The 57,671-nt window shown below is 34.6% G+C and carries 57 protein-coding genes, 2 pseudogenes and 2 riboswitches (1 of these 61 cut by a window edge); of the genes and pseudogenes, 41 read left to right on the top strand and 18 right to left on the bottom strand.

Translation table 11 applies throughout. The features are described 5' to 3' along the window. Positions 1-513: 513 nt before the first annotated feature. From KQI49_RS05345 to KQI49_RS05325, 5 genes are all read left to right on the top strand, one after another. The gene (locus KQI49_RS05345) at positions 514-774 is read left to right on the top strand and encodes a metal-sensitive transcriptional regulator (RefSeq protein ID WP_088051596.1); all 261 of its coding nucleotides are present in this window, start codon (positions 514-516) and stop codon (positions 772-774) included. 177 nt (positions 775-951) lie between these two features. Then, on the top strand, positions 952-1,311 hold the full coding sequence (locus KQI49_RS05340; RefSeq protein ID WP_088051595.1) for a rhodanese-like domain-containing protein: 360 nt from the start codon (positions 952-954) through the stop codon (positions 1,309-1,311). Positions 1,312-1,326: 15 nt separating this feature from the next. Further along, entirely contained in the window at positions 1,327-1,626 is a 300-nt protein-coding gene (locus KQI49_RS05335) for a rhodanese-like domain-containing protein (RefSeq protein WP_088051594.1), read from the top strand. Positions 1,627-1,656: 30 nt separating this feature from the next. Then, the gene (locus tag KQI49_RS05330; RefSeq protein WP_088051593.1) at positions 1,657-2,043 is read left to right on the top strand and encodes a DUF302 domain-containing protein; all 387 of its coding nucleotides are present in this window, start codon (positions 1,657-1,659) and stop codon (positions 2,041-2,043) included. A 51-nt stretch (positions 2,044-2,094) separates the two neighbouring features. After that, positions 2,095-2,331 (top strand): glutaredoxin family protein, encoded by a 237-nt coding sequence (locus KQI49_RS05325; protein WP_216487327.1) that lies wholly within the window; start codon positions 2,095-2,097, stop codon positions 2,329-2,331. A gap of 533 nt (positions 2,332-2,864) precedes the next feature. Here KQI49_RS05325 and KQI49_RS05320 read toward each other — a convergent pair. Then, a complete protein-coding gene (locus KQI49_RS05320; protein WP_216487326.1) occupies positions 2,865-3,866 on the bottom strand; it encodes a replication-relaxation family protein in 1,002 nt (333 codons plus the stop codon). A 407-nt stretch (positions 3,867-4,273) separates the two neighbouring features. On the opposite strand from KQI49_RS05320, the gene KQI49_RS05315 reads away from it, so the two are divergent. The 17 genes and pseudogenes from KQI49_RS05315 to KQI49_RS05235 all read left to right on the top strand — a co-directional run bounded on the left by KQI49_RS05315 (position 4,274) and on the right by KQI49_RS05235 (position 26,028). Continuing rightward, entirely contained in the window at positions 4,274-5,386 is a 1,113-nt protein-coding gene (locus KQI49_RS05315; protein WP_216487325.1) for a hypothetical protein, read from the top strand. Further along, on the top strand, positions 5,286-6,137 hold the full coding sequence (locus KQI49_RS05310; RefSeq protein ID WP_216487324.1) for an ATP-binding protein: 852 nt from the start codon (positions 5,286-5,288) through the stop codon (positions 6,135-6,137). The genes KQI49_RS05315 and KQI49_RS05310 overlap by 101 nt, the downstream gene beginning before the upstream one ends. A 220-nt stretch (positions 6,138-6,357) precedes the next feature. Further along, positions 6,358-6,570, top strand: a complete 213-nt coding sequence (locus tag KQI49_RS05305; RefSeq protein WP_216487322.1) for a helix-turn-helix domain-containing protein — start codon at positions 6,358-6,360, stop codon at positions 6,568-6,570. A gap of 122 nt (positions 6,571-6,692) precedes the next feature. After that, positions 6,693-7,040 carry a recombinase family protein gene (locus tag KQI49_RS05300; protein ID WP_216487320.1) on the top strand — a complete coding sequence of 116 codons (348 nt, stop codon included), beginning with the start codon at positions 6,693-6,695 and terminating at the stop codon, positions 7,038-7,040. Positions 7,041-7,276: 236 nt separating this feature from the next. Next, positions 7,277-7,600, top strand: a complete 324-nt coding sequence (locus KQI49_RS05295) for a hypothetical protein (RefSeq protein ID WP_216487318.1) — start codon at positions 7,277-7,279, stop codon at positions 7,598-7,600. A gap of 155 nt (positions 7,601-7,755) precedes the next feature. Continuing rightward, positions 7,756-8,058, top strand: coding sequence for a DUF2325 domain-containing protein (locus KQI49_RS05290; protein WP_216487317.1), 303 nt, complete (start codon positions 7,756-7,758; stop codon positions 8,056-8,058). A gap of 72 nt (positions 8,059-8,130) precedes the next feature. After that, positions 8,131-10,068, top strand: a complete 1,938-nt coding sequence (locus tag KQI49_RS05285) for an N-6 DNA methylase (protein ID WP_216487315.1) — start codon at positions 8,131-8,133, stop codon at positions 10,066-10,068. Between the two features lie 152 nt (positions 10,069-10,220). Continuing rightward, a complete protein-coding gene (locus KQI49_RS05280; RefSeq protein WP_216487314.1) occupies positions 10,221-11,783 on the top strand; it encodes a type I restriction-modification system subunit M in 1,563 nt (520 codons plus the stop codon). Further along, positions 11,767-12,912: a restriction endonuclease subunit S gene (locus KQI49_RS05275; RefSeq protein ID WP_216487313.1), complete on the top strand. Its 1,146-nt coding sequence runs from the start codon at positions 11,767-11,769 to the stop codon at positions 12,910-12,912. Before KQI49_RS05280 ends, KQI49_RS05275 begins: the two co-directional genes overlap by 17 nt. Positions 12,913-12,923: 11 nt before the next feature. Next, entirely contained in the window at positions 12,924-16,055 is a 3,132-nt protein-coding gene (locus KQI49_RS05270) for a type I restriction endonuclease subunit R (protein WP_216487311.1), read from the top strand. Positions 16,056-16,292: 237 nt separating this feature from the next. Beyond that, positions 16,293-17,591: an AbiJ-related protein gene (locus KQI49_RS05265; RefSeq protein ID WP_088051590.1), complete on the top strand. Its 1,299-nt coding sequence runs from the start codon at positions 16,293-16,295 to the stop codon at positions 17,589-17,591. A gap of 123 nt (positions 17,592-17,714) precedes the next feature. Further along, positions 17,715-20,117, top strand: coding sequence for a sacsin N-terminal ATP-binding-like domain-containing protein (locus KQI49_RS05260; RefSeq protein WP_216487309.1), 2,403 nt, complete (start codon positions 17,715-17,717; stop codon positions 20,115-20,117). 14 nt (positions 20,118-20,131) lie between these two features. Continuing rightward, complete coding sequence (locus tag KQI49_RS05255) at positions 20,132-21,094, top strand: TIR domain-containing protein (protein WP_216487308.1); 963 nt, start codon at positions 20,132-20,134, stop codon at positions 21,092-21,094. A 581-nt stretch (positions 21,095-21,675) separates the two neighbouring features. Further along, positions 21,676-22,095 (top strand): annotated as a pseudogene (gene rhuM, locus KQI49_RS05250) (RhuM family protein). A 70-nt stretch (positions 22,096-22,165) separates the two neighbouring features. Then, positions 22,166-22,267, top strand: a riboswitch (purine riboswitch). 276 nt (positions 22,268-22,543) lie between these two features. Next, the gene (locus KQI49_RS05245) at positions 22,544-23,128 is read left to right on the top strand and encodes a xanthine phosphoribosyltransferase (protein WP_216487307.1); all 585 of its coding nucleotides are present in this window, start codon (positions 22,544-22,546) and stop codon (positions 23,126-23,128) included. After that, a complete protein-coding gene (locus KQI49_RS05240) occupies positions 23,125-24,429 on the top strand; it encodes a nucleobase:cation symporter-2 family protein (RefSeq protein WP_216487306.1) in 1,305 nt (434 codons plus the stop codon). The genes KQI49_RS05245 and KQI49_RS05240 overlap by 4 nt, the downstream gene beginning before the upstream one ends. 354 nt (positions 24,430-24,783) lie before the next feature. Continuing rightward, positions 24,784-26,028, top strand: a complete 1,245-nt coding sequence (locus KQI49_RS05235) for an aminopeptidase (RefSeq protein WP_216487305.1) — start codon at positions 24,784-24,786, stop codon at positions 26,026-26,028. Between the two features lie 249 nt (positions 26,029-26,277). On the opposite strand, the gene KQI49_RS05230 is transcribed toward KQI49_RS05235, so the two are convergent. From KQI49_RS05230 to KQI49_RS05205, 6 genes are all read right to left on the bottom strand, one after another. Next, positions 26,278-26,748 carry a hypothetical protein gene (locus KQI49_RS05230; protein WP_216487304.1) on the bottom strand — a complete coding sequence of 157 codons (471 nt, stop codon included), beginning with the start codon at positions 26,746-26,748 and terminating at the stop codon, positions 26,278-26,280. A 123-nt stretch (positions 26,749-26,871) separates the two neighbouring features. Then, entirely contained in the window at positions 26,872-27,960 is a 1,089-nt protein-coding gene (locus tag KQI49_RS05225) for a branched-chain amino acid aminotransferase (protein WP_216487303.1), read from the bottom strand. Positions 27,961-28,036: 76 nt separating this feature from the next. Further along, on the bottom strand, positions 28,037-29,065 hold the full coding sequence (locus tag KQI49_RS05220; RefSeq protein WP_216487302.1) for a PTS sugar transporter subunit IIC: 1,029 nt from the start codon (positions 29,063-29,065) through the stop codon (positions 28,037-28,039). 1,272 nt (positions 29,066-30,337) lie between these two features. Beyond that, on the bottom strand, positions 30,338-30,871 hold the full coding sequence (locus KQI49_RS05215) for a phosphoribosyltransferase family protein (RefSeq protein ID WP_216487301.1): 534 nt from the start codon (positions 30,869-30,871) through the stop codon (positions 30,338-30,340). An 18-nt stretch (positions 30,872-30,889) separates the two neighbouring features. Beyond that, positions 30,890-31,960 (bottom strand): NCS2 family permease, encoded by a 1,071-nt coding sequence (locus KQI49_RS05210; protein WP_216487300.1) that lies wholly within the window; start codon positions 31,958-31,960, stop codon positions 30,890-30,892. Between the two features lie 74 nt (positions 31,961-32,034). Further along, a riboswitch (purine riboswitch) is annotated at positions 32,035-32,136 on the bottom strand. Positions 32,137-32,392: 256 nt separating this feature from the next. Continuing rightward, positions 32,393-34,096, bottom strand: coding sequence for a methyl-accepting chemotaxis protein (locus tag KQI49_RS05205; protein ID WP_216487299.1), 1,704 nt, complete (start codon positions 34,094-34,096; stop codon positions 32,393-32,395). Positions 34,097-34,465: 369 nt separating this feature from the next. Between KQI49_RS05205 and KQI49_RS05200 the strand changes: the two genes are divergently transcribed. The 4 genes from KQI49_RS05200 to KQI49_RS05185 all read left to right on the top strand — a co-directional run bounded on the left by KQI49_RS05200 (position 34,466) and on the right by KQI49_RS05185 (position 38,102). Beyond that, a complete protein-coding gene (locus KQI49_RS05200) occupies positions 34,466-35,461 on the top strand; it encodes a D-2-hydroxyacid dehydrogenase (RefSeq protein WP_216487298.1) in 996 nt (331 codons plus the stop codon). Positions 35,462-35,706: 245 nt separating this feature from the next. Continuing rightward, a complete protein-coding gene (locus KQI49_RS05195) occupies positions 35,707-37,407 on the top strand; it encodes an FAD-dependent oxidoreductase (RefSeq protein WP_216487297.1) in 1,701 nt (566 codons plus the stop codon). Between the two features lie 17 nt (positions 37,408-37,424). Then, positions 37,425-37,784: a rhodanese-like domain-containing protein gene (locus tag KQI49_RS05190; protein WP_216487296.1), complete on the top strand. Its 360-nt coding sequence runs from the start codon at positions 37,425-37,427 to the stop codon at positions 37,782-37,784. Positions 37,785-37,799: 15 nt separating this feature from the next. Further along, positions 37,800-38,102, top strand: coding sequence for a rhodanese-like domain-containing protein (locus KQI49_RS05185; protein WP_216487295.1), 303 nt, complete (start codon positions 37,800-37,802; stop codon positions 38,100-38,102). 154 nt (positions 38,103-38,256) lie between these two features. On the opposite strand, the gene KQI49_RS05180 is transcribed toward KQI49_RS05185, so the two are convergent. From KQI49_RS05180 to KQI49_RS05160, 5 genes are all read right to left on the bottom strand, one after another. Continuing rightward, positions 38,257-38,589 (bottom strand): hypothetical protein, encoded by a 333-nt coding sequence (locus KQI49_RS05180; RefSeq protein WP_216487294.1) that lies wholly within the window; start codon positions 38,587-38,589, stop codon positions 38,257-38,259. Between the two features lie 244 nt (positions 38,590-38,833). Next, a complete protein-coding gene (locus tag KQI49_RS05175; RefSeq protein WP_216487293.1) occupies positions 38,834-39,316 on the bottom strand; it encodes a universal stress protein in 483 nt (160 codons plus the stop codon). Positions 39,317-39,511: 195 nt separating this feature from the next. After that, complete coding sequence (locus KQI49_RS05170) at positions 39,512-40,021, bottom strand: universal stress protein (protein ID WP_216487292.1); 510 nt, start codon at positions 40,019-40,021, stop codon at positions 39,512-39,514. A 159-nt stretch (positions 40,022-40,180) separates the two neighbouring features. Next, positions 40,181-40,519 (bottom strand): DUF1811 family protein, encoded by a 339-nt coding sequence (locus KQI49_RS05165; RefSeq protein ID WP_216487291.1) that lies wholly within the window; start codon positions 40,517-40,519, stop codon positions 40,181-40,183. A gap of 277 nt (positions 40,520-40,796) precedes the next feature. After that, positions 40,797-42,206 carry a LysM peptidoglycan-binding domain-containing protein gene (locus tag KQI49_RS05160; protein WP_216487290.1) on the bottom strand — a complete coding sequence of 470 codons (1,410 nt, stop codon included), beginning with the start codon at positions 42,204-42,206 and terminating at the stop codon, positions 40,797-40,799. Between the two features lie 91 nt (positions 42,207-42,297). Between KQI49_RS05160 and sfsA the strand changes: the two genes are divergently transcribed. Continuing rightward, positions 42,298-43,029 (top strand): DNA/RNA nuclease SfsA, encoded by a 732-nt coding sequence (sfsA, locus tag KQI49_RS05155; protein ID WP_371817521.1) that lies wholly within the window; start codon positions 42,298-42,300, stop codon positions 43,027-43,029. A gap of 34 nt (positions 43,030-43,063) precedes the next feature. Continuing rightward, positions 43,064-43,210 carry a hypothetical protein gene (locus KQI49_RS05150; protein WP_216487289.1) on the top strand — a complete coding sequence of 49 codons (147 nt, stop codon included), beginning with the start codon at positions 43,064-43,066 and terminating at the stop codon, positions 43,208-43,210. Between the two features lie 115 nt (positions 43,211-43,325). Here KQI49_RS05150 and KQI49_RS05145 read toward each other — a convergent pair whose 3' ends face one another. Then, complete coding sequence (locus KQI49_RS05145) at positions 43,326-43,856, bottom strand: tubby C-terminal domain-like protein (protein ID WP_216487288.1); 531 nt, start codon at positions 43,854-43,856, stop codon at positions 43,326-43,328. A 254-nt stretch (positions 43,857-44,110) separates the two neighbouring features. On the opposite strand from KQI49_RS05145, the gene KQI49_RS05140 reads away from it, so the two are divergent. After that, positions 44,111-44,668 (top strand): AAA family ATPase, encoded by a 558-nt coding sequence (locus KQI49_RS05140; protein WP_216487287.1) that lies wholly within the window; start codon positions 44,111-44,113, stop codon positions 44,666-44,668. Positions 44,669-44,952: 284 nt separating this feature from the next. Here the strand turns inward: KQI49_RS05140 and KQI49_RS05135 are convergent, their stop codons facing one another. After that, positions 44,953-45,702, bottom strand: coding sequence for an SDR family oxidoreductase (locus tag KQI49_RS05135; protein ID WP_216487286.1), 750 nt, complete (start codon positions 45,700-45,702; stop codon positions 44,953-44,955). Between the two features lie 51 nt (positions 45,703-45,753). Further along, on the bottom strand, positions 45,754-46,392 hold the full coding sequence (gene folE, locus KQI49_RS05130; RefSeq protein ID WP_216487285.1) for a GTP cyclohydrolase I FolE: 639 nt from the start codon (positions 46,390-46,392) through the stop codon (positions 45,754-45,756). A gap of 307 nt (positions 46,393-46,699) precedes the next feature. Between folE and KQI49_RS05125 the strand changes: the two genes are divergently transcribed. From KQI49_RS05125 to KQI49_RS05100, 6 genes and pseudogenes are all read left to right on the top strand, one after another. Beyond that, positions 46,700-47,695, top strand: coding sequence for a hypothetical protein (locus KQI49_RS05125; RefSeq protein WP_216487284.1), 996 nt, complete (start codon positions 46,700-46,702; stop codon positions 47,693-47,695). Positions 47,696-47,719: 24 nt separating this feature from the next. Continuing rightward, positions 47,720-47,980, top strand: coding sequence for a helix-turn-helix domain-containing protein (locus KQI49_RS05120; RefSeq protein ID WP_216487283.1), 261 nt, complete (start codon positions 47,720-47,722; stop codon positions 47,978-47,980). A gap of 333 nt (positions 47,981-48,313) precedes the next feature. Continuing rightward, positions 48,314-49,012 (top strand): hypothetical protein, encoded by a 699-nt coding sequence (locus tag KQI49_RS05115; RefSeq protein WP_216487281.1) that lies wholly within the window; start codon positions 48,314-48,316, stop codon positions 49,010-49,012. A gap of 14 nt (positions 49,013-49,026) precedes the next feature. After that, positions 49,027-49,113: pseudogene (locus KQI49_RS05110) on the top strand (DUF2837 domain-containing protein); the annotation flags it as partial. Between the two features lie 59 nt (positions 49,114-49,172). Then, positions 49,173-49,826: a LiaF transmembrane domain-containing protein gene (locus tag KQI49_RS05105; protein ID WP_216487280.1), complete on the top strand. Its 654-nt coding sequence runs from the start codon at positions 49,173-49,175 to the stop codon at positions 49,824-49,826. A 56-nt stretch (positions 49,827-49,882) separates the two neighbouring features. Then, a complete protein-coding gene (locus KQI49_RS05100) occupies positions 49,883-50,626 on the top strand; it encodes a phosphotransferase family protein (RefSeq protein ID WP_216487278.1) in 744 nt (247 codons plus the stop codon). Between the two features lie 74 nt (positions 50,627-50,700). Here KQI49_RS05100 and KQI49_RS05095 read toward each other — a convergent pair whose 3' ends face one another. After that, complete coding sequence (locus tag KQI49_RS05095) at positions 50,701-51,219, bottom strand: GNAT family N-acetyltransferase (RefSeq protein WP_253286675.1); 519 nt, start codon at positions 51,217-51,219, stop codon at positions 50,701-50,703. 152 nt (positions 51,220-51,371) lie between these two features. Between KQI49_RS05095 and KQI49_RS05090 the strand changes: the two genes are divergently transcribed. The 6 genes from KQI49_RS05090 to KQI49_RS05065 all read left to right on the top strand — a co-directional run bounded on the left by KQI49_RS05090 (position 51,372) and on the right by KQI49_RS05065 (position 56,171). Beyond that, complete coding sequence (locus tag KQI49_RS05090) at positions 51,372-52,055, top strand: hypothetical protein (protein ID WP_216487276.1); 684 nt, start codon at positions 51,372-51,374, stop codon at positions 52,053-52,055. Between the two features lie 67 nt (positions 52,056-52,122). Further along, entirely contained in the window at positions 52,123-52,611 is a 489-nt protein-coding gene (locus KQI49_RS05085; RefSeq protein ID WP_216487275.1) for a tetratricopeptide repeat protein, read from the top strand. Positions 52,612-52,671: 60 nt separating this feature from the next. Next, complete coding sequence (locus KQI49_RS05080; RefSeq protein ID WP_216487274.1) at positions 52,672-53,073, top strand: GyrI-like domain-containing protein; 402 nt, start codon at positions 52,672-52,674, stop codon at positions 53,071-53,073. 186 nt (positions 53,074-53,259) lie between these two features. Next, positions 53,260-54,693, top strand: a complete 1,434-nt coding sequence (locus KQI49_RS05075; RefSeq protein ID WP_216487273.1) for an OmpA family protein — start codon at positions 53,260-53,262, stop codon at positions 54,691-54,693. A gap of 183 nt (positions 54,694-54,876) precedes the next feature. Continuing rightward, a complete protein-coding gene (locus KQI49_RS05070; protein ID WP_371817523.1) occupies positions 54,877-55,767 on the top strand; it encodes an alpha/beta fold hydrolase in 891 nt (296 codons plus the stop codon). A 92-nt stretch (positions 55,768-55,859) separates the two neighbouring features. Further along, entirely contained in the window at positions 55,860-56,171 is a 312-nt protein-coding gene (locus KQI49_RS05065) for a hypothetical protein (protein ID WP_216487271.1), read from the top strand. A gap of 806 nt (positions 56,172-56,977) precedes the next feature. On the opposite strand, the gene KQI49_RS18520 is transcribed toward KQI49_RS05065, so the two are convergent. After that, positions 56,978-57,085, bottom strand: a complete 108-nt coding sequence (locus KQI49_RS18520; RefSeq protein WP_253286674.1) for a putative holin-like toxin — start codon at positions 57,083-57,085, stop codon at positions 56,978-56,980. A gap of 176 nt (positions 57,086-57,261) precedes the next feature. Continuing rightward, a protein-coding gene (locus KQI49_RS05060) for a hypothetical protein (RefSeq protein WP_216487270.1) crosses the window boundary here: on the bottom strand, positions 57,262-57,671 show its 3' portion. The gene runs 328 nt beyond the window's last position; only the last 410 of its 738 coding nucleotides appear in the window; its start codon lies off the right edge, out of view; it ends in the stop codon at positions 57,262-57,264.

Genomic DNA, 57,671 nt, shown 5'->3' with positions numbered 1-57,671 from the left:
ATTATTTCGTGTATCCTCCATATATTTTCTATTCTCATGATATGTATAAGTTTTGTTAAAGAAAGCAAAAGCGACTAATAGAAAATAATATTGAAATCTTGACAATATACCTTATGGGGTATATTATTGTTTGTGTAATCCTTATTAAAAGGTGATCAATTATGATTATATATTTGCTAAGTGCAATTATTGTTTTATTATGTTACGAATTATATAGAAGGTATTTTCCGATTATGGTAATAACTTGTAAGAATAGAATTGGCGAAAAGGATATCGTTATATTAGATTTAAGAGATTACAACGAAAAAGGAACTTTAAAGAATGTGGCAATGTAGATTCCTTATGCTTATTTGAGAAGATATTATAGTGAGATCCCGAACCAACCCCTTCATGTGATAGCCGGTAATCGGTTGGATCTTAATCTAGGGGTGCGATTTTTATTACGGAAAGGCTATCATGTTAATAGTTTTGAGATTTTAGGTTGTACGTGTAGAGGAAAAGGAGGAATAATAGATGGAGTATGATAAATCTGTTATAAATCGTTTAAAACGTATTGAAGGTCAAATTAGAGGCGTATTAAATATGATTGAGCAAAATAAAGATTGTAGGGAAGTAATTACTCAATTATCAGCATCTCGTACTGGTATTGATCGTACAATTGGATTAATTGTAAGCATGAATTTAGAACAATGTGTTCGAGAAAATATTGAAAATGGCGAAGATACGAAAGAACTTGTAAAAGAAGCAGTAAATTTATTAGTGAAAAGTAGATAAAGGTTCTAACAATTTTCTTACTAAAGGAAATTTAACAGCCTTTTTCTTTTTAAATAAAATATACCCCATTGGGTATATGGTTGACTCTAGTCTAATGGAAGTAATCAAATGAAATAATTAGAACAGAAGGTAAAATGACATCAGATAATAATTGAGAAAAGAGAAGGTGAAGGTAGAGTGGATATTATACAATGGATTTTTATTATTTTGATCGCACTCTTTGTGATCAATCGTTTTATTCCCAAAAAGGGCATTACGAATATAACTGTTCAAGAAGCAAAAGATAAATTTAAGGATAAAAGTGTTCAATTTATAGATGTCCGTACACCGGGTGAATATAAAGCAAATCATCGCAAACCGTTTAAAAATATCCCACTTTCCAATTTGCCTAGCCAAGTAGACAAATTGGAAAAAGATAAAGAAGTTGTTGTTATATGTCAAAGCGGAATGAGAAGTGCAAAAGCAGCAAATATGCTGAAAAAACAAGGTTTCGAAAATATTTACAATGTAAAAGGTGGAATGAGTGCTTGGTATTAGAAAGGATGACAAGTGATGGCAAAACAAATAGCACCAGAAGAAGTAGCTAAACGTCTTCAAAATAGTGAAGAAGTATTCATAATTGATGTTCGTGAAAATGGAGAAGTAGCTAGTGGCAAAATTCCAAGTGCAAACAATATTCCTTTAGGTCAGCTTGCATTACGAAAAGGTGAACTAGACAAGGATAAGGCCTACGTGGTTGTTTGTCAATCTGGGAACCGAAGTAAAGCTGCCTGTGGAATACTTGAGGCATTAGGTTTCAAAGTTGAAGATATGGTCGGTGGAATGAATAATTGGAATGGAAATATTGAATAAAAACTAAGTAGATAGGAGTGAAATCAAAAGATGTTTCATTACACAATAGAGACAAACAAATCTATAGAAGATGCCATTAAGTCATTGGAAGTAAATTTAAAGGAAGAAAAGTTTGGTGTTCAGTGGCAGTTTGACATTAAGGAAACATTGCAAAAGAAGGGATATGAACTAGACCATCCATTTACTGTTTTAGAAGTATGTAACCCTATAGAAGCGCAACGTGTGTTGTCAACGAATCAGTTAATTGGATATTTCCTTCCATGTAAAATCGTTGTTTACGAGGATGATGAAGGGAAAACTAAGATAGGGCTACCTAAACCAACTGCTTTAATTCAAATGGTAGAAGATGAAGAATTACAGGAAATTGCAACCGACATTGAAGAAAGATTGATTGCCTGTATTGATAAAAGTAAGTAATCAAGTGAGATTCAATAGGGATTTTGAATTAATAAAAGAGGTTATGAACAAATGAATCAAACTGTCACAGTATATACATCAAGCTTCTGCCCAGTCTGCGGAATGGTAAAAAGCTTTCTAGAATCCTTTGATATTACTTATAAAGAAGTAATTGTAGACTTGAATCCTATAGCAAGGATGAAATTGATAGGAAAAACGAAAAGATTAACGGTTCCACAAACCAATATAAATGGAGAGTGGATAAGCGGGTTTGATCTGGAGAGAATGTTAAAGATATTACTTAAATGATCTCGTACTAATACGAATACGTAAAGACAGTAAGGATATAAACATTCTTTACTGTTTTTTTGTGATATAAAAATAAAGTTATATCATTAAAAAGGCATTATTCTAGCTTTAATATTCCTCTACAAAGGGTAACTTTTATGTACAACATAGAATTGAATACAGTGGTTAATTAAAGATAAAATAATATATGGTAACTATTAATAGTTACCAATAAAAGATACTATGCAGAGTAATAGTGCAATAAAGTTAGTGAAATACAGTGCCAGTCAATGTTTGGGTTGGTATCTATTAATGGTTACCATTCATATTTAAATGGCTATTTTGATGTTAGTGATTATCAAATGAGTGTATTACTTTGGATAATGGTTACTATTAATCGTAACTAATAGTAAAAGTGGATAGAAAGGTGAGAGGTGTAACTGCAGGAAAAGTGTTGATCTGATAGCTTTTATTCATAGTATCCAATAATGGTTACCAATGATGTTTTATGTATCAGTCATTCCAAATGAATGACTGTGCGTGAAAAGCAATAATCAGTATTTACTTAGTGTTTTATATAATTGATTTACATTTACTCTTAAAGGGTGAACAATAAGCTTTAATCCAGATTCTTTTAATCTCTTTTTAACTGCTGAGTCTGACTTAAATCGTTGTAGTATATTTTTTGTTCTGCCAATTCCATCACTAAAACTAGAACGATTTGATAAGCTGTTATCGACAATAACAATATCCATGATATGAAGAACTTCTGGATTCTTTTCAGCAAGGATTGCGTATTTAAATAATTTTTGAGCTAGGGTTTCGATAGGCTCCGTTCCCATATCCATCTCAATATTTATTATAGCGTCCCTTACTTCCGGTTTTCCTTTTAGTTTAATAATCCAGTCTGGTTTTACTATTGTCATCGTAGTTCCGTTTATTTTATTGCCCGCTTTACTCCCCGTAGTCATATATTTTGCTATTTCCGCATGATAAGCTCCGTTATTTTGTCGATGTAGGTTCTTATGTTTTCTTACCCATTCGATATATGGATACATTGCTGGTGAATAGGAAAATGAAGTTTGATTATAAATGACTGGATACTTTGTTTTATTTGTATTTGGGTCTCTAATAGCTTTCTTATTAAAGGTTATTAATATATTTAGTGCTGCTTGTTGTGTTGCAATAAAGTGCAACAAGTTTTTCTTTTGATTAAATTTATATATTTTTGGTTTGTTGTATGATTGGTCTAGAAGTCCGTTTTCTATTAATACATCAACAGCCTTACTTCCGATTGCCAAGAATTTAAAACGTTCCCCTTCAAAACCCTTAGAATAATGTTCTGAACGAATTAGATGATAGTCCTCAAACTTTCTGATTCGATTTTTAAAACTATATTCTTTAATCCCCAATTCGAATAAGTGTTTAGCAGCTTGATAGAATTGCTGCAAAGTTAATAACCGCTGTTGTTCTAAAAATGCTAATAACTTTAAATCCGTATTAGTAAGTTCTAATCGTTGTCTCGCATTTTTCTTTAAAATGATTTTATCTTGCATTTTTTTCTCCTTTCCTTTTGGGTGAATGATATTTGCATGTCAGAACACTTTCAGGATTTCAATTTTCACTATTATTGTCAGCTATATAAAAGGTTGATTACATGCAGGCTGTTTCAGTAAGTAATATACTTCTCCTGAATAATTAACTTAAATGCTGCTAATTTTTATCAGTAACCTTATTATTTGGGTGGTTAATGGTGAATGGAAAGTGTTCTTTAAATAGTGTACTGTCAAATTTTGATATTTCTAGTCCTATAAAATAAAAGGAGTAAATTCAATAGTGAGTGGTTATTTACAAAACAAAAGTAAAAAGACTTGCAAAATAAAATCATCGTTGTATAATGATAGTCAAATAAATAAATTGATCGACTTTCTCAACAAACAAGGGAAAAACCCATGAGGAAGTAGTGAAATATACACATAATTACGTGTATCTATTTTGCTACGTCTGTCTTGGGTTTTTCTCTTTTTTATTTGAAAATCCAATTGGAAGACGTAGACGAGGAGATGATAATCAGGAAACAAAATTCGAATTATATTTGAAAACATATTTAGTGAGAGGGGAAAGTATTCTATTGCAAAAAGTAAAAAAGGCTGTTATCAGAGAAGACTTAGTGGAATTAACAGGTAGTACGGAAGAAGCCGTGATCTTAGGTCAATTAATTTACTGGATAGATCGTATGAAAGATGCTGGTAAATATAAGCTTGAAGAAAGAGAGCGCTTAGACAATCATTTAGCAGATTCTTTTAAACACGGTTGGATTTATAAAAAAGCCGAGGAGTTGGCTGAGGAAGTAATGCTCGGTGTGTCGCCTAATACGATTCGAAAGTATTTGGGTAAAATAGTAGAGAAAAATTATATTAAAAGACGAAATAATCCTCGGTATAAGTGGGATAAGACATTACAATATCGTGTGAACTTAGTGAAAGTCATCTTAGATTTAAGTAATTTAGGATATCCAATTGATGATTACAAACAGTTACTACGAATGAAAGAAAATGATACTTCGAGTAAACAAACTGTTTCTCCGAATGTGGAAAAAAGAGATTCGAAGCACAATGGTTGCGCTGCAATACCAGAGATTACTACAGAGATTACTCCAAAAATTAATACAGAGACTTCTTCGTCAAGTGAATGGATTGAAGATGACATTAATATTTATGATTCAAATCAATTTGAATTAATTATTAAAACCTACTTGAGTCTCAGTAAAAACAAGCAGTTATCATCTAATGACAAAATAGCGATTAAGAATGTTGTAGATGAAAGCTGGGAGACTCCTCAAGTGATTGGTTGGATAAAGGATTGCTTTGATAACTTTAAGCCAAAACACAAGTTAGATAACATCCGATCATTTCGGTATGTTGCAAATTATATTTTTGATCAAGCTTATAAAAATGAACAGGAGGTTTTAGAGGATGAACAAGCTACAGGATATATTGCCCAAGATGAATACTTCCAACGATTCGGTTCAGCCATTATACAAGATGCCGGGGAGATTAACGAAGGCGACAGATGATTGTATGTATAGAGAATGTGACGGCTCTGGACTAATTCATACAATCAGAGAAGATGGATCTGAGGTAATGATGATATGTAAATGTAGAGAATATAAGGAACTATTGAATCAAATAAAAACTGCTAGAATACCAGATGAATATTTAGATAAGAGAATTAATGATTTCGTTACAAAAATCTATCAGATAAAGGATAGTGTAAGAGTGGCGCAATATGCTAAGAAAATTGCCACAGGTTATGTTGAACAATATCTAGAGATGGAAGACATGGGGAAAGGATTATATTTTTACAGTAATACAAAAGGGTCTGGAAAAACACTTTTATCAATTGCCATTGTCAATGAACTTATCATCGAGTATAAGATCAAGTCAATTTATATTTCGGTAGTAAATATGCTAAATGAGATGAAGCATTCATTTTCTAATAAAGACCCTAAAAGAAACTTTTATAATTTAATAGAATCATTTATGCAAGTTCCATTGTTAATAATGGATGATTTAGGTGTTGAAAAAACAACAGATTGGTCAGAGGAGGTTTTGACACAAATCTTAGATGAGCGAATGAGTTACAAAAGACCAACTATTATCACATCTAATATGCCAATACAGTCACTCCAAAATAAGTATCCTGATGGGAGGATAAAGAGTCGTATTGAAAAGATGACATTCCCAGTTGTTATGCCTGAAGAGAGTGTAAGAGAGATAATATCTAAACGGGAAAATATAGAAATAGCAAAGATGTTTTCTAAATGAAGTGGATAAATGTGTTTAATCACTTAAAATGTAGAAAAAGATTGTTAGAATATGATTGTAACAGTCAAAAGATAGAATTGAATATAGAACTAAAAAGGGAAAACCCCATTTCGAGGAGTGACAGCGATGTAAGTGTATGCTGCAGTCTTTTAAAGGGGGTTTTCTCTTTTTATTTATCTTGAAGAACACGCATTTAACTAAAGGAGGGAAAAAATAAAACATGAAAATCATTGTTAAAGATTCCGATAAACTACGAGCAATGTTAATTGAAAAGGGGTTTTCCCAACGTGAGTTTTCGAGACATACCGGATTAAGTGAAAATTACTTTAACCAAATTGTTAATCATAAGAAAAACCCTAGCCCAGCAGTTGCAAAGAAAATATCAGATCAGTTGGGTTTAGAATTTCATGATGTTTTTCAGATTAAAAAATAAACAAAGTAGAAAGGAACATAGCTCAATTCTTAAAGTACAAAATTGGACCAGTGATACTGACAAGGTTAAAAAGATTGATTTTACTATATCTATTTTTAAAAATTTAAGGAGAGGTTTATATTATGAAATGTGTTGCTTACTTTCGAACTGCAAATAGAGAAGATAATTATACTTCTTTACTAATTCAAATGGAAATGATTAAGGATTTTATTGCCCAAAATAATTGGCAATTAGATTCTGTTTATGCTGATATTGGTTTTGGGATTGATATGAATGAGAATCTGCATAAAATGGTTGAAGATGCAAAACAAGGGAAAATTGATGTTATTATTGTTAGTGATCCAGCACGAATTTCAAGAAATCCTGATTATCTATCTAATATATTTAGAAAGCTACGTGAACAAAATAAAGTTCATATTGTTACAGTAGATAATCAAATTAATACTTTCTTGAACAATAACATACTTTAGTAATAAACCATAATGTTTGTACAGTAATATATTGAGAGAAGGCAATTCGTCATTTGTTAATTGTCTTCTCTTTTGCTATTATAAATGCAAGAATACTAAATCTTTAAAAGGAAAATCATAAATATTTTAAAAAGGAATTATAAATACTCTTTACAAGTATTGGTGATTTATGGTATAACTATTTTAGACAGAAAAATGAATTTAAAAATTTATAAAATATTGGGAGGGCTTCTATTATGAATAGAACAATTGCAGAAAGAAGTAGAATAGTGACGACAAATAGCCAAAGAATGTTTCAATGTGATTTATTTTTACAAGAACAAAAGAGGAATTTGAAATACCTTTCGGAAGTATTTGAGGAAATTGGATTTGTTACTGAAACTGTTGACATGGATTCTAGGTCTATATTTGCACCAATTGTTAAATTCGTTAACCATGAAAAGAAAGCAGTAAAGTTCAATACCCTATTAAGCATAATGGGATTGAATAACTTTAGGACCACTCCTAGAGGGAAATTAGTAAAATTTGAGACAGTCCTGAAAAAGAATGTCAATAGATAAGGTAATACGAGAAATCAACACATTAGTAGAATGGCAAAGGTAACACCTTCAGACGTTAAGTTACTAGCAGACTTATTAAGTAGTAAACGTCAACAGATTACTACATATTTAAATGTTACTAAGGAATTAGAAATTTAAGAGATGGAGTGAGTAATATGAAAAAGGTGGCCATTATTGGTGCTGATAATAAAAATGGATACGAGAACAAGTTAAAGACATTAAATTTTGAGTTAAAATATCATGATGGAAGAATAAAAAGAAAAGGGACAAAAAATTATTTCAGCAACTTATTAAAAGATGTTGAATGTGTTATAGTTATACTATCAGCCGTATCTCATGGTACAATGTATGCAGTTAAAGATGTTGCAGATAAATTTGGAATTAAAGTGGTTTATCACCGCAGTAAAGGAATTTCTAGTGTTATAAATGCTGTCCACGAGAACGTGGCTTTTTATTAAAAGATAATTAAAAGGAATTTGGAATACCTTATTAGAATAAAGTTAATACATTAGTGAGGAGTTGTTACTTATATGGATAACATTGAGTTAAGAGCAAATAAAGCAAGTAGGGCAATTGGCGAACGACTCAGAGGAGAGGTACAGTCTTATCAATACCATGAAGTAGGAAGTAGAATTTTTACAGCAAAATTCTTGTTAGTAAATGAAAATCATTCAATAACTATACCAGATGATATCTCGTGGGAAAGAATCAGTTCTTCTCACTATAATATAGGAAATCTTATTGACGAGTTATTTCATAAGATCGTGAATAATAATGAGTTTAATCTAGATTTACTTAGTAATTTTTCTCTTTCAAAGATAGGGGACCACGTACTTTATGATTGCCTAATGTTTATGGACCAAAGTTCTTTAACAATAGAAGAGTTTCAAGATACAAAATTAACTGGTCAATATTTCTTACATCTCATACAACGACTAATGGAAAGTGAAGGAAGAGATTTAGGAACATCTGTAACACCACAGGGGTTAAATAAACTCATGATAGAAATATTAAATCCTTCTAACGGTAGTGTGTACGACGGAGCAGCAGGAATTGGGGGATCGTTAATTGAAACTTATCGTTTCAATAATGACATTTCAATGTTTGGGCAAGAGATAAATGAATCTAATGTTGCTCTAGCTTACATGAACGCACTCATAAATGGAATCGACTTATCACGATTTCAAATTGCAAAAGGTGATACATTGTTCTCTCCCGCATTTATAGAAAATGATAGTAATTTAATGCAGTTTGATTATATAGCGATGAATCAACCCTTTGGCTTGAAATTAAACAATATACAAATGATGGATTATGATCCTTATGGTCGCTTTAGCGGTAGAATGGGAAAAACCGGTAAAATGCATGGTGACCTAGCGTTTTTACAACATACAGTTGCTTCATTAACTGAAACAGGAAAAGCCGCATTAATAGTTCCTGTAGGAGTATTATCAAGAAGCTCTCATGCTGAAAGGGCATTTAGAGAATATATTGTCAACAATGATTTGATCGAGGCTATTGTATTATTACCTAATAAACTCTTGTCGTATACTGCAATTCAAACCGTGTTGCTGGTATTAAATAATAATAAGAAATCAAGTAGAAAGCAGCAAGTTTTATTTATAAATGCAGAGGAACAGTTTACAAGCAAAGGTCGCTCACAAAATTATTTAACACGAGAAAATATTGATTCGATTGTTGCTATGTATGAACAATCTTCAACAGACACAGAAGATGTGAAAGTTGCCAACCTAACGGAGATTATAGAGAGTGAATTTAATCTAAATCCAAACCATTATTTTACAAGCCAAACAGTAGAAACCCAATTTGGTGATGTCATTATAAATAAAGCTGTATATGATGAAAAGGTTAAAAATAAGAGGACTTTAAAAGAAATAGCCCAATTATCGCGCGGAGTTAACTTACCAGCAAAGAATACAATTAAAGAAGGCCAAAAAGGATATAAGGTTATCCAACTAAAGGATGTAGAAGATGGTAAAATAGACTTAGAAAGTATTGAAGTAATTCCAGTTAAAAATGTTGAACGTTATTTGGTTGAGAGTGGTGACATTATTATTGCTAGTCGTGGAACGGCTTATAAAGTAGCAATCGTTCCCGACCATAACGAACCTTTAGTACTATCAAATATGTTTATAAGAATTAGAATTAAGGATAAGGCATATAAGCCGGAATACATTAAAGTTTTCCTTGATAGTCCAGTTGGTGTGGCTCTTATTGAGGGAATGAAAAAGGGTGGAGCTGTAAAGGCAATAACTACACGTGATATTGAGGATATTGAGTTTCCTGATATTGAATTAATTGGACAAGAGGAGATAATACGGACAGTAGAAGATGCTGAGTTGAGATATATGGAATTGCTTCAACAAGCAAATGAAGTATTAAAGCACGGGAAGTTAGGTGCTTATACTAAGATGGGAATTGATAGGGTGATTGAAAGTTTAGATTAATGGAGGGCAAGTCAGCTCATTTACAATATTTTATGGGCTGACTCCCAACAATTTACCTTCTTGTAAGTTATGATGTTCTAGAGCTTAGGCGAAAATTTATTATATATTTATGAAAAAAGTTATAAATTCTATTTAAAGATGGGGAGATTATTATGGCTGCAAAAAAGATTAAAGAAGAAAAGTCAATAGAGGCGCAATTATGGGATACAGCAGTTAAGTTACGTGGTACAGTTGATGCTGCGTATTATAAAAACGTTGTTTTAGGTTTAATCTTTTTAAAATTTATTAGTGATAAGTTTGAGAAACAACGACAAGAATTAGTAGACAAAGGGCAAGAAGCATTCGTTGATATTCCAGCCTTTTACACACAGGATAATGTTTTTTATCTCCCTGAAGAATCTCGTTGGAGTTATATTATTGCAAATGCAAAACAAAACGATATAGCTATTAAAATTGATAAAGCATTGAGTGATATTGAAAGTACCAATGAATCTTTAAAGGGCGCACTACCAGATAATAATTTCTATTCCAACTTAGGTATAGAAAGGTCAAAATTATCATCTTTACTTGATGCAATAAATAAAATTGATACTCAAAAGAATCCAGAAATTGATTTGATTGGTCGCGTTTATGAGTATTTCTTACAAAAGTTTTCAATTGATGGAGGAAAAAAAGGGGAATTCTATACGCCTAAAAGTATAGTGAATCTAATTGCAAATATGATTGATCCATATTCAGGAATTGTTTATGATCCTTGCTGTGGATCTGGTGGGATGTTTGTTCAATCAATGAAGTTTATTGAAAGCCATAATGGAAATAAAAAGAACGTATCGATTTATGGACAGGAACAAAACAGGGAAACTTTTAAATTAGCAAAAATGAACCTTGCTTTACGTGGTATCGGAGCAAATCTTGGAGATGAGCCTGCAGATACGTTCGCAAAAGACCTTCATAAAGATTTAAAAGCAGACTATATAATGGCAAACCCACCATTTAACTTAAAGTCATGGCGTGGAGAGAAGGAGCTTTTAAAAGATGAACGTTGGCAAGGTTACGATGTTCCACCAGTAAGTAATGCTAATTATGCTTGGATATTAAATATTGTTTCAAAATTATCAACTAATGGTATAGCAGGCTTCTTACTAGCTAATGGTGCGCTAAATGCGAGTGGTGTAGAATATAAAATTCGGAAAAACTTAATAGAAAACAATTTAGTAGAAGCTATTGTAGTCTTGCCAAGAGATATGTTTTATAGCACAGATATAAGTGTTACTCTTTGGATAATAAATAAAAACAAAGGTTCTCAAAATTCATTGATTAATGGTAATGAAGTGGTAATTCGTGACCATAAAGATGAAGTTCTTTTTATGGATTTAAGAACGTGGGGTGTTGAATACGAGAAGAAATTTATAGAATTAACTAATGAAGAAATTAATAGGGCCACAAATATTTATCATAATTGGAAAAAGGGGACTGAATATCAGGATATTCCTGAATTATGTTACTCAGCAAATAAAAATGAAATTATAGCCCATGATTACTCTTTAGCCCCAAGTAAATACATTGAATTTGTGGATCGTGATTTAGGATTAAATTATCAAGAAGAGATGGAAAGAATCCAGAAAGAATTTGCCGATCTGTTAGGTGAAGAGAAAAAATCTCAGCAAGATATTTTGGATGCATTTAAGGGGTTAGGTTATGAAATTAGAATATAAAAAAATAGGTGATTACATTGAGTTAGTTGATAAAAGGAATATTCGAAATGAGTATACCGCAAAAGATTTAATGGGGATAAGAATTGATAAAACTTTTATTCCTTCTGTAGCAAATGTTTCTGGTACAGATTTGTCAAAGTACAAAGTAGTTGAAAAGGGAATGTTTGCATTTTCTCCAATGCAAGTAGGGCGGGATAAAGCTGTTCGGGTTGTCCTATATCAAAATGAAGAGCCAGCAATAATCTCACCTGCATATTTAACATTTGCTGTGAAGGATAGAGAAGTTCTGTTACCAGAATATCTAATGATGAATTTTTTACGTTCGGAAATGGATAGATACGGTTGGTTTATCAGTGATGGTAGTGTTCGTGCAAGTTTGGATTGGGAGCGATTTTGTGAAATCGAAATTCCGATACCACCTATTGATAAACAAGAGGTGGTAGTCAAATTATATAATTCAATAAATCAGAATGTAGAATACTTGAAAAATGGTTTAGATGATTTAAATAAGATTACAAAGTCCTTTATTGATGATATTAAGGTTAAAAGACCTCATGTGAAGATTGGTCAGTTTATTGAACAAAGTGATTTAAGAAACAAACACTTGGATAAGATGCTTGATAAGTACGATGTAAGAGGTATATCTACCTCAAAAGTTTTAATACCAACAAATGCAAATTTAAATGGGGTAAAACTTGATAGTTATCGAGTTATGCTAAAAGGGGAATTTGCTTATGTCCCTGATACATCAAGAAGAGGGGATAAAATTGCACTGGCATTGAACAATGATTCTCCATGTTTAATTTCTAGTATCTATACGGTATTTAAGATTAAGGATCAGAGTAAAATAATGCCTGAGTTTTTATACCTGTGGTTCAATCGTTCTGAATTTGATCGTTATGCTCGTTATCATTCAATTGGAAGTGCTAGAGAGGTGTTTAGCTGGGAAGATATGTGCGACGTTAAAGTACCGCTTCCTACGATTGAGGAGCAGAGAGCTATTGTTAAAATTCACCTCGTATTGCATCGCAGGATGGAACTCATAGAAAAGTATGAAAGGCAAGTAAAAGGTTTGGCTCCCATATTAATAAGGGGGGTTGTAGAAGAAATGAATGAAGTAAATGTATAGGAGGGGTTGAAATGGCAAGTTTTGATGAAGCACGATTAGAAGATTCTATTATTAAGCTATTAGAAAAGCAAGGTTATGATTATTCACTTGGATCAACTATTGCTAGGAATTATAAAACAGTTCTTTTGGAACAAGACTTAAAAGACTTTTTAGCTCAACAGTATCAACAGGTTGGTATTACTGATTTAGAAATTAATCGTATTGTGTCATCTTTAACTAACCTTTCTCCCTACCCTTTATATGACGCAAACCGCGAAGTAATGACAAAAATTTCTGATGGATTTATTTTAAATAGAGAAAACCAAGAAGATAAAGACTTTGTGGTTTCACTAATTGACTTTGAAAATCCTGATAATAATAAGTGGCGTGTTATTAACCAATTTACAATTAAAGGTTCCGAAGAAACAAGGCGTCCAGATGTTTTAATTTTCATTAATGGTCTACCTCTTGTTGTTTGGGAATTTAAGTCTGCAATAAAAGAAGACACAACGATTACAGATGCTTACAATCAAATTACTATCCGTTATCGAAGAGGGATTCCAGAACTATTAAAATACAACGCGTTTACAGTCATTAGTGATGGTGTAAACAATAAGTATGGTTCAATTTTTTCCCCACTAGAATATTTTTATGCATGGAGGAGAATTGACGAGGATTCTAAAGAGGTAGATGGTTTGGATTCCTTATTTACAATGATTGAAGGGTTATTTGATAAGAGTCGATTGTTGGCAGTTATAAAAGATTTCATATATTTCCCGGATGACTCTCAAAAGGAAAATAAAATAGTTGTTCGTTATCCACAATTTTTCGCAGCAAGTAAATTATTTAAAAATATTAAAAGCCATATGAAACCTGATGGTGACGGAAAAGGTGGTACTTATTTTGGGGCTACTGGATCTGGTAAAAGTTATACAATGTTATTTTTAACTAGACTAATGATGCAGGATAGTTTTATGCGGAACCCGACTATTTTGATTATCACAGATAGATCAGACTTAGACAATCAGATGGGTGAAATGTTTGCAGAATCAAAGAAGTTTATCAGTGATGATACTATTTTAAGTGTGAAATCAAGGCAGCATTTACGCGAAGAATTAACTGGGCGCCAAAGTGGAGGTGTCTATCTAACAACAATTCAAAAGTTCTCTGAAGATACTAACTTACTTTCGGAACGGACTAATATTATCTGTATTTCAGACGAGGCTCATCGAACTCAAACAAATCTTGATAAGAAAACTAAAATTACTAATGATGGAGTAAAACAAAGTTATGGATTTGCAAGGTATTTGCATAATGGATTTCCAAATGCAACGTTTGTTGGGTTTACCGGAACTCCTGTCGATGCCACAATAAATGTTTTTGGCCCCGTAATAGATTCATATACGATGAAAGAGTCAGTTCGTGATGGTATTACAGTAGATCTTATATATGAGGGGCGTGCTGCAAAGGTAAACCTTGATGAAAGTAGCTTACAAAGGATTGAGGATTATTATATTATAGCCGAAAAACAAGGGGCAAACGAGTATCAAATTGAGGAAAGTAAAAAAACTGTTGCTACTCTTCAAGTTATACTTTCTGATCCAGATAGGATAAGGGCAGTTGCAGATGATTTTGTCAGACATTACGAAAATCGTGTAGAAGAAGGGGCAACAGTTGAAGGAAAAGCAATGTTTGTATCTTCTAGTAGGGAAACTGCGTACTTATTTTATCAAATATTAAAAGAAATCCGCCCTGAATGGTTTATTGTAAAAAAGCTTGGTGATTCCAATACAGAAACCAAAGCGATTGAAAAAGTGAAACTAGTAATGACAAGGGATAAAGATGATGAAAAAGAGCTTTATGATATGCTTGGAGATTCAAAGTATAGAAGTGATTTGGCTCAGGAGTTTAAGAAAGTAAATTCAAATTTTAAAATTGCTATTGTCGTGGATATGTGGTTGACAGGCTTTGATGTCCCGTCACTTGATACGATTTATATAGATAAACCAATTCAGAAGCACACCTTAATTCAAACGATATCACGTGTTAACCGAGTTTATAAAGGAAAAGAACGCGGATTAATTGTTGATTATATTGGAATAAAGAAGAGTTTAAATGAAGCAATGCAACAATATACCAACTACCAAACTGAGGAATTACCAGATATATCACAGGCAATTAAAATTGTTCGAGATGAATTAGAAGTACTAGATAAGATCTTTTATCGATTTAATAAAAATAAATATTTCTTTGGGGATTCTCTTGATCAATTGCAGGTATTAAAAGATGCAGTTGAATTTATACAAGTCACCGAGGAGTTAGAAAATAGATTTATGTATTCAGTCAAAAGGTTAAAAAGTGCGTTTAATTTATGTAGTACATCAGATAAATTTAGCAATGAAGATAGGGATAATATTTCCTTTTATACTGCGGTTCGATCTGTTTTATTCAAATTAACAAAAGGAGTCGCACCTGATTTACAGCAAATGAATGCTAAGGTAAGGGAATTACTTGAGGCAGCTATTACTTCAGAAGGGGTAGAACAAATTTACGAAATTGGAAAGGATACCAAAACTAAGAATAGCGAAATCGATATTTTTAGTGATGAATACCTAGCAAGAATTAACGCAATTATAAAGCCAAATACTAAAATTAAGATTCTACAACAGTTATTAAGGCAATCAATAGAGAACTTCAAAAAGGTTAATAGGATAAAAGGGGTAGAATTTGAAGAAAGATTAAGAAGACTAGTTGCCACATACAATGATAGGCGTAAGGAAGAAGCCTTTGCATCTGAAGTCCTTGACGAAGTGGCAGAGCAGCTTTCAGACCTAATGCAACAATTGAAAGAGGAAAAGAATTCATTTGAAAAGCTAGGAATTGACTATGAAGAAAAGGCGTTTTATGATGTCTTAAAGTATGTCCGTGATACATTTGAATTTGAGTATCCTGAAGAAAAGTTAATCCAACTTTCAAGAGAGGTTAAAAAAATAGTAGAAGATAAATCTCAATATACAGATTGGAATACTAGATTAGATATAAAAGCCCAACTACAAGTAGATTTAATTCTATTGTTAGCTAATAATGGGTATCCTCCTGTTTCATTGGATACCGCCTATAAAGAAGTATTAGAACAGGCTGAAAATTTAAAGATGAATTTGTAACTAAGCAAACTTTAAGGTGAAACATAATTGAAGTAAAGGGTTAGGGGTTAGGATATTCCACGAGATAGTGTTTATGTAAATATTAGGAACATCGAATGTCAGTCATTTTAAAGAAGTTAGGTGGAGTAACTTTTTTATATGGCTGACAGTTTTATATCCCTGAGTTACTGTTCCTATATTCTATGAACAGATAACTCTCAAATACAAAGTTAAAGATAAGGGGAGTGGCTTTAGATCATGAACCGAATTACTGAGATAACAAAGCGTGATATTCTTGATATATTTAGAAATGGAATTGATATATGGGACCTATTTGAAACGAGAAATGTTACTTATCTTTATTTTGGCCGAATGGATGAAATTGACTTTCTCAAAAGATTATATGATTTGAAAAGTATGCCAAGTTTGGATTTAAGGTTTTCAAATGCCGAAGATGATATATGGCATCACACAGTAAACAATGATGATTATCCAATTTGTTGGGTATTTGAGGATGAACGATTCCAACTAAAAAACGGTAGTGATGAAATATACTTGAAATTTATTTGTGAGATATTTCATCCTGTAGTTAGGTATGAAAAAGGATATTGGAAGGAGTTTCTTGATGAGGTAAACAGAGTGTTGCGAAATGATGGATATGAACTTTATCCAGCGGAAAAAATATCTAACCGTGATATCTTTGGGTGGAGAATATTTCAGCCAGAAGAAAATAGTATATTTATTCCTTACTCTCAGAGAAATTTAAAAGCAATAAAAGAGAAAAGAATATCATTATCAATTAAACGTGATGTGAGAAATCAGATTTTTCAACTTTTAGAAAGATATAATGACAAATATCAGAAAACAGATGAAACAGGATTTTCTTACAATATCCTAATAAGTGAAGAAGTATTTAATGATATACGGCAGTTTTATATCCCTAAGTGCTACAATGACCAAAATCAGTACGTTGAAACTAATAACCTACAAAATTTTATATTAAAAAGTTCACCTTATTGTGTGATGGATGTAGTCGAACTTTTTGCGAAACATAGCTGTTCCAACGACTTTGACGCTAAGATTAATACAATATTGAAGCTCAATGATATTGCATTGAAGTTAGATAACGGCAAGATTATAGGCACGTTTGATAGTCATATTAAGAAAACAACACTAGCTTCAATTGAAGAGGTAGGACTCAAGGAGTTACTTCAGGAAGCCACAAAATATTATGACGAGGGTAATTTGAAAATTGCCGTTGAAAAACTCTGGGATGCTTTTGAAAGGTTGAAGACATATTACTCTCCGACATTAGATAAGAAGAAATCAATAAAAAGAATTATAAGGGATATGAGCAATAATAATGCACCATATCAAGAGATTTTTGAAAAGGAGTTTCGTGAACTTACTGTTATTGGTAATAATTTTAGAATCCGGCATCATGAAACTACAAAAATAGATATTGAGGATAATAGACACTATGATTACTTTTATAAACGTTGCCTTTCATTAATTTCATTTGCGATTCAATATTTGGATAGTGTAGTAACTAGCTAAATACTGGTTACTAAAACTTTTGGTGTAGGTAACCCTGTTGGTGCAACGTATTTAGGATACTTTTTCTTTAGTTTGTAGGCTTTTAATTAATCAAAAATTACTGAAAGAGGTTTAATTATTGTCATGTCCAATGAAGAAATTTTGATGAATAAAGTATTAGATGCGAGTTCTAATACCATTTGGGATGAATTGAAAAAAATAAGAGAATCCACAGAAGCAACAAAAAAGATTATTAGGCGCAGATGGATATGGGAGTTGATTCAAAATGCTTCGGATTGTACCCCCAAAAATGAAAAGATAGACATTGGAATAGACTATGCGAACAATAAAGTAATATTTAGTCACAATGGTTTACCTTTTTCATATGAAAATCTTTTAGATTTAATTACTCAAATCTCTTCTAAACAAAGTTCAGAAGAAAAAAAGATTGGTAAATTTGGGACGGGCTTTATGTCAACGCATTTATTATCAGAGATAGTACAAATTGAGGGATCATTTGTAAAAAAAGAACATAATTATACAAAACTAGATTTTACTGTTGATAGAACTGGAAATGAATATAGTGATATAAAAACAAATACTAAAATTATGTTGGAACAACTAGGAATTTTGAATAACGGTCAAAGCGAACTTAAAGATCATTACGATGATACAAAATTCATTTACTTAATAGAAGACGATGTGGAAATTATGGAGGCGGTAGAACAAGGTATAAAGGATTTAAATGAGACCATGCCTTATGTGTTGGCTTTTAATAATAATATTAATTCTATTACATGCAATGGGGATGTTTATAGAAAAGTAAAAGAATTAACTTCTTCTATAAATGAAAAAGTAAAGCTGGTACAGATTGAAGGTCCAAATGGAAATAGAGAATTACTAATATTAAATGATAATAGTGTAACAATTGCTTGTGCTATTGAACGTATTGATAATGAAATACATTTCTTGCCCATTTCTTCTTCAATACCTAAAGTCTTTTGTGAATTTCCTTTAGTTGGTACAGAGGAATTCAGTTTTCCTATCATAGTTAATTCAGCAATATTTGAAGTTGAAAGAGATAGGAATGCTATAAGAGATAATAATGAAGCTAATATGGAATTAATTATAAAAGCAGTATCTTTATTTAAAGAGTTGATAAGTTATTGTTTAGAGCATAAAAGTACTAGAAATGAATTTAACATATGTATATTAAATAAGTCCAATGAGTCAAATATTCAAGAATATTGTTATACAGAAATTAAAAAATATATTGAAAAGAAGCCAATAATCCCTCTTCATAACGATTTAGGAGGTTCTAATAGAATAGCATTTAAAAATAGTAGTGACCAAATAGTAATAGGGATACCACTAACTATAGATGAAGAGAATAGAGATCTTTTTTGGGATATTTTATCTAATTTTAAGGGAGTAACTATACCTACCAAAAATACATATCAAGGTTGGGCCAAAGTTTTCGGCACAAATGTCCCGTTTTCTTGGATAAATGACACCTTTTTTAAAGATTCTAATATAGAAAAATTAAATTCCTATTTGACCAATGGAAATATATTAGAATGGTTAAATATGTTCTATAACCTTTGGATTCAAGATGCAGGTATCGATAAAGTTGTTACAGCAGCTTTTGTTCCGAATCAAAACAATGAGTTCGTTAAATTTGAGAGGATTTACTTAGATAATAATATTGATTGGGAATTAAAAAATATCTTAGTCTTATTAGAAGAGAATATTCTATTTACATTGTTAATAAAAGAAATTACTGCTTTTGAAAGATACTTCCAAGAGAATCCTAAAAGAGTAAAAACTAGTGAAAAATGTTCCGAGAAAATTGATGAGAGAGTTTCACAAATTCTTTCCAAAGAAACCATTGATAGAATAGAAAGAAAGGAACATATTCAAAATATATTTAATAAATTAACCAATTGGTTCATATCAAATCAGGAAAAAGCTATAGAGTGGTTTGGAAATTTATATCCTAAAAGGATGATGTTATCCACTCCAGAAGAAAATTTAAGAAGATATAAAATTGCCGAAAAAATAGAGGAAAATAATATTAAGTATGAAGAATTAGATGAAATTATTAGTAATCGTGATAAGGTATTGGAGATTATTTCTAACTCAGAACTAAGTAGAGAAGATATTATTGAACAGTTAAAGCATGTAGTGACTTCATCTGAAGAATTAAAACGATATGTTGAAGGGTTGATAAACAGGAGTATACAAAATATATATCAATATTTAAGCACTATTTCGGATTATATACTTCCACCAACTATTGAGGGATGGATGAAAGTGAGATATTCGGAAACGATATTTCCAGCTAAGTATAAAGGAACTGATATACGAATTGTTATTCGACCAAGTGACTATCAAAAAATCATATTTTATTATGAAGAAGAATTAGAGGCTTTAGATGATATTAATTATCAGTTGTGGACCGATGATGGAGAAGTGCAACGAATGATTACTTTAGGAGATCTTCTAAAAACAACAGGTATTTCAAGAATTCCTTTGACAAAATTATGAGGAGGTAATTTTTCGTGTTTAGAACAATTGAAGATATTAAAAATAAAATAAGTGAAAATGATAGGAAGAATACAACATACATACACCCAATTGCTAGTGATGAAGAAATAGCAAAATTAATTTCTGCATATTCGAATAGTGATGGAGGGGATATAATATTTGGAATCAGAGATGATGCAAAAAGGCTGGAATTGAAGAAGTTCCCATTTAAAGTTGATTTAGAACGAATTCAAGATTTGATAGAAGGCAGTATAAATATAAAAAGTGGATATTTGACCATAGAAGATGCTAGTATTCTTTTTATTTCTGTGAATAAATCTGATGAATTAGTAAAAGTAAATAAAGTGCCTTACAGGATTAATGGTAATGGAGCGCTTGAAGAATTAAAAGTACAGAAGGTGTTTATTTCCTATGCACATAAAGATAGTGATCTTGTAAATCTTATAGAAGAGAAAATAAGTTTATATAAAAATTTAGAAACTACTCGCGATATAAATGTCACTCAGTATAGGGACAGTTTATCAGAGTTTATGCAAACTATCAGAAATCATGATGTTATTATTGCATTAGTGACCAGCGCGTATATAAAATCATTAAATTGTATGTATGAAATTACTCAATTAATGAAAGATATAGATTATCAAAAAAAGCTATTTTTCATAGTGGTAAATAGTGATGATTATAAGTTTTATAAAGAAGAAAATAGATATGAGAATTATCAAGCAAATATCTATAGTGTAGAAAGTAGATTAGCTTATCTGAGTTATTGGTCTGATGAGCAAACAAGGTTAGAACAAAGTATTAAGGAAGCCAATCTTAGACCAGCTATGATGGCTAATATTGCTTTGGATTTAAGAAAGTTAGAATCCATATTGCCTGCAATTGATGATTTTATTGCATTATTAAATGATAGAGTAGGTAGGAATTTTAAGGAAATGTATGAAACAGATTTTAAAGATATAGTAATGAGAAATTAATTAAAGAGTTTGACCAACTCATTTTAGACATTGCAAAGATGTAATAAAGACCATTGTTACAACAAATGAATTTAAAGTTGGAAAATAGGCTCGGTAATGGACCAATGCCTATTTTTGCCTCTCAAACAATAAGGGTGAACCGTATCACAAATAGTGGTAAAACAAAGGGTGAAAGTTGAGTAAATAAAACCCTTACGAGAACAGATAAATACTTGCTAATATGTAACCTCTTGGACTTTAAAATGAGTTTAAGAGGTTTCATTTTGTAAAAGGAAAGTCACGCTAAAACGGGAGTGAACGTTCTGTTTCTTAGTTTTATTTTCAAATATAAATGATATGAAAATTGAAAATAGAATAACAAGGGGAGGAGTGATAAGCATGAAAAGCGGTAATAATGTTTTAATTTATCAAATTGAAGACGGTAATACAAAAATAGATGTTAGATTGGAAAATAAACAGTTTCGATGACGCAAAAGGCCATTGTCGATTTGTATTAATCGACTAAGCAGAATATAAGCCTTCATATAAAAAATATCTTTGAAGAGAAGGAGTTAGATGAGAATCCAGTTGTCAAGTTTTACTTGACAACTGCGAAAGATGGTAAAAATTATAAGACAAAGCACTATAACCTTGAAATGATTCTCGCAATCGGCTACCGTGTTCGTTCTCATCGAGGCACTCAATTCCGCCAGTGGGCAACAGAATGTTTAAATGAATATCTTGTCAAAGGATTCTCGATGGATGATGATCGCCTGAAAGAAATGTGGTATTTTGGATAAGGCTATTTTGATGAATTACTTAAACGAATTCGGGATATTCGTGCTTCGGAGAAAAGGTTCTATCAAAAGATTACAGACATTTATTCTACATCTGTAGATTATGATCCTAAAGCAGAAGTAACACAGGAATTTATTGCAACTGTTCAAAAAATAACGACAAAATTTGTTAGAGACAATATGGTCATTTTACTTGCTAACCATCTATTCTCTTCTACATCATAAGCCTTAATAGAATTAGCTCTACTTTTTAAAGGTAGCTTGTAATATAATGAATTCATGTTATAATTATTACATTTAAATCGAATATTATTTTCATATAATCGCAGGGATAGGGCCTGCAAGTTTCTACCAGTTTACCGTAAATGAACTGACTATGAAAAGTAGCTAAAAGACGATTTTACCAATATGGTCAAAGTCTATCTTTTTATTTCGAGACAGATTTCATGCTCGGAAATGATTACTTCTTCATAATTGTGGAAGTATCATTCCCGAGCTTTTTTCGTAGGTTAACTGGCTGTAAGACCCCGACTTCAATGATTTGAGATAAGTCAAGAATTATATAATGGGAATCAACAGTCAGTAATCGCCCGATTCGTTCAACGAACATTCAGTGGGGAAGAACAAAAGCCTACACTGAATGAAGTTTCACTTTAATTGGAAGGGGATAAATATGGAACGATTAAAGCAAAAGATTGTCAATGAAGGTAAGGTTTTATCGGCTTCTGTACTCAAGGTAGATTCATTTTTAAACCATCAAATAGATCCTGAATTAATGCAAGGGATTGGTGAGGAATTTGTTTCTCGCTTTAAGGATGATGGCATTACAAAAATATTAACATTGGAGTCGTCGGGAATAGCTCCTTCGGTAATGACAGCTTTACAGTTAGGTGTGCCGACTGTGTTTGCACGGAAACGTAAATCGTTAACACTAATTGATAACTTGTATAGTGCAGAAGTTTATTCCTATACGAAAAGAGAATCAAGTACAATTTCTGTATCGATGGATTATATAAAAAACGATGATGTTGTATTAATTATCGATGACTTTCTTGCAAATGGCCAAGCGGCACAAGGTTTAATTCACATGGTAGAGCAATCGGGGGCAACATTAGCAGGAGTTGGCATCGTTATTGAAAAAGGATTCCAAAGTGGAAGAAAGATTATCGAGGAACAAGGAATCCGGGTTGAATCTTTAGCAGTTATTTCATCTTTAGAAAATGGGAAGGTAACATTTAAGGAGGATTCGCCTCGATGAAAACAGCAGCATTAGGTATGCAACATGTACTAGCCATGTACGCAGGAGCAATTTTAGTCCCACTCATTGTGGGCGGTGCACTGGGACTCACGACCGAACAACTTACTTACCTCGTAGCCATTGATATTTTTATGTGTGGTGTCGCAACCATATTGCAAATTTCAAGCAATCGTTTCTTTGGCATCGGCTTACCAGTTGTTCTTGGGTGTACGTTTACAGCGGTAGGACCAATGATTGCGATTGGTGGGGAATTTGGTATATCTGCCATCTACGGTGCGATTATTGTTTCAGGTATTTTTGTTATTTTAATAAGTACTGTATTTGGCAAGTTAGTTCGCTTTTTCCCTCCCGTTGTCACTGGAAGTGTGGTCACCATTATCGGCTTAACACTCATACCTGTTGCGATTAATGATTTAGCTGGAGGACAAGGAGCAAGTGATTTTGGTTCGTCAATTAATCTGTTATTAGGGTTTGGGACTTTGACTTTTATTATTTTAATGTATCGTTTTTCCAAAGGATTTATTCGCTCTATTTCGATCATCATTGGTCTTATTGCCGGTACTACAGTCGCAACTGTTTTTGGAAAAGTTGATTTTAATGCCGTTATGGATGCATCTTATTTCCATATGCCTCAACTACTCTACTTTGGCAGGCCGACATTTGAAATTTCCGCTGTCATTACTATGTGTCTTGTTGTCATGGTTTCATTAGTGGAATCTACTGGTGTTTATTTTGCACTTAGTGATATTACCGACAAAGAATTAACAAAAGAAGATTTAGCAAAAGGTTACCGTGCTGAAGGTATTGCCGTATTGTTAGGAGGAATTTTTAATGCCTTTCAATATACTGCGTTTTCACAAAACGTCGGTCTCGTTCAATTAACTGGTGTAACAAAACGTAAAGTGATCTTCGTAGCGGGGATGATCTTAGTTGTATTTGGTTTAATTCCAAAATTTGCAGCATTAACCACAGTTATTCCAACATCTGTACTAGGTGGTGCGATGCTTGCCATGTTTGGCATGGTTGTATCACAAGGAATCAAGATGCTAGGAAAGGTCATCAACGAATCACCAGAGAATTCAATGATTATTGCTTGTTCGGTGGGAATGGGGCTTGGAGTCACAGTGGTACCTGATTTATTCTCTGTATTACCAACGGGGATACAAATCTTAACAAATAACGGGATTGTTGCAGGAAGTGTTACAGCTATTGCGTTAAATATCATATTTAATATGCGCCCATTCTTTTCAAAACGCCCTTCTTCACAGCCGGATCAACAATTGACAGAACAAGAAGTTTAACTTCTATTTTAAAATTATTCCTTTATATGAAAAACTGACGTTGAGTAGATAGAAACAAAAAGGTTAGACGAGTTATTTCCTGACTCACCTTTTTGTGTATATAAAATAACTTTTATGATGATATAGACCGCAAAAGACAATGCTGGAGGGAGCAAAAGAGGAATACGTAGTTTATAAGGAAATTGATTTAATGTAAAAAATTAGAAATTAAATAGTGGTAAAAAGTGTTAACCTCAATTTAAATTAACACCATATTTCAGCTGTATTAGAAAATAGTATTTCTGATTAAGATTGCTTCAAAGATTTAGCTAATTTATACTTGTAACAATAATGAACTTTATAGGAGGCCAAAAAATGGTACTATCAAACTTTGAGGAAAACTTACAAAAGTATGCAAAACTTCTTGTCGCAAAAGGGTTAAATGTTCAACAAGATGATTGGGTGAAAGTGTCAATTGCTGTAGATCAAGCACCTTTGGCTCGTTTGATTACAAAGGAAGCCTATGACTTAGGTGCGGAAAAGGTCATCATTGAGTGGTCTGATGATGAGATTACAAAACAACATTATACCCATCAACCAGAAGAGGTGTTGATAAACATTCCAAAATACAAAATTGAGGAATCAGAAGATCATGTACTCAATCACCGGGTTTGTAGGCTCACCATCTTATCAAATGATCCTGGTTTATTAAATGAAGTGGATCCTAGTAAAGTGGCTGCGTTTCAAAAAGTAGCTGGAAAAGCATTTAAAGCACAGCGTGTAGCCACACAAAATGATGATTTGAAATGGACTGTTGCCGCTGCTGCTGGGTCTGGATGGGCAAGCCATGTATTCCCTGACTTGAATACTTCTGAAGAACAAGTTGATGCCTTGTGGGATCAAATTTTTAAAACATGCCGTGTTTATGATGAGGATCCAGTTAAAGCATGGGATAAGCATAAGGAAACATTGAAGGAGAAAGCAGGAAAACTAAATGATTATCAGTTTGATGCGCTCCATTACAAGGCACCAGGCACAGATTTAAAACTCGGCTTACCCAAAAACCATATTTGGATGAGTGCGGAAAGCTTTGATCCAAAGGATGTAGAGTTTATTGCCAATATGCCAACAGAAGAAGTATTTACTTCCCCAGATACCCGTCGAATGGATGGGGTTGTTCGTAGTACAAAACCACTCAGTTATGCTGGGACGTTAATTGAAGGGATTGAAGTTCATTTCAAAGATGGTAAAATCGTGGATATTTCCGCTGAAAAGGGCGATGAGACTATTAACAAGTTGGTAAAAGATAACGACGGAGCTACTGGGTTAGGTGAAGTTGCTCTTGTTCCCGATCCATCCCCTATTTCACAATCAGGGATTACCTTTTTTGAGACATTGTTTGATGAAAATGCTTCTAATCATCTAGCCATTGGTGCATCATACCCGACAACCATTCAAGGTGGAAAAGAAATGAACGAAGAAGAACTTGAAAAGCATGGTATGAACGTGTCCGATACCCATGTAGACTTTATGATTGGTTCCGAAAAGATGAACATTGATGGCATTAAAAAGGATGGCACAGTTGTACCAATCTTCCGTAATGGTGACTGGGCGTTTTAGGATAAGTGAATGGAATAAATTTCAAATGAAGACATCGTTTCTGGAAAACTTTATTCATCCTGCAACAACTAAAATGTAGATAAGCAGTTGTTGCAGGTAAAGCATTTTGTTCTGACTCTACAATAGTCTTGGCTGTTGGCAAACTATGGAGTTGACTTTCATAGGTGCTAAATGCACTTCATCATGACCTGCTCCAAGTTGATGTAAATGTAAAGGTAGCTTCAAAAAAGTGACTTCCTAAAGAGGATGTCACGTTAAATTTTGTTTAAATATAAGCATTCGTTTTTTAAATATAAAGACAGCTAGGATCGAGATAATAATAAGATGAACGATTAAATTCATTTGTTCATTAATTAATAATGCACCGAGTTGATTAAATATTGCATAGTTAATAAATAGGTAGATGAACCCAGTCACAAGCCATGCAATGACATAGTGGAATAATCCAGCTATCCTAGGAAACTTATTCGTTCCGATTAGAACAATAGAACTATATAATAAAAAGATGAGAACAAACAAGACAACATCCCAAAAGTATATAGCCTTTCCACTGGCAATATGGATAAACCAATTGTGATGCCCATAAAAAACTACAAAACCTCCAATCGCTATGACATCAACAACAACTGCAGCAATATATCCCAATCCGATAAAATATGTAGTAATCCGAATAAGTAAAAATATAAAAAATAAAGCAATTAACAAACTACCAAATATCATTCAAACAACCTACCTTACTCTCTATATATAATTATATATTATCATAATGAACAACAGCCATGGCATAAATATTGAAAAAAGACCAGCGTCAAACGCGCTGGCCTCTTGTGATTAAGTATCTATTTATTTCACTTTCTCTTTCTCCACATTCACGGTCCACTTGAATTCATCTTCTACTCTTCCATACTGAATGCCTGTAATTGTATCGTATACTCTTTTAGAAAGCTCACCTGTTTTGCCATCGTTAATATAAATGTGTTTACCTTCCCAGTATAATTCACCAATTGGGGAGATGACTGCCGCGGTTCCTGTCCCAAAGGCTTCTTCAAGTGCACCTTCTTGATGTGCTTGGTAAAGTTCTTCAATAGATATTTTTCTTTCAGACGCAGGGATGTTCCAATGTTTTAAAAGATGAATGACAGAATCTCTAGTCACGCCGGAAAGAATACTGCCGCTAAGCATTGGCGTAACGACTTCTCCGTTAATTTTGAAAAAGACGTTCATGCTCCCAACTTCTTCAATATATTTCCGTTCAATACCATCCAGCCACAAGACTTGAGAGTAACCTTCCTTTTCAACAATTTCTTGAGCTTTTAGACTGGATGCATAGTTTCCGCCTGTCTTCGCTTCACCTGTCCCACCTTTAACTGCACGGACAAATTCATTTTCCACGGCTATTTTTACCGGCTTAATCCCTTCTTTGTAATAGGAACCTACAGGGGACATTATGATAATAAATTTGTAATGTTGAGATGGTGCGACACCAAGAAATGGCTCAGTTGAAATGACAAAAGGACGGATATAAAGAGATGTCCCTTCAAGGTGAGGGACCCATTCTTTGTCTATTTCCACCAGTCTTTTTAGTGCCTCTAAAGCGAGGTCTTCGTCAATTGGAGGAATGACTAGACGATTGTTTGATAAGTTCAAACGCTTGACGTTTCGGTCAGGCCTGAATAATTGAACTCGACCGTCTTCAGTCCTGAATGCTTTTAATCCTTCGAAGACTGATTGACCGTAATGAAAAACCATTGAAGCGGGACTGATTTTCAAGTCTTGGTAAGGAACAATCCTTGCATCATACCACCCTTGTTCAGCATTGTAATCCATCATGAACATATGATCAGTAAACTCTGTTCCAAAAACAAGTTCATTAGAATTTGGCTTGTTTTTTCGTACTGGGCTCACTTCTACTTGAATGTTTTGATTAGCCATTTTTAATGCACTCCTTTTTTAATCTTTCATTGAACTTATTCATAATTCACAAGAAGTATGTGATTGGTAAACTACTTCACTGAACTTGCATTTTTAGATCGCCAACAATAACTTTACCTTGACGCTCGAGTAACTGGTATACGCCAACGGAAATAACGGCTGGTAGACACACACCGATAAAGAGATACATAACAAAGATACCTATTCCTTGGTTAACTAATATATTTAGTGGTGCAATCATTGAGTTCAGTCCCAAGCCTGCCAGTTCGTATGGAACTTCAAAATTAAAGATAAATATCGCAAGCGGTGCACAAATCACTGCGGATAAAAACGGTCCAGCCACGAGTGCCGGTCTTTTCACTAAGTTTGGTACTTGTACTTTTGGCGTAATAAGTGATTGAGCAATATTGGCTCCGAGTTCATTTTGTTTAAAAGACATCGCTGTCCAACCTGCAAATTGTGCTGTACAGCCAATTAAAGCCGCTGCACTTGATATTGGGTCAAGCTGAAGTGCAATCGCAATGGCTGCAGATGATGCTGGTGACATGAGGAAGATGCTCCAAACAAGAGAGATGATCATCGCTCCGATTAATGGTGACCCAGAGACAGCATCAGCAATTTTTGCGCTGGTGAGCTCTAGTAAAGGTGTCACAACTGCCGCAATCCCAACACCTGAAACTCCTCCAACAAACACACCTGCAAATGGGATGGCCATCATATCCAATTTGGTTTTACCAGTAATCCTTTTGCCAATCCAAATCGCAATGGCTGCTGCTAAGACGGCACTAATGGGTTGGCCTGTGGTCAGCTCCCAAGCCCCACTTGCGTTCAACGTTAAAGCATTGGCCCCAACCGTGGACGCAGCCATCGCACTAAATATGACGAGTGTATTTCCTCCTAATTGCTGAGCAATACCTGCACCAATAGCGGGTGCGAGCATCAATTGGCAAACCATCCCAACTGTGGTAAAGCCTTGCCATCCTGTAAACGTTCCTAACGTTTCAATTAGAAGGCCAATTCCCAATGTCACCAACACGGCATTCGCAAGCCCGACTGATGCCTTATATGCTCGATCTACTAAATAATCTTTTGTTTCTTTCTTCATCTTTTTGCCTCCTAATTTTATTTTTTAAGCTATACCATTTTGATTTTTCAGTTATTTTTACGTTGAAACTTTAGCAGCTTTTCACCTCTCATTTTTGGTTCGAAAATTATTATTTTAAATCAAAAAAGCCCTTTCCTCCCTTCAACGCATTTCTGCCTATGTGCAGAATGAATTGGGGAGAAAAGAGCTCCTTTCCTCGGTACCACCCAGATTCACAGTATCCTCACGAATACTGCCTCATCAGCTGTTTTTAAAACAGCCCATTTTTGATAACAGGTAATGGGAACTACCTGGCCAAATCTACTATAAGTGTTCGACTCGGCACTCAGGGAAGAGAATAGAAATACGGTGCGATTCTAAGCTCTCACCTTGCTTAGATCTCTGTCAATGCACGGATGTATTCCTAAGGTCCCGTCTAGGATTTAATCTATTTTCTTTTGAATAGTATCTTGATGGAAAATAAGTTTAGGTAAAAATCATTTAAAAATTTTCAGATATTAGTTACATATATTATACCGTTTTTTTGAAGAGGTCAAGAGGAAAAACCAAAATAAATAATAAAAAATAATAGTAAGCGTTTGCAATAAAATGAATGGCAACTACGCATATTCAATGGAGTATTTTCTCTTTTTATGCAAAACTCCTGTTCGTCATGCTATATTATAATCAGACATTTCAATCAAAATCATTTCACTACTGAACTCCATAAACAAGGTAACTTATCCATGCCACTATTAGTCAAAGAAGAAATCCCCGAGTTACAGGCTAAATGAAAAAATAGCATTACTTACAGGTGGGCGATTTTTCGGTGGGACCCATGGAAAATCAAAACCCTAGACAAGCTATCGTATAGTTTGTCTAGGGTTAAATGTCTATCACTTTTTAACATTTTCAGTCAAGAAGTCTCCATCTTCAAGCGTGTGAAGGGCGATAGATATGAAGTGTTCTTTGATAACTGGATATATGTGGTTGCGTGGAAAAACTAAATGTGAAAACCAAGCTATCCTTCCATGCGTAAAATATCCAAGGTAACGAAAGAAACTCCGAATTGTCGGACATCTAGGGCAGGAACTTCCCGAAGTAACGCTCATGGAGACGAAAGGTTGCTTTCGTCGTGGAAGTGAGAAGCTCCGACTTCAAGCGTAGCTAAGTGGAGAGTAGTTCACCTGGAGCCATGTATGTATTTCATTAAATAATGGATATATATGGATTTACTACAAGTACAATATTCTAGTTAGGATTATAAACAATGAGTCAACAGTTCAATTCTTTCTAGAAAATCGGTAGTTTTTCCAGATACAGAATATCATCCTTGTTTGCTGCATCTCCTTCAGCGAGAATGGCTGCTTTAGCGACAATATCTGCACCAGCTTTTTGAACGAGTTCTTCAAGGGCTTTCATGGACTCTCCCGTGCTGATAACGTCATCGATTAATGCAACACGTTTCCCTTTAATCAGTTTAACATCCAGTTGATCAAGACATAATATTTGTGCCTCTTGTGTTGTAATGGAATTCACTTCATGTATTAATGGGTTTTCCATGTAAGCTTTCGCACTTTTTCTAGCTACGACGTAATGTGTCATGTTCAATACTTTCGAAATTTCGTGGACAAACGGAATGCCCTTTGCTTCAGCTGTTACTAGTATATCTGCCTCTGGTAATTTTTCTGCCAAAGCTGGTGCTGCGGCAGTGACCAGTTCTGTATCACCCAAAACAACAAAACTAGCTATTTTTATCTGATCATTTATTGGAATGATAGGTAAATAGCGTGTAACCCCAGCTACACTTAGTTTATAGGTTTCCATGGTTATACCTCCCAATTTTTAAACTCCGAAAATTCCTAATAAAAATTGTATAATTACACCTGAAAGCATACCTAGAAATGGGTCAGAAATTGCTGTGACAACCATTGTCATCCCACCAACGAGACTAGACCCAGATGCGTCACCTGTAAGAGCAGCTTGCGCATTGTCTGGTAAAGTAACAATCGCTCCCAATACAAACAAAAAGCCAACGATTGAGGCGCTAGGTACATATTTACCTATTTTAGGTAGTAGCTTCAAAAATAAGATGATAGCCATGATGACCATCATAATGACGCCTGCTAACACGGCATGTGGTGCACTTGCCGTAGCAGATATCACAACTTCAACAGGTCCACCGCCAAATAAAGCAGAAGCCATATCTGCAAGACTACTAATCATCGTAATGGTGTCTACGTTGACAGTTGAATCAGCAATATCTCCATTTATTTTACCAAAAGCGATGTTAGCTCCAATGTTCAAACAGGCCATTGCGAATGCCCCGCGAATAACGGCAGGGTTTACGATGAGTTTCTGCAGTTTAAACTTATCCTCTTTTACATTCTCTGTAACCCCTACTTTGTCTTTTTCCATGAAATAGTGAATTATACTAGATAAAATAACGGATATAGTAATCGTGTAAACAAGGTCTGTTGTTGCCATGTAAACAATCAATGCACTGATTAATGATGAGATACCTACGACTCTGTCATTCTTTGACATATCCCAGGCAACCTTAGCGAGCATAATTCCAACACCAGCCATCATACCATTAGTAATGATTGGTCCAATCCAAGTAATAATGGTTTCCATTAAGCCAAATAACCCGATAACAAGCATAATTAGTGCACCGAAAAAAATCATGGATAAACGTTCCCTAATATTTTTTCCCAATGTGCCAGCTACAGTAATAGTTTCTGCTTGAAATGAAATAACGGCGACATTGCTTGTAAGTGTATTTCCGAATGCACCAATAACGAAAGCAATGGCTGTCGGAACAGATGCAAAACCGAATGTCATGGCAAGTAATCCCTGTGGTAGCCCGTTGAGGACACCACTTATCGCTGCAAGTAAGTCTTTAATTACATCCATTTGAAAACTCCTTTTTACCTCCGAACCTAGAAAAGTGCCTAAAAAGACAAAAAAGCCTTTCGTGGAAGGGCTTTTAGGCAATGAGCACCGTCCATAGTAGAGTAATTTATGGTTACTCTGTAGAAACTCCCGGTCCATATTACCAGGATTATACGAAGTGTGATATCTATCATTTCACGAACAATAATATCATTAGTGAATATAATGTTCAATATTTAAAGTTATTTTATTTTATTTTAATTATAGAACGCACTAATGTTAAGCAAATTACGAACTTTTAAATGCCTTGTGCAGTGCGTTGTTCAATTGTTTATGTCTTGTTTAAGTGGGGTGCATATATGTGTAGTTGATTGACTGAATTTCCTCTTAACATTTCACAAATAAAAAGCGCCTATAATCGACGTTGCGATTATAGGCATAGCATAATTTCTATTAAATTTTAAACCTATTAACAAGTTTATTAAGTTGATCTGCCATTTGAGCTAGTTGTTCTGAGCTTCCGGCAACTTCTTGCATGGAGCTACTTGATTGTTGTGCAGAAGCAGCTGTTTGTTCAACGCCTGCTGCGGCTTCTTCTGAGACAGAGGCAATCTCTTCGATGGAGTTATTCATGTCTTGACTACTTGAAGCAATGTCTGCCAAATTGGTAGTGATCACTTCAATATTGCTATTCATTGTCTTAATAGATTTACTGATATCACCGAATGTATGGGCAGTTTTTTCTATTTGAGCGGTTCCCTCTTCAACTTCGCTGTAGCCTTCTTCTAATGATTTTGCGACATTAGATGATTCTTCTTGAATATTACTAACGATGCTAGTGATATGGGAAACAGAATCTGCTACTTGCTCAGCTAATTTCCGTACTTCATCCGCTACAACCGCGAAGCCTTTTCCATGTTCACCTGCTCTAGCTGCTTCTATAGCGGCATTTAATGCTAACAAGTTAGTTTGTTCAGCAATTTTTTTAATCACAGATACTAATTCTGAAATCTCCTCGGAGTGCTGCTCTAACTTGCTCATTTTGTTTACTGCTTCATGAACGATTTCATTTATTGTTTCCATTTGTTTCGTTGAGGCGTCCATTAACTGAGTTCCTTCGTTTGTCATTTGCTGTACGTCTTTAGAAGACTGTATCGCATTTTTACCGTTATCATTCGCTTCTTCGGCTTTAGCTGTAAATATTGACATATTAGAAGAAAGATTGCTTGCACTGTTGGCTTGTGTTTCCGTTCCTGAAGCTAGTTCTTCCATGGTAACGGCAACTTGTTCAGTCCCAGCTTTTACTTCATCTGCAGCTTGTGACATTTCTTCACTTTGGGCAGAGACCGAAGTGGATACGTTGTTTATTTCAGTTAGTAAATTGCGCGTATTGTCTGTCATGGTGTTGGTTGCTGCTATCAATTGGCCAACTTCATCCTTTGACGAAGATTCCAATGCCGTGTCAGTAAGATCCCCATCAGCAATCTTATTCATGCGATCCATAACCCTAACAATACCTCTTCTGATACTATTAGCAGTAATGAGTGCCACAATAATACCAAGCACCAATGCAACAACTGTGATTAATAATGTTACCCAAAAGTTCAAGGTACCGTAATTCTTCATCTGTTTTTTTGCTGCATCTGCTTCAGATTGTCTTTCACTGGCCATTTCTTCTAGGTCAGCAGTGATTTCTGCTTCCAAAGGCCGTACCATGGAAGCCATGAGGTCTTGGGCACGCTGCTTATTCCCCTCTTCATACGAATCAATGACTTTATCTGTCAGGTTGCCCCATTCTATTTTTTTATTAATAATTTCTTCTGCTTTCTCTTGATCGGCACTCATCTTAACGAACTTCTCTTCTAACTCAAATGATGCCTCGATGCCGTCATTAAATTCATTCTTTAAAAATGTGTCTCCATATAATATGTAGCCACGTAATAATGACGATCGTTCTTGCATGTTAATAATCATATCTTTATCAGTGATAAGTGGAGCATATTCATTTTCTAACATATCATTTGTTAGATTATTCGACTGCCGGATTGAATTTAGATTAGCTGCGGCTATTAAAAGTAATACAATTAATACGATACTAAAGCCGGCTAGAATCTTAGTACGTATACTTTTAAAATTAAAGTTAATGCGTTTTTTCATTATTGGTTCACTCCTGTGTAGGTAAATTGATGCTCTTTAATATATCGACGTAATAATTAATAAATGTAGTTCATAACGGTAAATGCCATAGACGTACTTCTCTTAATCTCCAACTGGGGGATAACTTGATTCATGGAAAAGGAGGAGTTAAAGCAATATCGGATCCTCGAAGTTCGGAAATACTGGTATCCATTTTAATTTAGACCAATTTGTGAATAAATTAACACTATTTACTGTAAACATGCTTTAAATATTGTGAAATTAATCACAAAATGTTATTATTAATTTATAGTAATTGAATATTTGATGGGATATTGAGTCGCATTTCTAGTAATACTAAAATTTACAATAGAGGAAAGTGTGATTAAAATGATGAAAATCATGATGTTTGGTGTTCGTGATGATGAAAGAGCTGCTGCAAAAGAGTGGGCGGAAAAAAATAATGTAGAGGTCACTTTTTCTACGGATATTTTGACTCTTGACACAGTCGAGCAATTAAAGGGTTATGATGGTGTGACGACACAGCAATCAATTAAGTTTGATGAAGGTGTTTATGAGCGTTTAAACGAATTAGGTATTAAGCAAATTGCTCAGCGTAGTGCGGGATTTGATATGTATAATCTTGAACAGGCTCGTAAAAGTAATATTATTATTTCGAATGTGCCAAGCTATTCACCTAATTCAATCGCAGAGTATGCGGTTACGTCAGCACTTCAACTTGTTCGTAAGACTCATTTAATTGATCAAAAAGTAAAAGAACAGGACTTCAGATGGCAAAAGCCGATTATGTCAAGAGAAGTTAAAAGTTTGGAAGTCGCCATTATTGGAACAGGCCGGATCGGTCAAATAACCGCTAGAATTTTTAAGGCATTTGGCTGTAAAGTAGTGGGCTATGATTTATACCCAAATGAACAGGCTAAGGAATATCTTGAGTACAAAGATAGTGTGGAAGATGCGGTGAAGCATGCAGATATCGTTTCCATTCATATGCCTGCGACAGATGATAATTATCACTTATTTAATGAAGACTTATTTGGTGCATTTAAGCAGGATGCAGTCTTCGTCAATACGGCAAGGGGGTCCATTGTTGATACGAAGGCATTACTAAGAGCATTGGATTCTGGTAAACTATTTGGAGCGGCCCTAGACACCTATGAAAATGAAAGTATCTATTTTCCTAAGGATTGTCGTGATAAAGAAATCACAGATCCCATGATGATTGAATTAATGGAGCGCGATGACGTCATTCTCACGCCTCATATCGCTTTTTACACAGATATTGCCGTGCAAAATTTGGTGGAGGGCGGTTTAGATGCAGCTTTATCCGTCATTAAAACAGGCACTTGTGAGACGAGGGTTAATTAAAAGTTCTCAATAGGGTAAGTTGCTTATCTGTTTTTAAATATTTACGAAGCCGCCAGAAAAGAGGTTTACTCTTTTCTGGCGGCTTTGTTGTTCAATATGATAAGTTATGAATGTTGACTTATTACCCATAGGGGTATATAGTATTGGTGCGAATAAATTATTATATAGTTATATTCCAAAATATATATTCTTCGGATAGAAAATTTTAAATGAATACAAAGTAGATTGACTAAAGGAGAGATTTTATGAGCGAAAAGGTATTAGTTGTCGGCGGTGTTGCAGGAGGAGCTTCTACTGCAGCTAGAGTTAGAAGGCTAGATGAAAATGCCGAAGTTATTATGTTTGAAAAAGGTCCTCATGTTTCCTTTTCAAATTGTTCTTTACCCTATCATTTAAGCGGTATTGTGGAAGATAGTGAGAAACTCGTGTTAATGAATCCAAACACCTTTAAAAATCGCTACAATATTGAAGCACGAGTAAATCAAGAAGTTATTCAAATTAATCGTGAGGTAAAAACAATTACGGTTAGAGACCTTTTAACCGAGCAAACTTATGATGAAAGCTATGATAAGTTAGTTCTTTCACCCGGAGCAAGTCCAATCAAGCCGCCTCTTGAAGGGATTAATAATCCGAACGTGTTTACGGTACGTAATGTCGTGGATATTGAGAAAATCATGTCATTCGTTAAGTTAAATAATGTGAAAAACATTGCAGTCATTGGTGGTGGGTTTATTGGTGTTGAAGTAGCTGAAAACTTCCGCTTGGCCGATTACAATGTAAATGTATCATTGGTGGAATTCGCTGACCAAGTGATGGCGCCTTATGACTATGATATGGCACAAATCCTTCATAAAGAAATGGTGGATCATGGGGTCGATCTTATTTTAAATGATGGATTAGATACAATCGGTGATGGCTACATTAAGACCCAATCCGGCAAACAAGTCGGTGCTGAAGCAGTGGTGTTAGCGATTGGCGTTAGACCGGAAAGGAAATTGGCAGAGGGAGCAGGTCTCGAAATTGGTGAAACAGGAGCCATTAAAGTAAATCAGCATTATTTAACTAATGATAAGGATATTTATGCAGTGGGGGATGCGATTGAGGTGTATCACCGTCAATTACACAAACCAACACGTCTGGCGCTTGCTGGACCTGCGCAAAAACAAGCACGTGCAGCGGCTGATCATATGTACGGCATCCCTAGTCGAAATCTAGGTGTCATTGGTTCTTCATCTATTCATATGTTCGATTTGAATGCTGCATCAACCGGCTTGAACGCTAAAATGGCAGACCAAGCAGGCTTCAAGCACGACTATGTTTACGTTATGCCAGGAGATAAAGTAAGCCTCATGCCAAACAGCAATCCAATGCATTTTAAATTAGTGTATGAAGTAACGACTGGTAAGATTTTAGGTGCACAAGCTATTGGTAAAGGTAACGTGGATAAGCGAATTGATGTCATTGCTACGATGATTACAATGAATGGCACACTTGAAGATTTAAAAGACCTTGAATTAAGTTATTCACCAATGCTCGGTACAGCAAAAGATGTAGTGAATCATGCGGCATTAGTAGGACTCAATCTTCTTTACGGTCGTTATGAAGAAGTGAAAGTATCCCAAGTCCGTGAGCTTATAGAAGAAGATGCGTTCATTATTGATGCTCGTGAAAAGAATGAATACCAGACTGGTCATTTGATAAACTCGATCAATATTCCATTAAGTGAATTTAGACAACGTTTAGATGAAATCCCAAATGATCGTCCTGTCTATATCCATTGCCGTTCAGGTCAGCGAAGTTACAATATGGTTATCGCTTTAAGAAATTTAGGCTATCAAAATGTCTATAACATTTCCGGTTCTTATTTAGGAATTAATCTATATGAATACTATAATGATATCACGACTGATAGAGAAAAGATTGTTACCGAGTATAATTTTAGGTAAGCAGAGGAGAGGGTCAGATGAGTATTTTCTCATGGCTAATTATTATTTTGTTAGTCATATTTATAATTAATCGTTTCACGCCTACGAAGGGTGTTAACAATATAACAGTACAAGAAGCTAAGGATAAGTTAAAAGATAAACAAATTCAGTTGATCGATGTCAGGACACCTGGCGAATATAAGACAAATCATGCCAAACGTTTTAAAAATATTCCCCTTGCTGCTTTACCGAAAAAGATTAATGAATTGGATAAAGGTAAAGAGACCGTTGTTATCTGCCAAAGTGGCATGCGTAGCGCAAGAGCAGCAAAAATATTAAAGAAACAAGGGTTCAACCAAATTTACAACGTAAAAGGCGGCATGAATGCTTGGTATTAGAAAGGATTTTAATTGATGACTAAACAAACAACAACAGAAGAAATTACACAACGAATTCAAAATGGAGAAAAATTTTCAATTATAGACGTTCGGGAAAGTTTTGAAGTAATGAACGGAAAAATTTCAGGTGCTAAGCATATAGCTTTAGGAGACTTAGCCTCACACTTGAATGAATTAGACAAAAATGAAGAGCATGTTCTAGTATGCCAATCAGGCGGTCGGAGTAAGGCGGCGTGCGGATTACTAGAAGCGAATGGTTTTAAAGCAGTAAATATGGTTGGCGGAATGAATGATTGGAAAAGCCAACTCGAAGATTAACAAAACACCGAAAAGGTTATTTCAAGATTATAGATAAGTCATAAAAAGCCAAGCGAGCTGAGAGAAGTAAACTCTCGGCTTTTTTGGCTTTTAAAGTACTCAGTTTAAAGTGTGATTTGTAGTGTAAGAGTGCTTTACTTTTTTAAAAGAATAACTAATCATTATTTAACTTATTATTCACAATATTCCTTTTTGCCTTTCTTTGATCAGCCCGATAAAACATCACGAGTTGACGTGCTTTTTCTGCGTAGTTTTTATGGACGGATATCTCAATGTTGTTCTTAATCCTGCCGAACCCCAACGTTGCCTTCCAGTCAATGGGAACCGAAAATTTTGGCTTTAGGGCATTATTTTTTAACATTGCAAACACATTATGTGACTCCCCTACCCTTTGCTCATTCGTTTCATAGACCGTGATTCTATCTTTCTTGTCTTTAAAAAAGTAAACGAACATGGCAATGAATATAATAAGTGTGGTTATCGACATGATATATCACCCTTTGGAAAATTTCTTTTGCTGTACAAGTTAATTTGCGATTATTAGAAAGTTTCCCCAAAGTTGTTCACTGTATAACAGGATTAAGCTAACTTATATTTTGAAGTGGCTTACTAATAACTCGAGATTTGAGCGGTAATCTATAGTTCAAAGAAAAAGACTGAACGATGCAATCATCATTCAGTCTTTCAAGTTTAAAATTTACAGGTTTAATGGGGTTAAATGAATATAATAATCATTTAGCGACAAGTACTGGACATTCTGCTTGCTCAGTTACCCTTTTGCTTACACTTCCCATGACGAACCTTTTAATACGGCTTAAACCACGGCTTCCAATAACAATTAAATCTATGTTATTGTCTCTTGCATACACTTTAAGTTCATATGCCGGTTTTCCGAGTAATGTTTCATAGGTCACATCAATATTGCTTGTAATAGTACTTCTGGCACTTGATAATACCCGTTCTGCTTTTTTCTTACCAGGATTATTAGAATTTCTTGGTGTGGGCATAGGTCGTGTGGGTACAGGTCCGGGTCCAACATAAGTATGGGTTGAATAAGACTCCTCGTCTTTGTCTCTGGATTGATCATAAACATAAGCAACTGTTAAAGAGGCATTCTTATCCTTAGCAATATTTTCTGCTAAAGTTAATGCTTGAACGCTATCTGAGGAACCATCAAAAGCGACTAAAATGTTTTTAAAATAATCTGAACTCATATCATATCAATGCTCCTTATAAATTAATTAAGTAAATAGACAAGTTGATAACTGTTATCCTCATCTATTCTCCTAAATACATTATATTAAACTCACATTAAGCCTATGATATACTGTTAAAAAGCCCACCTATCACTTTTCTCTGTTTTATGGACGGGAAAAGATTAGGTGGGCATAGTTATGAAAAGTATTAAATTATTTAACTACGAGCACTGCACATTCAGCATCATTGGTCACTTTCTGGCTGACGCTGCCCATGACAAGTTTTTTAATGCCATTAATGCCACGATTTCCGATTACAATTAAATCTGTATCATCCTGTTTGGCATAGTCGATAATGGCATGTGCCGCGTGTCCTATTAAAGTTTGGTAACCAATAGGAATGTCACTTTCAAAATTTTCACGTGCGTCAGACAATACTTTATCGGGCCTATTTTCGTCTAAAACGGTCTGATTATGGGATGGAGAGGATTCGAAACGTGGTGGAATATTTTCTGTCCCTACATAAAGACCTGTTTTGGAAATATCAAAGGCGTTATCTACTGAATTATCATAGTAAACAGCATTATTTTCATTCTTTTCTTGGACATGTACAACAGTCAACGTGGCATCATGATCTAAAGCAAGGGTTTCAGCCGTTTCCAGCGCTTTCAAACTATCTGAAGATCCATCAAAAGCTAGCAGTATATTTTTATAACGTTTCATGTGAAACTCACTCCTTACCAAGTATTTGAGTGAAACTGTAAAATCTACTTACTATATACACCTAAATCTTAGAGCTTAAACGCCTAGCAATTTATTTGAGGAATAATTGGACTTTCTGATAGAGGCAAGTCACATGGGGGAAAGAATTTAATTTTAAACTTAAATTTTTTCACCTAATAAGATTAAAAGTTTGGCCACTGGTTTTCCTTTATCAATTCTTTCATGGGTCTGTTTATCAATCCTATATCCCCACGCAATCACTCCGCTCATTTCATCAATTTCAAATAAGTAGTTTGGATTCTCCTTATATTCACGAATATCCCCTGCATGAAATTGATCTTGATCCAACATATAAGATTGGACAATTTCTATTTTACGTTTATAGACAGCGATGTAATTTCTTTGATCCAAATTTTCAGCTTCGGCTAACCTTTCTTTCAAGTCGTTTTCTTCCTCTTGTAATTGATTCAGGGAATATCGCTTGTAATGATGCGACATGAGTCACCTCCTAGGAGTATTAAAATTAAAAATCTATACCTTTATTATAACATCTAAATAGGTTTTTCAGTATTGACTTCTAGTCCATTATTAACATTCAGTTTATACTGAGCAAAAGAAAGGTTAGAATTTGACACCGATTATTTTAATCTTTCAAATGTAAGCCTTACATAACAAAAAAGCCGTTATAATTAGAGGATAATATTAGTAATAACGGCTTTTACCTACATTTGAGATATCCGGCATCAGATAAAAACCCCGATGTCGCGGAATAAGCTCACAATTTTTTAATCGTAAAGTTGTCATTCAACAGTGCCCAATTTTGTGGAAATGGATATCCCAGTGCCCAGTAACTAACCCCACGTAAGTTATAATTTTTTATCAAGTCAAATTTAGCTTGAGCGCTTCGTGCATCTTCAAACCAAACTTCATGTCTACGCCCTTGTTCGTCAGTATAACGGAAAAACGGTGATTGAGACTCTGAATCATACTGGATTGTAGCACCAAATTTTACAGCACGTCGAACGGCCTCTTGGGCACTGAATGTTTCAGCCTCCTGTCCTTCAACATGTGGAATCAGCCAATCCCTTGCGTAAATTTGAAATCCTAAAACAACCTTGTCGGCAGGCATGACGGATAAGGCATATTCTACCACACGTCTCATTTCATTAATTGGGGAAATGGATTGTGGTGGGCCAAAGCGGTACCCCCATTCATATGTCATCAGAATGACAAAATCAGCAATCCTGCCGTGTGCTTCGTAATCATGGGCTTCATATAATGTGCCTGTTTGTGTACCACTGACTTTTGGTGCTACAGCGGTAGAGACAAAATATCCTTTAGGATGAAGTTCATCAACAGCGAGTTGAAGAAACTGATTATAGAGTTCCCGGTCTGCGGGTAAGACGTTTTCAAAATCAACGTTTAATCCTTGATAGCCCTTTTCATCCATAACTGAGATGATGTTATCAATGACTTTCTCTCTTAAATCAGAACTAGCTAAAATGGTATGGGCTAAATTTGAGCCCGTCGCTGTAGAAGAAAAGTTGGTAATGGACATCATTGGGACGGCTCCTTGAGATTTTGCAGCTTGAATCATGGCGTCGTCCTGTAAAGGTGTCAAGCTTCCGTCTTCAGTAATCTGGTAGGCGAATGGACTTAAATACGTAAGCAGATTGCCAATTTCATTAATTGATGTCACAGCTTCTCCAGGCGGTTGATAAGTATAGGCATTAGTTTCAATGATTGGCTTTCTTCTTGGGATGATTATCTGTGTTCCTGGATAAATAAGATCGGCATTTTGTATTCCATTTTCATTTAAAATAGCCTGCACCGTGACTCCATACTGATTGGCAATTTGTGCTATCGTTTCACCGGGTTGAATTGTATGAACGATGGGAGGGATGAAGAGGATATCCCCGATTTCGAGTTGATTAGGATTGGACAGATGGTTTGCTTGAATGATTGCATCCACACTTACGCCGTACTGCTGAGCAATCGCCCATAATGTTTCCCCACTTTGAATGATATGAGAGGTACCATGAACAGGAATGACAAGGGATTGACCAGGTATTAATTGATTTGGGTTCTCCAGCTCGTTTAATTGCACAACTGATTGAAGATTGAGGTTATATCGATTTGCAATTTGCCATAAATTTTCCCCATTTTTAACAACATGTATCAACAATTGTAAACACCACCAATGTAAACGTTATGTTAATCTATGCATCTTTTAAAAAATAGTGCATTAACCCAGATAGTATGAACTGGAAGATTTGGTGGATGGAAGGTACAATAAACGTAAGTGGATAGGTGATACCGTGAAGTATACAAATATTGTTAATGGAAAATTTATTCGGCGTGTGAATCGATTCATCGCTGAAGTGATGGTCGAAGGATTCAAAGAACAAGTACATATTAAAAATACTGGACGCTTAAAGGAACTACTTTTACCGGAAGCGCAAGTATTGCTGGAAAAGTCTCAGAATCCAAATAGAAAGACTAAGTACTCAATTAGTGCAGTGGTTAAACATGGGCGTTGGGTCAATATTGATTCCCAAGCACCAAATAAAGTGGCTTATGAAGCAATCCAAGCTGGAAGAGTGTCGGAGCTTGGTTTTGTTAGTAATTTAACAAGAGAAGTAACATTTAATTCATCACGTTTTGATCTCTATTATGAAAAGCAGGGCGAAGAAGGTTTCATTGAAGTGAAAGGAGTAACCTTTGAGAAAAATGGCGTCGCGATGTTCCCTGACGCACCAACAACCAGAGGGACAAAGCATGTTTTAGAGTTAATAGACGCACTTGATGAAGGGTACACAGCAACGGTTTTGTTTATCATTCAGATGAAAGGTTGCCATACTTTCACTCCATATGCTGAAATGGATCCTGCATTTACGGAGGTTTTGCTTAAAGCGCAACGAAAAGGTGTGCGTATTTTAGCATATGATTGTTTGGTGGATGAAGAGTATATAGCCTTGGATCAGTCCATTCCAATAGATTTATTATGATAAAAACAAACTACGAATCAAAGGAGATATGTAAATGGGTAATAAAAAGAGTAAAATGCCTTTTATATTTATTGCAGTTGTGTTAGTTATCGCAGGTCTAGCTGATCTTAAATACAAGGGTAAGTTTTATCAGTCTCTGCCGAAATCAGTTCAAGGGAGTATGAATCAATATCTCCATTGATTAGAGCTTGTCTAATCAAGGAGATCTATTTGAACATAAAAATTGGATATTTTCTCTCCTTTTAGTTATTAATGATGAACGTTCCTCGTTTTTAAGATAATCGTGCCGAAATACACTAATAAGTTAGGTTGATGACATAATAAATCCCGAGCAACTCAATAATTGTTAGGTCACCAGTGTCCATGACAGTTCTTAATGATGGTGGGATTTTTTTATCTATCCTAATGGTCACACAGCTGTGATCATTTAAGGTGACTTCACACGTTCGGTTGAATGGATCTTTTTTAAATACGTATTTTTGCTTATTTTTGTGATATGCCATACGTGGATTCGTGCTGATTTTAGTTTTATCTTCCAACAGAAACTTATTTTCTTTAGCAGGATCATTCAAAAATATATCCCATTTTAACTTTTTGAGATTAGACTTAAAAGATTGCTCTCTTATTTCTAAACGATTATCTTTATCCTCGCCATCAATGTGAATCGTTTCTAAAAAAGATAATGATAAAGGAGAGTAATGAATAAGATTTTCTCGTAAACTTTTATACTTTCTCTGAATATACCCCACTTGCACATTTTTCGAATCAGTAATTGTTATTTGTTTGCTTGAATAATTCCACATTGGCAAAACCGTAAAAAATTCCATCGACATTCATCCCTTGCTTCTAAGTCATTATTCAATTGCTACATTTAACTGCAAAATTTAGCATGAAATAAGTGTTGATAAACGAAAAGTATGATACTTATATTTAATTAATGCCCCTTTCATCTACGTAAAATTTTAAAAAAAGTTTCAACTTTATCATCTATATGGCGGTATTTAAAAAAGTATATAATCGGATGCTAATCTATGACAGAATGAAAAACAATTAAAATACTCTATTAATAATGAGGTGCTCTATGAAGTTTGTATTGATATTTGGCCCCCAAGCAGTTGGTAAAATGACAGTTGGAGAAGAACTATCGAAAGCAACTGGATTAAGATTATTTCACAACCATATGACCATTGAATTACTTGAACCTCTATTCGATTTTAGTCCAGAAATGTGGCAACTGTCCACTTTATTTAGAACGGAAATATTTAAGACAATGGCTGAAAGTGAGCAAGAAGGGTTAATATTCACTTATGTATGGGCTTTTGACCAGTCAGAGGATTGGAATTTTGTAGATAAAACATGTGAGATCTTTGCATCCAAGGGCGCCATGGTTTATTTTGTAGAATTAGAAGCCGATACGGATGAAAGACTGAAGCGAAATAGAAGCCCACACCGACTTGAGCAAAAACCAACTAAAAGAAATGTAGATTGGTCAGAAAAAGAACTGTTAAAGACAATGAAAGATTATAGATTGAATTCCCATAAAGGTGAAATTAAGCATGAAAACTACATAAGAATTAATAATACCGATTTAACACCTCAGGAAGTAGCTGAATTAATTACAGATCGTTTTGACTTATAATTTTGTATGAAATTAAAGGCATTGGATAGCTTGGATTAAGTTAACCCTTATTCAGAAAAAAGAATATGAAGGCGCATAGAACGGAACGAAGACGCATAGACTTATCCACTCATATGGATACGCACTATGCCAGGAACGGCCATGTTAAAGATGAATGTTAGGTCCATTGGCAACGTTGATTTTATTATTTGTTGAGAAGAGAGAGCAGTAGCAATCTGGAGAAAATCACTAAAAAACCATGCGCATGAGCCCTGAAGCCCTAGCATGGTTTTTGTTTATAATATTTAGTCTGTAACGTGCACTCCACCAGCTGCAGAAACGACACTACCAGTAATCATATCTGAGTCATCTTGACACAAAAAGCCAATGAGTCGTGCCAAGTCTTCCCCTGAGCCTGGGCGTCCAACAGGTGTATCGGGATCGTTCAGTGTTTTGGCTACTTTAATATTTGCTTCTTTCATATCCCCAGTAATATCGCCGGGTAAGACCATATTGGCGGTGATACCATTTTCAGCTTCTTCCTTGGCAATGCTGCGAGTTAATGAAACCAAGCCCACTTTTGCAGCGCTATATGCAGATCGATACATCCAACCTGGAGCATTTTCCGCGTCTTGAAAACCATAATTAATAATCCTGCCAAAATGTTGTTCTCGCATGATGGGAATGACTAATTTCGCGAATTGGAAGACAGCTGTTAAGTTGCCGTCAATCATTTCCTGCCATTCATCATCGCTATATTCAACGAGTTTCTTTTTTTCAAAAACATAAGGTCCTGCATTATTAATTAAATAATCAACACGTCCAAATTTCTCCTTAGCATGTTCAACAATCTTTGCGATGTCTTCTTTCTTTGTAACGTCACCCTGAACAAATTGGAGCTTATCTTGGTAAGCTTTCCATTCTTCTTTTAACGATTCGACTCTGTCTGTATCGCTGTAATAATTTACTGTGACACAGCAGTCATGCTTTAAGAAATGTTCAGTCACTTGTTTTCCCAGTCCTTTTGAGCCTGCTGTTATAATCGCATGTCTCATCCTATTCACCTACCTACTTCAGCTTGCATGATCCGTATGTTTATAAACGGTTTACTTTTCAATTAATGATAAAAATTCTTGACGTTGAGCTATATCCTTTTTGAAAATCCCACGTGACGCTGAAGTAGTGGTTGATGAATCTCTTTTCTTAACGCCTCGTCCACACATGCACATATGTTTTCCTTCGACAACGACCATCACGCCTTTGGGATCAAGTATTTCCTGCATGGCGTCAGCAATTTGATTTGTCAGTCTTTCTTGTACTTGAAAGCGCTCGGCATATCCATCGATCATCCGACCGATTTTTGATAATCCTGTAATCTTCCCATTAGGAATATAGCCGACATGTGCAACTCCAAAAAATGGCGCAAAGTGATGCTCGCAAAGTGAGTTAAATTCAATATCTTTAACTACAATTAGTTCGTCATGATCTACATCAAAGAATTTACGCAGATGTTCTTTTGGATCCTCTCGGTAACCTGCTGTGTATTCAAGATGAGCTTTTAACACACGATACGGTGTGTCATCAAATCCTTGACGACTTGAGTCATCTCCACAAAGTTCGATAAGATCTGTAATTGCATTCATAAAGTTCTCTGCTTTATGTCTTTCTTCTTCTGTATCAATTGAATATTTATCGTATAAGTCACTTATTTTTTTATCAAGTGATTGATTACTGACTATTTTCATCTAACTACCTCTTCTCTATATGAAAAAAACATTCGAGCTTAGCTTGTCCACTCGATGTCTTTCTTAATATTATCTTTCACATAAGCATAGAATATTTATTTAAAAAAAGTCAATAAAATAGATTTGAAAAGGTTACAGATTAGCATTTTGTGGGAAACAAAGGTGTAGACTTATTTCAATAAAAGATTGTGAAAATTGTTTACATAATAATTAGGATTTGTTAAACTTAAGTTAAATCGTAAGTAGTAAGTAGTAAGTAATAAGTAAATAATATACACTTAAATTTCCATGATTGGAGGAACTTGATATGAAAGACTTAGGCTTAGCACAAGATGTCAGTTTAATTGCTTTGAACGACCAAGAGGTTAAACAAATGCCAAATTCCAAGCGTGCTTCCCTACGAGGTATGGCAGCAGCCGTTATTTTGGAATTTTATTTAAATGATTACTTTATAATGGAAAATGACGAATGGGTTTATGAAGGCAAGAAGGATGATGGCTCTTTAACTGCATATCAAGATGATGTAATTACAGCCATGTTAGGAAAGAAAGAGCGAGAGAAGAAGTCGTTTTCAGCCTGGTTGGAAGATGTAAAAAGCCTATCAAAGAATCAATTGGCACAAGTTGAAAAAGCATTTGTCGAGCCGTTGAAGAATGAACTCCTTTTAGAAGAAATTCCTTCACTGCGCAGTTGTGACCTTGAGTTTGAAACAGCAGGTATTTCAATAAATGTTTATTGGAGCCATTCCGATGCATACACAAAAATCCTTGAAGGTTTTCGCGCCGATGTGTTGGAAGAAGCCCCGATAACTGATGAGGCTGTTTCAATGCTATGGTTATTAAAAGAGAGTGGATTCTTCCCTGAAATTTTTTCAAAACATGAAATGAACCGCGTTTCTGAGCGACTTCAAGAACTGCAAAGCAACTCACCGCTAGCCAAGCAGCTTTTCTCGTTAGACATTCATAGCTTTAAAGAAAAATCAATAAAGGGCTTTTTAAAAAAGAAAAAGGAAGTCATGTCAACACAAGTAGGCACAGGAGTTAATTTCATATTCCCGGAACTACAACGATCGGAAGCTGTCTTTATCGATACGCAGGAGTATTTTGCGAATAAGGATGCACGTTTAAATGCTGTTATAAATGCATTAACGAAGCATCGAGTGCCTCACCAGATTATTCGGGAAGGTGGCGTACCTATTATCCAAGTTAACAACACGTGGTACGATGTTGTTCCATTCACAAAACAATATCGCATACCTGTTCACGGTGTTCAATTTAGAAGACATCCACTGTCTACGTCATAAAATAAATCAAAGGGGGGGATTGTCATGTCTAGACAACGATCAATGGAAAAAATAATGGCATCAGAATTTGTTACAATTGGTGAGCTTGTCCGCTTAACAGGATCCAGATACAGTACGCTAAAATATTACACAGAAGAAGGCATGCTTCCCTTTGTACAAGAAGAGGAAAATTTAACAAGGCGATTCCCAAGAGTAAAAACAATGGCTAGAATAGAAAAAATAAAAGAACTGCGCAAACAAGGATACGGAATCGCCGATATTAAAGCCCATCAAACTTTTCAATAGCCCTTTGTTTCGGTCTATAGCCCCTCGTTTGGTTCTATAGCCCTTCGTTTCAGTCTATAGCCTCTCAAACGAATCTATAGCCCTTCGTTTGGTTCTATAGCCTCTCAAACAATTCTATAGTCCTTCGTTCAGTTCTATAGCCTTTCGTTTCGGTCTATAGTCCTTCGTTTCATTTCAGATATCAATGTGGCCCCGCAAAGGATTTTCAAATTCCCTATTTGTTTTTAGAATATTATGTTAAAATTAAGCTACATAAATTTTAACCGTCTAGAAAAATACCTCCATCAGATGGTTATCGCTTATTGATCAGTACGGTTGAGAGAAGGTTTATCTATGAGGAAACTATTTTTGGCTATCTTACTGCTCATAACGTTTACAGCATGCCAATCTGTAGGGCTGCCAGAGACGGAAGAATCCCATATAGACATTGAATGGGTAGATTTTGTTAAAATTGATGACCAACAGTATTCGGTTGTTTATACGGCTGCGATTGCAGATGAAAGTTATATAGGGGATGAGATAGCAAAAATTGAATTTAAAGTCTCCGAAAATGTGACGGATCCACATTACCAAGTGAAAAGTGGAGATGCTGCATATTGGAATAGAGGAACACCAGTATATGATGTCATCGGTAAGGAAGGTATGATTGCGATTAAAGATGAAGATCAGGTCAATGGCTATCGGTTATACGAAGCAGATGGTTTAGAAGACAATTGGCAATTTGAAAAGGTAAACAGAGACACATTGACTGAAGTTGAAATCTACGAGGGTTATATGGACCCAAAACTCGTTCAATCATTAACAGATGAGGCGGAGATAACACGGTTTTTAGAAATGTTAGACGAGGGAGAAGAAAATATAGAATTTGAACCTAACATTGATAATGGCGATCCGGAAATATATTGGCTCGTTTTTTATACAAATGAGGCGGTCGCTCTTTATTTTCAAATGAGCTATGACGGAGAAACGTGGTATTGGTATCCTCACGAACAAGAAATTTTATCTGATGACGTAGAGAGCTATCTACACTAAGAGTCTTTCTCTTGGAACGGCTGTTAGGTACATTGCTGGCACAGTCATTTTTTATACCAGGGGCAAAATATATTGCTTGGTTTACTCAATTTATTGCTTAGATGAAATATACGTATATAAAAATACATTGAACAGTATTATTTAAAGGGAGGGAATATAGATGTCTAATAAGTTTTGGATCGGGTTGTTTTTCTTAGCATTTGGTATCGGTTTTTTATTGCATGAGTTTCATATTATTGATTTTCCAGAAATACTGTCTGCATGGTGGCCGCTCATCATTATTTTTATCGGTATCATACAATTAGTTAATCGAACGTCGATAGCATCAAGTCTCTTGTTTCTGTTTGTCGGTGTACTGCTTTTACTTAACCAATTACTCGATGTGAATTTAATTACTTATTTATGGCCACTCATTTTTATTTTTATAGGTTTTTCTATATTGTTTACACGAGTAAAGCGTGAGAAAAGAGCACATACAAATGAGGAGCTTAATACGTCAGTGATCTTGTCAGGTGCTGAAATTAAGAGTCGCTCAGAAAACTTTCAAGGTGGAAGTATTATGACGGTACTTGGCGGTGCAGAAATTGACCTTCGTGATATCACAATTCCAGAAGAAGGCGCGACGATGGATTTAACTACAGTTTTAGGTGGAATAAGCATAATAGTACCCGAACATGTCCATGTTGAGTTTTCAGGTTTTCCGATTTTAGGAGGCTGGGAAGATAGTACTAGTATTCGCAGTGAAGAAGATCGACAAGTTGTGTTGAAGATGAACTGTTTAACCATTTTAGGTGGAGTGGAAGTTAATAATTAAGTTTAATTTACCGAAAGATTGACAAGATTTTTGTCAAGGTACAGGGAGAGGATTGAATGAATTTAGGCACTCCGATTGCTGAAGGAAACACTGCAAAGATTTACCTTTCTGATCATAAAATAATAAAAGTGTTCAAGGATTTCTTGCCGGACACAGAATCGTTAAAGGAAGCCAATAAGCAAAAGTACGCCTCTTCTTGCGGTCTCCCTGTGCCTGAAGTTTTAGATGTTATCAAGGTTAATGGAAAACAAGCAATCGTAATGGAATATATCAGAGGAGATACTTTAGGAGATTTATTATTCAAAGATAAAAGTCGAGCAGAACATTATCTAAGCATTTCGGTCGATATGCAACTTGCCATTCATAGTCATACAGCAAGTGGAATCGAACCAATGTATGATAAATTATATCGTCAGATTAAAGAGGCAAATGGCTTAGACAAACGGAAAAAATCAATCTTACTAAAAAGATTGGGGTCATTTACATACAAACCTAGACTTTGTCATGGTGACTTTCACTTATTTAATTTGATTAAGGAAAATAATCGGGTGGTCGTTATAGACTGGGTTGATGCCAGCGCAGGAGATATTCGCGCGGACGTATACCGATCTTATCTGTTATATTCTGAGGTTTCAAGTGAACTCGCAGATATGTATTTGCAAATATATTGTAAGAAGAGTGGGTTGTTAAAATCAGAAATATTAGAGTGGGCTCCATTCATAGCTGCAGCTAGGTTATCGGAAAGTGTTTCATCGAAAAATATGGAGCGGCTTTTAGAAATCGTAAACAAAAATTATTAAGCGGACTAAGCCACTTAATAAGTAAAAATATTATTAACCATTTTTTGTATGCCGAGGTAGTTATAACCATTCCCTTATAAATCCTTTTGATATAAAGAAAATGCATGATTAGTTCCTTGCTTTTCAAATCCATTATGCATATAAAAGGAATTTAGCTTTATATTATTCTCTACACAATCTAATCTTAACGTATGTATTCCTTCACCTTTAGTATAATTTTCTATCCACTGCATCAGTCCTTTTCCAAGTCCCGAGCCGATTTCAGGGCGGATTAGTGCCAGGCGATGGAGGTAGATAGCTTCATCTTTTAAATCACCCCAAAGATGCCGGTCCCATGCAGTTTGTTCTTTATATAAGGTATAGGTGGCCACAATTTCTCCACCTCTTTTAACAGAAAATGTCTCTTGATTTTGTATCGCCTGTTTTATTTCTTCATCATCTCCTCCCTCTGCTAGAAATCCCCACTGATCAACGTCATTCTCTTTTAGCCAATGAGCAACATCTTTTAAAAGATAAATGATCTGGTCTGCTTCATCACTTGTAGTAATAGATACCTGACATTTTCCATGGGAAGAATTTATGTTGTTTAGCAAGATACATCTCTCCATTCTAAGAATTTATATAGCAGCCACCTATACATAAATGAAAATTTTTTCTTTTCTAAATATACCCTATCAAAAAATAACCTGTTTTTGTATAATAAAGAAAAGTAATCGTCAGAAAATGAATAATAAAAAAGGAGGGGATGGTAATAAAGAAAAAACTCAAAAACCTTCTAGTTTCTTTATTATTCATTACTTTGCTTATTTATCATTATAATTTGCACCAAGAAAAAAGGATGTATGAAGAATACATTTCTATTGATATTTATAACGATATGAGCACACTTGTAGTATCAATTATTGAAAATGGTAAATTATATGAGAATATTTTGGAAGAAGAAGTCATTACTAGAGGTGATGCTGATAGGCTCAAATGGAATGCTTATAACATTTTGGAGTTCTCACAACACTATGGAAGTGTAGCTTCTCAATTTAATCGAATAAAAAGTGAGGTGTTCCATAATGAAACTGCAGAAAATGCAGCACAAATAGCTGATTTATTTTCTGAAATGAATGGAGATGAAGAAACCGACTTTGATAATATGGATGAAGTGACTTATGAGCTCAATGATGTAATGGAAGATAAAATTATGCAGCTAAAAGAACTGAATTCATTATGGGTAGATTCGGTATTTAAAAATGTTGCTGGTACTTCAGGTGATAAAGGAGAAATAGAATTTGATAGCGATGAATTTAGAAGTAATTATGAAGATAACAGTGTATCTGATAACTTTTGGGTTCATCTTATTCTTGATTTAGATGAAGATACACGAAATTTTTTAACTGTGAACGAATTAAATAGCATTGAGGAAGTAATAAAAAATTAATGTGTCTTGCATTAATTAGTGATTTCATTCTTCAAGTAATGAGAGTAAATATGAAATGAGGTGAAATATGACAAAGGATGAATTAACTAAAGCGATTGATTTACGGGAAAAAGGAAATATTAAGGAGTCTAACAAGCTACTAATGAAACTAGTGCATACTTTTTCCGATGATGCATCGGTTAATTATCAATGTGCCTGGAGTTTTGACTTAATGGGAGAAGAGAGAAAGGCAATGCCTTATTATGAAAAAGCAATCAAACGAGGATTACCTTCATACGAACTAGCAGGGGCTTTATTAGGGTTAGGCAGTACATATCGCACATTGGGAGACTATGAAAAGTCAAAAAGTACCTTTCATAAAGGAATGGAGCTATTTCCAAACAATAGAGCCATTCAAACGTTCTATGCCATGACTTTATACAATTTGAATGAGCATAGTAAAGCGATGGAGTTGCTATTGAAATGCCTAATAGAAACAACTACAGATGAAAAAATAATCAGTTACAAAAAAGCCATTGACTTTTATGCTGATAAGTTAGATGAAATTTGGGGTTAGCTAGTTCATAGATGATTGGCATTAGTGAAGCGATTAAATTAGCGTGAAGGGATGATATTAATGCATTTAAAAATTATCCATTCGATTAGGGCGAATAATTTTAATGACGAACATGTGATGCAAAAAATTAACGATATGTGGAAAAACGCATCACCCGAGTTATCAGAACATAAAGACAATATATACGGTTTATATCATGAATACGAATCTGATTATAAAGGGGATTATACATTAAGTGTTGCTATTGAAGGAACAAATGTATCTTCAATAAAAATTCCTAATTATACGACATATGAGGTATTTAAAGTAGAAACAGATTCGAAGCAAGGGATTTTTAATACATGGAGCGACATTTGGAACATGGAAAAAGAAGGTCAATTGGAACGAGCTTATACCTATGATTTTGAAAAATACAAACCAGATGGAGATATTGAAATTTATATCGCGGTTAAGGGGAAGTAACTTCTTAAACACACTAAAGAATCAGATTTATATTTAATTACCTAGCATTAGTAATTGTTGTAATAGGCTAACTTCAGGGGTGACAAATACCGTATGTCTTAAATAATAATAATATGTGTTCTAATTTGCAGATACGCACTATAGTTTGTAAAGTACTAGCCAAAATTAAAGATAAGGAGATAGATAATGAGAAAATACATAATGTTGACGGGAATATTGTTTATTTGTGCTTCCCTGTTAATAGCATGCAGTGATAATAAACAAGAACAAGTTGAATCTGTCGGGACTAATGAAAATACCGAGGTAGAAGATTCTGATCAGGAAGTTGAAAAAGAGGATAGTAACGATACAGACGATGAGAGTGTTGATAAGGATGAAGACCAAGAAATCGCAGGGAAAGTTATTGTAGATAAAGAGCAAAACCTGCTCAAGGTTGAGGTTGAAACAAATCTACTAGAAAATACACAGGTAGATGCTATGTTAAGAAAAGCCTATGGGGAAATCGACGTGCATACTTCGCAATTAGGTTGGGAAACCGCAGAGGTGGGAAGTGATGGAAATGTTTCTTTTGACTATCCCCTTGGTGATGATTTTTTTGAAAAATTTCATGGAGAAGATTTTGAGTTTATGATTAGCTTTGCTTCAAGCCAAGTATACGATCATTTAGTTGATGCCTATGGTGAAGAGGGAGAGGAGTTTTCAGGGCCTTTCGCTTATCAATTCAGCTCTAATTCTTTACAAGGAAAACAATTACTTGTGCCAATTTATTTAAGAGTTGGAGATGATCAAACGGAATATGTAATTGAAACTCCTGAAAGAAAGGAAGTACCAGATGATTATGGAGATACGGAAGTATGGGTAGATGTTGAAGTAGTTGATAATGACCATCGTTTTATTTATTTAGAAGGTGAAACGAACTTATTAGAAGGTACCATGATTGAAGGGAAGTATTATTCGGATGAAGAAGCAACCTTTTACGATGGATTTATTACAGAAAAGCATGTAGAGCCAGATGGTACATTCTTGCTACCTATAAAATATGATTCTATTACACAAGATGGTTATATTGAAATTAAAAGTGCTCCTATGCGGGATCATCGAACGGAAGAAGACATTTACGATACTTATGGTGATGACTTTGAAAACTTATCTGGTGATGTTGTGAAAGAGGTTGATGATCACCAAGAAGTATTATTGACCATTGATACAAAAGGGAAGGGTATAGACAATCCCGAAGATTCTTTTGTTACGGAAGATGATGGAGAATACAAGATTCAAGTACCAGATGATGTGTTATTTGACTTTGATAAAAGCAATTTAAAGACGGAAGCTAAAGATACTCTCAAAGATGTTATTGATATTTTAGAGGATTTAAATGATGGCACAGCTATTGAAATTAACGGCCATACTGATAATGAAGGGGAGACAGATTATAACCTTGGTTTATCAGAAGAACGGGCAGATGAAGTTGAAAAGTATCTCTCTAAAAATGGAAGTATCGATCATTTATCCATTGATATAAATGGTTATGGTGAAACAGACCCGATTGAATCGAATGAAACGGAAGAAGGCCGAGAGAGAAATCGACGTGTTGAAATCGTCATTGAAAACCTTGATTAAGATGAGACTAATCATAATTAGAGTTTTAAAAGGTTCAATTTTATAAAATAATCTAATTGTAAAAGGGAGCGTGATGAAGTTTATTTTTTTGATAATAAAAACTTCTCACTGGACACCAACTAATGGAATGGGAAGAAAACAAAGTCTGGGTTAAATCATACATTAGAGAAGGAGGGAACGGATATAAATCAAACTGTACTGATAAACAACAATAAAATTGAAGTACAATACAAAGGTGATAGTGGTCCTCTAATCGTTATTCTTACAGGAATGGGATGCCCTTTTGATGAGTGGTATAACATTATTGAAAACTTACGTCATAACAATAGAATATTAACGTTTCATCGGCGTGGGCTTGGTCAAAGTGAAATTGGGGGTAGAATACGTGGTACAGAATCAACCGTTCGAGATCTAGCTGAATTACTTAATCATTTTGAAATTGAAGAACCGATTTATATAGTAGGACATTCCTATGGTGGTTTATGTGCTCAACATTTTGCTAAAACATACCCTGATAGTATAGCCGGAGTAGTCTTGGTGGATTCTACCTCAGTTGAATTAAAAGTATTGGATGAGCTTGATCTGCCTGTCATAAATGAAGAAACAGATGAAGTCTGGATTGAAAAATGCTTAAATTACGCTACAAAAGATGAGGAGCAATTGCGGGAAATAATTAAGCCTTCGTTGAATGATAAACATCACCATTTTCCTGATAAAATTCAACAGAGAATACTTGACTTCCAAGTTAGTCCAACTTTATATAAAGCAATGGCATCGGAGATCAAGGAATGGAAAAATGATGCGGAAGTTATTAAGAGTTTAAAAGATTTCCCGGACGTTCCATTAGTCGTAATTGGACGTGATAAAGAGTTTACGATTAAATCAGAAATGAGCACAGGAGTACCTTTATGGGAATTAAGAAAATTTGAAGAGAAATGGGCAGAGTTAATTACTAACCAGGTAAAACTATCTACAAAGGGCGAGTTACTCATTGCGAGTAATTCTGGCCATTCTGTGTTCCTTGATCGACCTGACTTACTCATTGAATGTATACATAGAATTTCTAGAATATAGATATTCCATTCATGGGCTGCTGCGCTTGCTTAACAAGTAACTGCTTACACATTGTACAATAGGTCATTTAATAGCATGAAGTAGGTGAGAATATGAGACCAAAAAGCAAATGGATAGTCTTTATTTCAGCGTGTGTCATTCCCCTATTGTCATGGCTTTGGTATACGGATTTCTTCAATTCCCCTGAATTTATTGGAATCATTGAATCGATAGAAAATAATCATGCTATGGTTAAAATTGAAGAAGGAGATATTCTTAAATCAGGTGATAAGGCAAGCGTTGATCTTTCAGTTGCCCAAAACACAACCTTTCAAGTTGGAGATAAAATAAAGGTCAGATATGGTAACGTAGGGGAACGTTATCCGTTATACATAGAAACAAAATCTGTAAAATTAATTAATTGATGACAATTAAGAAATCTGGCTAATTAACGTAATTTGTTAATTTTACATATATTCACACCTAGACCAAAGATCTTTATTATTGTTCATGAATGTGCTATTTATTTTTTGGGGAGTAGAATATACGGGTATTTAATAGAAAAAATTATATAAAGAAGCGACACTGGTGCTGATCGCTTTCACAACACTCGTTGTAACGATTATAGACCAAGAAAAATAGACCTCCCTTAGTTTAGCAGCTAGATGAGGTCTATTCCTTATTCGCGCTGACCTCTCTTGAAGGGGGAGCGATTTATTGCTGACCAAAAATATTGACGTATCTTCGGTCTTTATTAGTTTATGTTCTTTTGTTGTCTCTATGTTTATTATAACATGAAAAAATAATATGCAAACAAAAAGTATGTGATGTTATATGTGTTTTCTTACAAAACAGCTATCAGACTGCTCCCAGCAGGGCTTTTAATAAAAGCACTTTGCAATATTAACTTCCGCAATATCAGCTAATACTAAAAGAGTGTTCTACAACAGAGTTCTGTCAGAAAAACCTTCGAATTATGGGATATAAAGTGCGTCCAACCACTTTACAATTTGAAAGTAATTGTTTCTTCAAATATTGTTGTAATTAGATTAGCATTATTTAAACACTTTATAAAATTGACAGCATAATTAAACAGTAATATACTTATGATAAGAAAAGGTACTAAGTAGCGCTAACTACTCAGTACCTGCAACAACAGACCGCATAAAGAGCGGCTGACCAATTTGATGTTTTTCTGTGAAGTAACCGTAATCCATTGATCCATGGGCGGTTACTTTTTCTTACTCAGAAAAACGACAACAGACACAATTAGAGAAAGTGTAGCAATTAGTGAAAGACTGAATTGCGCCACTATGCTTAATGCCTCGAATGTCGTCATCCTACCACCCCCTTTCTATAAAAAAGGGATGGCCAACCGCCCATTATACTTTTGTCATTGCTGTGTAAATATTATCATAAAGGCGAGGTAAATAACAGCATTTTGAAACAAACGTTCGCTTGATAAGTTTTAGATAAGTCCCTTACATTTTTAAGGTTTGGACTGGCGGTAGATTTCTAATCTAGTAATTCAATTTTTCTTGTTTCTTTTTCATAGCTTACCTCAACGTGTTTTGTTATTTCATCTATAAAATTTTCAGCACTTCCCCAGCCGGATGGAATTGCTAGATACTCTGAGTATAAACTATTAAAATACAATGACATACCTAACTTATCTTCATGTTTTAATAGAACAGGGCAATGAAAGTCACTATGAACTTTCTGAATTTTATTTATTCCCTCCTCTAACATATTTTTTTTAACATTGCGATGCTTTTCTATAGTTATTTGAGGATAGATTAACTCACCTATAACTACCTTTTTAACTTTATCCCATGGTATCAATGTCATTTCATTTCTATTGTTTCTATTGTATTCATTAAAGTATATTCCATTATCTGTGATCTCATAAATCATTATCTTTTCTT

This window comes from Virgibacillus sp. MSJ-26 (assembly GCF_018918075.1).
Lineage (GTDB): Bacteria > Bacillota > Bacilli > Bacillales > Amphibacillaceae > MSJ-26.
Note: the sequence above shows the minus strand (reverse complement) of the source record. Positions and strands in the feature narration are given on the sequence as shown.

Excerpts from the sequence above, each read along its gene's own strand:
- KQI49_RS05345 (WP_088051596.1), top strand. The coding sequence starts at position 514 with ATGGAGTATGATAAATCTGTTATAAATCGTTTAAAACGTATTGAAGGT.
- KQI49_RS05335 (WP_088051594.1), top strand. The coding sequence starts at position 1,327 with ATGGCAAAACAAATAGCACCAGAAGAAGTAGCTAAACGTCTTCAAAAT.
- KQI49_RS05330 (WP_088051593.1), top strand. The coding sequence starts at position 1,657 with ATGTTTCATTACACAATAGAGACAAACAAATCTATAGAAGATGCCATT.
- KQI49_RS05325 (WP_216487327.1), top strand. The coding sequence starts at position 2,095 with ATGAATCAAACTGTCACAGTATATACATCAAGCTTCTGCCCAGTCTGC.
- KQI49_RS05320 (WP_216487326.1), bottom strand. The coding sequence starts at position 3,866 with ATGCAAGATAAAATCATTTTAAAGAAAAATGCGAGACAACGATTAGAA.
- KQI49_RS05310 (WP_216487324.1), top strand. The coding sequence starts at position 5,286 with ATGAACAAGCTACAGGATATATTGCCCAAGATGAATACTTCCAACGAT.
- KQI49_RS05305 (WP_216487322.1), top strand. The coding sequence starts at position 6,358 with ATGAAAATCATTGTTAAAGATTCCGATAAACTACGAGCAATGTTAATT.
- KQI49_RS05300 (WP_216487320.1), top strand. The coding sequence starts at position 6,693 with ATGAAATGTGTTGCTTACTTTCGAACTGCAAATAGAGAAGATAATTAT.
- KQI49_RS05295 (WP_216487318.1), top strand. The coding sequence starts at position 7,277 with ATGAATAGAACAATTGCAGAAAGAAGTAGAATAGTGACGACAAATAGC.
- KQI49_RS05290 (WP_216487317.1), top strand. The coding sequence starts at position 7,756 with ATGAAAAAGGTGGCCATTATTGGTGCTGATAATAAAAATGGATACGAG.
- KQI49_RS05285 (WP_216487315.1), top strand. The coding sequence starts at position 8,131 with ATGGATAACATTGAGTTAAGAGCAAATAAAGCAAGTAGGGCAATTGGC.
- KQI49_RS05280 (WP_216487314.1), top strand. The coding sequence starts at position 10,221 with ATGGCTGCAAAAAAGATTAAAGAAGAAAAGTCAATAGAGGCGCAATTA.
- KQI49_RS05275 (WP_216487313.1), top strand. The coding sequence starts at position 11,767 with ATGAAATTAGAATATAAAAAAATAGGTGATTACATTGAGTTAGTTGAT.
- KQI49_RS05270 (WP_216487311.1), top strand. The coding sequence starts at position 12,924 with ATGGCAAGTTTTGATGAAGCACGATTAGAAGATTCTATTATTAAGCTA.
- KQI49_RS05265 (WP_088051590.1), top strand. The coding sequence starts at position 16,293 with ATGAACCGAATTACTGAGATAACAAAGCGTGATATTCTTGATATATTT.
- KQI49_RS05260 (WP_216487309.1), top strand. The coding sequence starts at position 17,715 with ATGTCCAATGAAGAAATTTTGATGAATAAAGTATTAGATGCGAGTTCT.
- KQI49_RS05245 (WP_216487307.1), top strand. The coding sequence starts at position 22,544 with ATGGAACGATTAAAGCAAAAGATTGTCAATGAAGGTAAGGTTTTATCG.
- KQI49_RS05240 (WP_216487306.1), top strand. The coding sequence starts at position 23,125 with ATGAAAACAGCAGCATTAGGTATGCAACATGTACTAGCCATGTACGCA.
- KQI49_RS05235 (WP_216487305.1), top strand. The coding sequence starts at position 24,784 with ATGGTACTATCAAACTTTGAGGAAAACTTACAAAAGTATGCAAAACTT.
- KQI49_RS05230 (WP_216487304.1), bottom strand. The coding sequence starts at position 26,748 with ATGATATTTGGTAGTTTGTTAATTGCTTTATTTTTTATATTTTTACTT.
- KQI49_RS05225 (WP_216487303.1), bottom strand. The coding sequence starts at position 27,960 with ATGGCTAATCAAAACATTCAAGTAGAAGTGAGCCCAGTACGAAAAAAC.
- KQI49_RS05220 (WP_216487302.1), bottom strand. The coding sequence starts at position 29,065 with ATGAAGAAAGAAACAAAAGATTATTTAGTAGATCGAGCATATAAGGCA.
- KQI49_RS05215 (WP_216487301.1), bottom strand. The coding sequence starts at position 30,871 with ATGGAAACCTATAAACTAAGTGTAGCTGGGGTTACACGCTATTTACCT.
- KQI49_RS05210 (WP_216487300.1), bottom strand. The coding sequence starts at position 31,960 with ATGGATGTAATTAAAGACTTACTTGCAGCGATAAGTGGTGTCCTCAAC.
- KQI49_RS05205 (WP_216487299.1), bottom strand. The coding sequence starts at position 34,096 with ATGAAAAAACGCATTAACTTTAATTTTAAAAGTATACGTACTAAGATT.
- KQI49_RS05200 (WP_216487298.1), top strand. The coding sequence starts at position 34,466 with ATGATGAAAATCATGATGTTTGGTGTTCGTGATGATGAAAGAGCTGCT.
- KQI49_RS05195 (WP_216487297.1), top strand. The coding sequence starts at position 35,707 with ATGAGCGAAAAGGTATTAGTTGTCGGCGGTGTTGCAGGAGGAGCTTCT.
- KQI49_RS05190 (WP_216487296.1), top strand. The coding sequence starts at position 37,425 with ATGAGTATTTTCTCATGGCTAATTATTATTTTGTTAGTCATATTTATA.
- KQI49_RS05185 (WP_216487295.1), top strand. The coding sequence starts at position 37,800 with ATGACTAAACAAACAACAACAGAAGAAATTACACAACGAATTCAAAAT.
- KQI49_RS05180 (WP_216487294.1), bottom strand. The coding sequence starts at position 38,589 with ATGTCGATAACCACACTTATTATATTCATTGCCATGTTCGTTTACTTT.
- KQI49_RS05175 (WP_216487293.1), bottom strand. The coding sequence starts at position 39,316 with ATGAGTTCAGATTATTTTAAAAACATTTTAGTCGCTTTTGATGGTTCC.
- KQI49_RS05170 (WP_216487292.1), bottom strand. The coding sequence starts at position 40,021 with ATGAAACGTTATAAAAATATACTGCTAGCTTTTGATGGATCTTCAGAT.
- KQI49_RS05165 (WP_216487291.1), bottom strand. The coding sequence starts at position 40,519 with ATGTCGCATCATTACAAGCGATATTCCCTGAATCAATTACAAGAGGAA.
- KQI49_RS05150 (WP_216487289.1), top strand. The coding sequence starts at position 43,064 with ATGGGTAATAAAAAGAGTAAAATGCCTTTTATATTTATTGCAGTTGTG.
- KQI49_RS05145 (WP_216487288.1), bottom strand. The coding sequence starts at position 43,856 with ATGGAATTTTTTACGGTTTTGCCAATGTGGAATTATTCAAGCAAACAA.
- KQI49_RS05140 (WP_216487287.1), top strand. The coding sequence starts at position 44,111 with ATGAAGTTTGTATTGATATTTGGCCCCCAAGCAGTTGGTAAAATGACA.
- KQI49_RS05135 (WP_216487286.1), bottom strand. The coding sequence starts at position 45,702 with ATGAGACATGCGATTATAACAGCAGGCTCAAAAGGACTGGGAAAACAA.
- folE (WP_216487285.1), bottom strand. The coding sequence starts at position 46,392 with ATGAAAATAGTCAGTAATCAATCACTTGATAAAAAAATAAGTGACTTA.
- KQI49_RS05125 (WP_216487284.1), top strand. The coding sequence starts at position 46,700 with ATGAAAGACTTAGGCTTAGCACAAGATGTCAGTTTAATTGCTTTGAAC.
- KQI49_RS05120 (WP_216487283.1), top strand. The coding sequence starts at position 47,720 with ATGTCTAGACAACGATCAATGGAAAAAATAATGGCATCAGAATTTGTT.
- KQI49_RS05115 (WP_216487281.1), top strand. The coding sequence starts at position 48,314 with ATGAGGAAACTATTTTTGGCTATCTTACTGCTCATAACGTTTACAGCA.
- KQI49_RS05105 (WP_216487280.1), top strand. The coding sequence starts at position 49,173 with ATGTCTAATAAGTTTTGGATCGGGTTGTTTTTCTTAGCATTTGGTATC.
- KQI49_RS05100 (WP_216487278.1), top strand. The coding sequence starts at position 49,883 with ATGAATTTAGGCACTCCGATTGCTGAAGGAAACACTGCAAAGATTTAC.
- KQI49_RS05090 (WP_216487276.1), top strand. The coding sequence starts at position 51,372 with ATGGTAATAAAGAAAAAACTCAAAAACCTTCTAGTTTCTTTATTATTC.
- KQI49_RS05085 (WP_216487275.1), top strand. The coding sequence starts at position 52,123 with ATGACAAAGGATGAATTAACTAAAGCGATTGATTTACGGGAAAAAGGA.
- KQI49_RS05080 (WP_216487274.1), top strand. The coding sequence starts at position 52,672 with ATGCATTTAAAAATTATCCATTCGATTAGGGCGAATAATTTTAATGAC.
- KQI49_RS05075 (WP_216487273.1), top strand. The coding sequence starts at position 53,260 with ATGAGAAAATACATAATGTTGACGGGAATATTGTTTATTTGTGCTTCC.
- KQI49_RS05065 (WP_216487271.1), top strand. The coding sequence starts at position 55,860 with ATGAGACCAAAAAGCAAATGGATAGTCTTTATTTCAGCGTGTGTCATT.
- KQI49_RS18520 (WP_253286674.1), bottom strand. The coding sequence starts at position 57,085 with ATGACGACATTCGAGGCATTAAGCATAGTGGCGCAATTCAGTCTTTCA.